At 61.0% G+C, this 56,126-nt stretch carries 51 protein-coding genes and 1 tRNA gene (1 of these 52 cut by a window edge); 28 read left to right on the top strand and 24 right to left on the bottom strand.

The genetic code is table 11. The features are described 5' to 3' along the window. Positions 1–512: 512 nt before the first annotated feature. Together LNV08_RS01425 and LNV08_RS01420 are read right to left on the bottom strand one after the other, a co-directional pair. Positions 513–1,220, bottom strand: coding sequence for a GIY-YIG nuclease family protein (locus tag LNV08_RS01425; RefSeq protein WP_263531872.1), 708 nt, complete (start codon positions 1,218–1,220; stop codon positions 513–515). Between the two features lie 474 nt (positions 1,221–1,694). Then, the gene (locus LNV08_RS01420; RefSeq protein WP_263531871.1) at positions 1,695–2,525 is read right to left on the bottom strand and encodes a caspase family protein; all 831 of its coding nucleotides are present in this window, start codon (positions 2,523–2,525) and stop codon (positions 1,695–1,697) included. Between the two features lie 926 nt (positions 2,526–3,451). Between LNV08_RS01420 and LNV08_RS01415 the strand changes: the two genes are divergently transcribed. Further along, the gene (locus tag LNV08_RS01415; protein WP_263531870.1) at positions 3,452–3,718 is read left to right on the top strand and encodes a hypothetical protein; all 267 of its coding nucleotides are present in this window, start codon (positions 3,452–3,454) and stop codon (positions 3,716–3,718) included. A gap of 373 nt (positions 3,719–4,091) precedes the next feature. On the opposite strand, the gene LNV08_RS01410 is transcribed toward LNV08_RS01415, so the two are convergent. From LNV08_RS01410 to LNV08_RS01400, 3 genes are all read right to left on the bottom strand, one after another. Continuing rightward, entirely contained in the window at positions 4,092–4,553 is a 462-nt protein-coding gene (locus LNV08_RS01410) for a hypothetical protein (protein WP_263531869.1), read from the bottom strand. Between the two features lie 327 nt (positions 4,554–4,880). Continuing rightward, on the bottom strand, positions 4,881–5,693 hold the full coding sequence (locus LNV08_RS01405; protein ID WP_263531868.1) for a hypothetical protein: 813 nt from the start codon (positions 5,691–5,693) through the stop codon (positions 4,881–4,883). Between the two features lie 185 nt (positions 5,694–5,878). Next, positions 5,879–8,239, bottom strand: coding sequence for a hypothetical protein (locus tag LNV08_RS01400; RefSeq protein WP_263531867.1), 2,361 nt, complete (start codon positions 8,237–8,239; stop codon positions 5,879–5,881). 642 nt (positions 8,240–8,881) lie between these two features. On the opposite strand from LNV08_RS01400, the gene LNV08_RS01395 reads away from it, so the two are divergent. Both LNV08_RS01395 and LNV08_RS23105 read left to right on the top strand, forming a co-directional pair. After that, positions 8,882–10,036, top strand: a complete 1,155-nt coding sequence (locus LNV08_RS01395) for an SGNH/GDSL hydrolase family protein (RefSeq protein WP_263531866.1) — start codon at positions 8,882–8,884, stop codon at positions 10,034–10,036. Positions 10,037–10,951: 915 nt separating this feature from the next. Next, positions 10,952–11,206 carry a DUF6538 domain-containing protein gene (locus LNV08_RS23105; protein WP_414858661.1) on the top strand — a complete coding sequence of 85 codons (255 nt, stop codon included), beginning with the start codon at positions 10,952–10,954 and terminating at the stop codon, positions 11,204–11,206. Positions 11,207–11,325: 119 nt separating this feature from the next. On the opposite strand, the gene LNV08_RS01390 is transcribed toward LNV08_RS23105, so the two are convergent. The 3 genes from LNV08_RS01390 to LNV08_RS01380 all read right to left on the bottom strand — a co-directional run bounded on the left by LNV08_RS01390 (position 11,326) and on the right by LNV08_RS01380 (position 15,056). Then, a complete protein-coding gene (locus tag LNV08_RS01390; RefSeq protein ID WP_263531865.1) occupies positions 11,326–12,039 on the bottom strand; it encodes a PEP-CTERM sorting domain-containing protein in 714 nt (237 codons plus the stop codon). Between the two features lie 596 nt (positions 12,040–12,635). Beyond that, complete coding sequence (locus LNV08_RS01385; protein ID WP_263531864.1) at positions 12,636–13,565, bottom strand: alpha/beta hydrolase; 930 nt, start codon at positions 13,563–13,565, stop codon at positions 12,636–12,638. 36 nt (positions 13,566–13,601) lie between these two features. Further along, a complete protein-coding gene (locus LNV08_RS01380; protein ID WP_263531863.1) occupies positions 13,602–15,056 on the bottom strand; it encodes a cryptochrome/photolyase family protein in 1,455 nt (484 codons plus the stop codon). Positions 15,057–15,100: 44 nt separating this feature from the next. Here LNV08_RS01380 and LNV08_RS01375 point away from each other — a divergent pair, with 44 nt between their 5' ends. Genes LNV08_RS01375 through LNV08_RS01350 form a run of 6 tightly spaced genes read left to right on the top strand, consistent with a single transcriptional unit; the run spans position 15,101 to position 19,614 of the window. Further along, the gene (locus LNV08_RS01375) at positions 15,101–15,679 is read left to right on the top strand and encodes a YqgE/AlgH family protein (RefSeq protein WP_263531862.1); all 579 of its coding nucleotides are present in this window, start codon (positions 15,101–15,103) and stop codon (positions 15,677–15,679) included. Then, positions 15,676–16,080 (top strand): Holliday junction resolvase RuvX, encoded by a 405-nt coding sequence (gene ruvX / locus LNV08_RS01370; RefSeq protein ID WP_263531861.1) that lies wholly within the window; start codon positions 15,676–15,678, stop codon positions 16,078–16,080. The genes LNV08_RS01375 and ruvX overlap by 4 nt, the downstream gene beginning before the upstream one ends. Next, positions 16,077–16,577, top strand: coding sequence for a bifunctional pyr operon transcriptional regulator/uracil phosphoribosyltransferase PyrR (gene pyrR, locus LNV08_RS01365; protein WP_263531860.1), 501 nt, complete (start codon positions 16,077–16,079; stop codon positions 16,575–16,577). The genes ruvX and pyrR overlap by 4 nt, the downstream gene beginning before the upstream one ends. Positions 16,578–16,580: 3 nt before the next feature. Continuing rightward, positions 16,581–17,543, top strand: a complete 963-nt coding sequence (locus LNV08_RS01360) for an aspartate carbamoyltransferase catalytic subunit (RefSeq protein WP_263531859.1) — start codon at positions 16,581–16,583, stop codon at positions 17,541–17,543. Further along, on the top strand, positions 17,540–18,874 hold the full coding sequence (locus LNV08_RS01355; protein ID WP_263531858.1) for a dihydroorotase: 1,335 nt from the start codon (positions 17,540–17,542) through the stop codon (positions 18,872–18,874). The genes LNV08_RS01360 and LNV08_RS01355 overlap by 4 nt, the downstream gene beginning before the upstream one ends. Continuing rightward, positions 18,874–19,614 (top strand): lysophospholipid acyltransferase family protein, encoded by a 741-nt coding sequence (locus LNV08_RS01350; protein WP_263531857.1) that lies wholly within the window; start codon positions 18,874–18,876, stop codon positions 19,612–19,614. The genes LNV08_RS01355 and LNV08_RS01350 overlap by 1 nt, the downstream gene beginning before the upstream one ends. A 22-nt stretch (positions 19,615–19,636) precedes the next feature. Here the strand turns inward: LNV08_RS01350 and LNV08_RS01345 are convergent, their stop codons facing one another. Next, positions 19,637–21,274, bottom strand: coding sequence for a response regulator (locus LNV08_RS01345; protein ID WP_263531856.1), 1,638 nt, complete (start codon positions 21,272–21,274; stop codon positions 19,637–19,639). A gap of 91 nt (positions 21,275–21,365) precedes the next feature. Continuing rightward, positions 21,366–23,156 (bottom strand): bifunctional metallophosphatase/5'-nucleotidase, encoded by a 1,791-nt coding sequence (locus LNV08_RS01340; protein WP_263531855.1) that lies wholly within the window; start codon positions 23,154–23,156, stop codon positions 21,366–21,368. 673 nt (positions 23,157–23,829) lie between these two features. Here LNV08_RS01340 and LNV08_RS01335 point away from each other — a divergent pair. Then, positions 23,830–27,066: a TonB-dependent receptor gene (locus LNV08_RS01335; RefSeq protein WP_318014078.1), complete on the top strand. Its 3,237-nt coding sequence runs from the start codon at positions 23,830–23,832 to the stop codon at positions 27,064–27,066. A gap of 160 nt (positions 27,067–27,226) precedes the next feature. Here the strand turns inward: LNV08_RS01335 and LNV08_RS01330 are convergent, their stop codons facing one another. Further along, positions 27,227–28,717 carry an NAD-dependent succinate-semialdehyde dehydrogenase gene (locus LNV08_RS01330; RefSeq protein WP_263531853.1) on the bottom strand — a complete coding sequence of 497 codons (1,491 nt, stop codon included), beginning with the start codon at positions 28,715–28,717 and terminating at the stop codon, positions 27,227–27,229. 161 nt (positions 28,718–28,878) lie between these two features. Between LNV08_RS01330 and alaS the strand changes: the two genes are divergently transcribed. Together alaS and LNV08_RS01320 are read left to right on the top strand one after the other, a co-directional pair. Then, entirely contained in the window at positions 28,879–31,509 is a 2,631-nt protein-coding gene (gene alaS / locus LNV08_RS01325) for an alanine--tRNA ligase (RefSeq protein ID WP_263531852.1), read from the top strand. A 92-nt stretch (positions 31,510–31,601) separates the two neighbouring features. Then, positions 31,602–32,315 carry a UPF0149 family protein gene (locus LNV08_RS01320; protein WP_263531851.1) on the top strand — a complete coding sequence of 238 codons (714 nt, stop codon included), beginning with the start codon at positions 31,602–31,604 and terminating at the stop codon, positions 32,313–32,315. Positions 32,316–32,330: 15 nt separating this feature from the next. On the opposite strand, the gene LNV08_RS01315 is transcribed toward LNV08_RS01320, so the two are convergent. Then, positions 32,331–32,843: an SET domain-containing protein gene (locus tag LNV08_RS01315; protein WP_263531850.1), complete on the bottom strand. Its 513-nt coding sequence runs from the start codon at positions 32,841–32,843 to the stop codon at positions 32,331–32,333. A 297-nt stretch (positions 32,844–33,140) separates the two neighbouring features. Between LNV08_RS01315 and LNV08_RS01310 the strand changes: the two genes are divergently transcribed. Beyond that, entirely contained in the window at positions 33,141–33,665 is a 525-nt protein-coding gene (locus tag LNV08_RS01310; RefSeq protein WP_263531849.1) for a GNAT family N-acetyltransferase, read from the top strand. 30 nt (positions 33,666–33,695) lie between these two features. Here the strand turns inward: LNV08_RS01310 and LNV08_RS01305 are convergent, their stop codons facing one another. The 5 genes from LNV08_RS01305 to LNV08_RS01285 all read right to left on the bottom strand — a co-directional run bounded on the left by LNV08_RS01305 (position 33,696) and on the right by LNV08_RS01285 (position 37,265). After that, positions 33,696–34,001 (bottom strand): hypothetical protein, encoded by a 306-nt coding sequence (locus LNV08_RS01305; protein ID WP_263531848.1) that lies wholly within the window; start codon positions 33,999–34,001, stop codon positions 33,696–33,698. Between the two features lie 157 nt (positions 34,002–34,158). After that, positions 34,159–35,154 (bottom strand): cytochrome d ubiquinol oxidase subunit II, encoded by a 996-nt coding sequence (locus LNV08_RS01300; protein WP_263531847.1) that lies wholly within the window; start codon positions 35,152–35,154, stop codon positions 34,159–34,161. Then, a complete protein-coding gene (locus LNV08_RS01295; protein ID WP_263531846.1) occupies positions 35,151–36,476 on the bottom strand; it encodes a cytochrome ubiquinol oxidase subunit I in 1,326 nt (441 codons plus the stop codon). The genes LNV08_RS01300 and LNV08_RS01295 overlap by 4 nt, the downstream gene beginning before the upstream one ends. 1 nt (position 36,477) lies before the next feature. Next, positions 36,478–37,056, bottom strand: coding sequence for a GbsR/MarR family transcriptional regulator (locus tag LNV08_RS01290; protein WP_263531845.1), 579 nt, complete (start codon positions 37,054–37,056; stop codon positions 36,478–36,480). Then, on the bottom strand, positions 37,056–37,265 hold the full coding sequence (locus LNV08_RS01285) for a hypothetical protein (RefSeq protein ID WP_263531844.1): 210 nt from the start codon (positions 37,263–37,265) through the stop codon (positions 37,056–37,058). The genes LNV08_RS01290 and LNV08_RS01285 overlap by 1 nt, the downstream gene beginning before the upstream one ends. 57 nt (positions 37,266–37,322) lie before the next feature. Between LNV08_RS01285 and LNV08_RS01280 the strand changes: the two genes are divergently transcribed. The 6 genes from LNV08_RS01280 (at position 37,323) to LNV08_RS01255 (ending at position 41,075) form a co-directional block, all read left to right on the top strand. Then, positions 37,323–38,159 (top strand): dienelactone hydrolase family protein, encoded by an 837-nt coding sequence (locus LNV08_RS01280; RefSeq protein ID WP_263531843.1) that lies wholly within the window; start codon positions 37,323–37,325, stop codon positions 38,157–38,159. Then, positions 38,159–38,740: a GNAT family N-acetyltransferase gene (locus LNV08_RS01275; RefSeq protein WP_263531842.1), complete on the top strand. Its 582-nt coding sequence runs from the start codon at positions 38,159–38,161 to the stop codon at positions 38,738–38,740. Before LNV08_RS01280 ends, LNV08_RS01275 begins: the two co-directional genes overlap by 1 nt. Positions 38,741–38,818: 78 nt before the next feature. Then, the gene (locus LNV08_RS01270) at positions 38,819–39,379 is read left to right on the top strand and encodes a DUF2975 domain-containing protein (protein WP_263531841.1); all 561 of its coding nucleotides are present in this window, start codon (positions 38,819–38,821) and stop codon (positions 39,377–39,379) included. Beyond that, positions 39,379–39,621, top strand: a complete 243-nt coding sequence (locus LNV08_RS01265) for a helix-turn-helix domain-containing protein (RefSeq protein WP_263531840.1) — start codon at positions 39,379–39,381, stop codon at positions 39,619–39,621. Before LNV08_RS01270 ends, LNV08_RS01265 begins: the two co-directional genes overlap by 1 nt. Next, positions 39,618–40,241, top strand: a complete 624-nt coding sequence (locus LNV08_RS01260; protein WP_263531839.1) for a hypothetical protein — start codon at positions 39,618–39,620, stop codon at positions 40,239–40,241. Before LNV08_RS01265 ends, LNV08_RS01260 begins: the two co-directional genes overlap by 4 nt. A gap of 33 nt (positions 40,242–40,274) precedes the next feature. After that, positions 40,275–41,075, top strand: coding sequence for a hypothetical protein (locus tag LNV08_RS01255; protein ID WP_263531838.1), 801 nt, complete (start codon positions 40,275–40,277; stop codon positions 41,073–41,075). A gap of 9 nt (positions 41,076–41,084) precedes the next feature. On the opposite strand, the gene LNV08_RS01250 is transcribed toward LNV08_RS01255, so the two are convergent. After that, positions 41,085–42,617: an acyl-CoA synthetase gene (locus tag LNV08_RS01250; protein ID WP_263531837.1), complete on the bottom strand. Its 1,533-nt coding sequence runs from the start codon at positions 42,615–42,617 to the stop codon at positions 41,085–41,087. Positions 42,618–42,714: 97 nt separating this feature from the next. Between LNV08_RS01250 and arsC the strand changes: the two genes are divergently transcribed. Further along, complete coding sequence (gene arsC, locus LNV08_RS01245; RefSeq protein ID WP_263531836.1) at positions 42,715–43,074, top strand: arsenate reductase (glutaredoxin); 360 nt, start codon at positions 42,715–42,717, stop codon at positions 43,072–43,074. Here the strand turns inward: arsC and LNV08_RS01240 are convergent. After that, on the bottom strand, positions 43,062–43,553 hold the full coding sequence (locus LNV08_RS01240) for a GNAT family N-acetyltransferase (protein ID WP_263531835.1): 492 nt from the start codon (positions 43,551–43,553) through the stop codon (positions 43,062–43,064). The two genes, arsC and LNV08_RS01240, sit on opposite strands and share 13 nt — an antisense overlap. Positions 43,554–43,673: 120 nt before the next feature. On the opposite strand from LNV08_RS01240, the gene LNV08_RS01235 reads away from it, so the two are divergent. After that, positions 43,674–44,588 (top strand): alpha/beta fold hydrolase, encoded by a 915-nt coding sequence (locus LNV08_RS01235; RefSeq protein ID WP_263531834.1) that lies wholly within the window; start codon positions 43,674–43,676, stop codon positions 44,586–44,588. Here the strand turns inward: LNV08_RS01235 and LNV08_RS01230 are convergent. Together LNV08_RS01230 and LNV08_RS01225 are read right to left on the bottom strand one after the other, a co-directional pair. After that, positions 44,543–44,863: a DUF4212 domain-containing protein gene (locus tag LNV08_RS01230; RefSeq protein WP_263531833.1), complete on the bottom strand. Its 321-nt coding sequence runs from the start codon at positions 44,861–44,863 to the stop codon at positions 44,543–44,545. The genes LNV08_RS01235 and LNV08_RS01230 overlap by 46 nt on opposite strands. A gap of 52 nt (positions 44,864–44,915) precedes the next feature. After that, positions 44,916–45,209, bottom strand: coding sequence for a hypothetical protein (locus LNV08_RS01225; protein WP_263531832.1), 294 nt, complete (start codon positions 45,207–45,209; stop codon positions 44,916–44,918). 143 nt (positions 45,210–45,352) lie between these two features. Here LNV08_RS01225 and prfB point away from each other — a divergent pair. From prfB to LNV08_RS01205, 4 genes are all read left to right on the top strand, one after another. Then, positions 45,353–46,457, top strand: a protein-coding gene (gene prfB / locus LNV08_RS01220) for a peptide chain release factor 2 (RefSeq protein ID WP_263531831.1) whose coding sequence is annotated in 2 segments (ribosomal slippage) — positions 45,353–45,433 and positions 45,435–46,457 — 1,104 coding nt in all. Because the reading frame shifts where the segments join, the coding sequence is not laid out codon by codon here. Positions 46,458–46,551: 94 nt separating this feature from the next. Beyond that, positions 46,552–49,236, top strand: a complete 2,685-nt coding sequence (gene pepN, locus LNV08_RS01215; protein ID WP_263531830.1) for an aminopeptidase N — start codon at positions 46,552–46,554, stop codon at positions 49,234–49,236. Positions 49,237–49,287: 51 nt separating this feature from the next. Next, positions 49,288–50,310 carry a class 1 fructose-bisphosphatase gene (locus tag LNV08_RS01210; protein ID WP_263531829.1) on the top strand — a complete coding sequence of 341 codons (1,023 nt, stop codon included), beginning with the start codon at positions 49,288–49,290 and terminating at the stop codon, positions 50,308–50,310. A 15-nt stretch (positions 50,311–50,325) separates the two neighbouring features. After that, a tRNA-Thr gene (locus tag LNV08_RS01205) sits at positions 50,326–50,401 on the top strand. A gap of 62 nt (positions 50,402–50,463) precedes the next feature. Here LNV08_RS01205 and LNV08_RS01200 read toward each other — a convergent pair. From LNV08_RS01200 to LNV08_RS01190, 3 genes are all read right to left on the bottom strand, one after another. After that, positions 50,464–52,041, bottom strand: a complete 1,578-nt coding sequence (locus LNV08_RS01200; protein WP_263531828.1) for an ABC transporter substrate-binding protein — start codon at positions 52,039–52,041, stop codon at positions 50,464–50,466. A gap of 96 nt (positions 52,042–52,137) precedes the next feature. Further along, positions 52,138–53,415 carry an HD-GYP domain-containing protein gene (locus LNV08_RS01195; RefSeq protein ID WP_263531827.1) on the bottom strand — a complete coding sequence of 426 codons (1,278 nt, stop codon included), beginning with the start codon at positions 53,413–53,415 and terminating at the stop codon, positions 52,138–52,140. A gap of 162 nt (positions 53,416–53,577) precedes the next feature. After that, on the bottom strand, positions 53,578–54,267 hold the full coding sequence (locus tag LNV08_RS01190) for a c-type cytochrome (RefSeq protein ID WP_263531826.1): 690 nt from the start codon (positions 54,265–54,267) through the stop codon (positions 53,578–53,580). 88 nt (positions 54,268–54,355) lie between these two features. Here LNV08_RS01190 and LNV08_RS01185 point away from each other — a divergent pair, with 88 nt between their 5' ends. The 3 genes in view from LNV08_RS01185 to LNV08_RS01175 are tightly spaced (at most 33 nt apart) and all read left to right on the top strand, a layout consistent with a single transcriptional unit that may run on beyond the window. Further along, positions 54,356–55,210: an AAA family ATPase gene (locus LNV08_RS01185; protein WP_263531825.1), complete on the top strand. Its 855-nt coding sequence runs from the start codon at positions 54,356–54,358 to the stop codon at positions 55,208–55,210. A 33-nt stretch (positions 55,211–55,243) separates the two neighbouring features. Next, positions 55,244–55,480, top strand: coding sequence for a hypothetical protein (locus LNV08_RS01180; RefSeq protein WP_263531824.1), 237 nt, complete (start codon positions 55,244–55,246; stop codon positions 55,478–55,480). Beyond that, positions 55,477–56,126 carry the start of a S9 family peptidase gene (locus LNV08_RS01175; protein ID WP_263531823.1) on the top strand. 1,378 nt of this gene lie beyond the right edge of the window, so the window shows 650 of its 2,028 coding nt (coding positions 1–650); its start codon is at positions 55,477–55,479; its stop codon lies beyond the right edge, outside the window. The genes LNV08_RS01180 and LNV08_RS01175 overlap by 4 nt, the downstream gene beginning before the upstream one ends.

Genomic DNA, 56,126 nt, shown 5'->3' with positions numbered 1-56,126 from the left:
CGTCGAACTTGGCACCCCGCAGGCCCATCTGCTTGCGGTAGCTGGCCTCAGTTGCCGCCACCCTCACACGGGCACGAAACCCCCAATATATCGATAGACGCCCCGGTCAATTGGCTGACGAGCGCTGAGCAACAAGGCTTTGAGCGGCCGCCAACTCCATTGCCTCGATTCGCGCGTTACTCTGGGCCACGAATTCCAACGCGTTGTCGATAGCCAAACAAGCCCGGTCAGCAGATGCTTTGACCTCATCGGCCAAGACACCCAATCCGCGCCAGCTCGACCTCACTGCTGAAAATTTACGTCGTTCCATCTAAAACCTCCATTTGATCTATCTGGCATGCCTTCTGCTACTGCGTTCCGCCTCCACGCTGGCCTACGCACGGCAACTCGACATATCGGCGCCGCACGGGCTTTGAATCTCCATGCCGACGAAGGCTTCTTGCCAGCTATGCGTGTTGGCGGCGGCGTGCCACCCTGGCCGTTGGCGATCCGGTTGACCTACATCGCAAGCATCACCTCGGGTGTCGTCGCAGAGCCGCTTGGACCAACTGTTCGAAAGGTAGGCCGGTTGCCCGGTGTTCGGCGGCAACAAAGATCAGACGTGCGCCGTAGAGCTGATTGTTCAGCCGAAGCTCAGTCTTTTTGCTGAAGTACCGGAGAGTCGCTGCGAAGGTCTCATCCCTACGAGGCGAGTGATGCAGGTCTCTCAACAGGCTGACTGACATTGCTTGCCGTTCTAGGTAACGTGCGGCTTCAACCAATCTGGTGGGTGAGACACCGACCGGATCTTGTGAAACCGGGCGCGCGACACGATTGCTCGTTGGCCCAGAGCCCAATGTAGGTGCGCTTGTTGGGAGTGTGGCCAAGATGGATTTGACGACCGCCTCCACTTCGTGAGCGGCAATACCTTGCAGCCATTCGTTCAGCCTTCCGGTCACTCCGGGGATTCGGAAAGCCGCTAGTCGCTGCCCAACCAGCGCTTCAACAAGCGCGTGCTGCTCCGTAGTGCTGAAGAACCGAAAGCGAACGTTCTGTGCGCCGAAAGTCTTGTGATACTCCCGTTGCCTTCGAGCCAAGTTCGCAGCCTTTCCGTATTTGCAGTTCGCCCGCGTAACCTTGATGCAGCGCTCCGCGATCACCGGGCGATCAGCGTTTACCGAGATCGGCTCCTCGTTAAGCAGCTCGACGACGTAGACGCCTGGGACAGGGGGGAGTTGCATTTGCGATTCCTAACTAGGTGATCAGGCGACTCCGCTTTCATATATCGAGGCGACTCCGCCAATATTTGGTTTCGGCATCTCGACTGGCTGACGCAAACCTCGTACCAAACCGCCGATTTGAATAGTTTTTACCACGGGCATTGAATTGTCCAAACCTGCAAACCCCTGTAGTCATTTCTGACCATCGAGGCAACTTCAGAACTTCCACTCTAGGCACCAAGCGATCGGGCAAACCCGATTTGAACGCATAGCAAAAAGCCGCACCAGTTGCCCGATGCGGCTCGCCACTTGCTCGATCTGAACTACTTGATTTGCTATTCAACGCTGCCGCTGCCCCCTCCCTAACACTTCGAGGAATGCGCTCAGGTTGCCAGGTCAAAGTGCTACCCATCTTTGAATCACGCCGCTACCTCTGACAACGGCTTGCGTTCCGGGGACTGCAGCGCTCAGGGAGCTGGGCTTGAACTCGTGCTTTCAGGCCAACGTTGTATTTCGGTTGGTTGCATCGGCTTCGAGTTGCGGCGTTTGGTTGTAGTGGCCGGCAACCAAATCCGCCCGGACCTTGGTCAGCACGTCCTTGCGGGCCAGCAGGTTGCCTCCACTCATCATCTCCTTGCAGAAGAAATAGGTGAAGGCGCCATGCCAGCCGCCGGCGATATGTGCGTCTGCGCTGGTCTGGTCTGAGCGACAGGCAGCCCATAGAATATTGTGCGACAAAGCCTTGGCGCTGAGCGTGTGCCTGAGCCCGCGAGGGCGCCGCCCATCCAGTGCCAAAAAGCCAGCCAATGTCGGCGGTGGCAGATAGCGCGGCCGGCGGTCTGCGGCCAGGTCTAAGGCCTTCAGGCCGGTACCGCTGTGACAAGTGTCCAGATAGACCTCAAGCAGCACATTGGCCGGCAGCTGCACGAAGAGATCGTGCAACTCGTCGTCGGTGATGATGTGGGCGGGGTCCCAGTTGCCGCCCACGGCGATCAAATCATGGGGGCAAAAGGCCTCATCGGCTCGGTCAGGTTCGTCGCCGCTCAAGTCGGGTACCTGGGTGCCGTGACTGGACAGGCTGAAAACCAAATAGTTCAGCTTGCCCGCCTTGGCATCGGCCACCATGCCCTGCAGCTTGCTCATGATTGTTGCCTTGGTCGCCTGGGCGTCCGCCAAGACGGTGATGTCAGCAGCACTGAAGCCTAGCTTGGCGCTGAGTAGCGACTGCATGTCGTGCGCATCGTTGACGCAGCCCTGAAGCGTCGCGTTGGGCAAATTTTTGAAATGGTTGATGCCCACGCAAAGGGCTCGACGTTGTGAGGCCATGATTTGTTCCCTGCCTATCGTTTAGCGCGGTGAAACAGAATTGCCAGCTCCTACGTCACCGCGTCGAGGGTCCGGCGGCACGGCCGCCAGACGCGCCCGTGCAATGACTCCATGTTGGAGTCCCGGGCCGCACTCACCAATCCCATAGCCTAGGGGGCAATTCCCGCCACTCTAGGCAAGGTCGTTGCTCGGCTGCAGACTTGCGGCAGGACCGAGCAAACCCCGAGCAATTTGAGCTTTTGCGAAAAGTGAAAAAAGACACCTGATCAAGGGCCGGAAACCACACAAGTGCTTATAGGGCCAAGTTCCGCCATATTTCCCGAATGGCCTCTGTGCGGTTCAGTTGGCCAGGCTGCGAAGGTCGGCTCAAGCTTGGCGGCGAAGAAGACCGAAGCGCCAGGAACAGCCGGGCCGCCATGATCCAAGATCACATCACACCGTAGGGCTCCCTATCGGCTGATTCCCTCGGTCCTTATAGGGCCAGCTTGGAAGTCCCGGAAAAATTTCCGACCAAGGGCTTGCCCCCGTCGAATCCTGGCTAAGGGGTGCAAGGTGCGAGGGTTAGGACGGGTTCCCACACATGACGTAAGTCCGAGCAGAACATGCGGTCTCTGTGCGGTTGGCGGCACTTAAACATGCGGTTATGCCGAATTGACCATGCGTTCGCCATGCTTTGATACAGCAGTGTCGCCGCGCTGACACTGACCCTGTCGCTGCCATTCGCCGCATCGTCTTCGCAGCCTTGCTTCACCCTGCTCAAGGTGTTGGCGGTTGCGCTCGCATTTGCCGCACGGGCGGAATCGCCGATACGACTCGGAGTGAAGTCAACGCCGTCAAGTCCGGCATCTGGGCACGTTCAAATCCATTGGCAACACGCCCATAAATACTGTATATTTAACCAGTACAAGCCATCCAGCCGGAGCTCAATGATGATCCTGAACCTCACCGATCCCGACAGCATCGTGTCCTGGTGGAAAGTTTTGCCTGAGCGGCATGGGCCGCAGCTTCAAGCCATTGCACGACTGCGCCCTCAGTTCGCCTTGCCGATCAGAGCTGCCTGGCGACGCATCAAGGCTGATCCAGAACTTCGGCCACTGCTGGCAGAAAGCAGGAGCGTTGCAAATGAGATCTTGGCCGCAGCCCCCACCCGGCACTACAAAGACGATCCAGCCGATGCCCTGCTAGCAGCATAAAGAAAAGCGATCCCCGGGATCGAGCAAAGTCACAGGAAGCTCATGCTATGAAACAAGTCGAGTTCTGGTATTGGCTGATGCGCAACCCAGTCACCTGCAAGATTGGCCTCTCGAACTGTCGCCTTACTGAAGCCGAGGCACTGAGACGCGATCCAGAGGCGTCTCGGGTGGAGGGGTCTTGCCAGGTCCGTGTCCTTCCGCGGCATCCCGATGATTGGCTGCCCAAATTTGGGCGCCACACCCCAACAGGACCAAGCATCAGATGTGACCGACAGAGAGGGACCGAAACGGTCGGGCTGAAACTTCGGGCGGCCCCGATAGCGCGCTGATCAGGTGGTGGGCGTTTGACCGAGCCCGGCCGGCCCATTCATTTTCAGCAAGGCGTCTTGATGCACTGTTGCTTGGGCTGGTTCTGCGCCAGATTTTGCAAGGACGTGGCGGGCAGCATCGGCAGCATGAACATGCCAAAAACCGGGATGGTCAGCACAGCAGCGGCCGGCATGATCATACTGATTTGGCTGCGTGCCGCTTCATTGATGCGCACGGTGATGTCGCCGTGGCGCGGCGCATTGTTGGCCATGGCCAGCAGGGCCTGCAAAGTCGGCAGTTGGCGAGAATAGTCTTCCATCTCTACGTGCTGCGTGTTAACCGTGCCGGCCATCAAAGGCCCAAGCAAGGCCTCGCCAAAACCGCCGTGAACTTGCGAGAGAGCAGCATCGTCAAGCGCTTCGCCGGTGAACTGATGGGCTTGAGCCGAGCCGACCGAGGCCAGCGCTGAGAAGACGGTCAAGGCAACAAAACGGGCTGCATGGCGAGTGAAATTGGCTGAGTTCATCAAGTCTCTCCTGGGTCTGCAGGTGCGTTTTGCACCGTTGACTCAGTGTCGGCTAGAGCACTGTAAATACGGGTGCTTACCCGCGTAACAAGCTGTATCAAGCGTGTTGCAGAACACATGCGCGCAGCCTTTCTAGGCTCCGAATGAAGCCCACGCTAGGCCCTGCAGACTCATATGTATCGAGCCTGCCCCATGAGTCTTCGGCAGGTCACTTTTCGCTGTGCTGCTTGGTGTGCCCATAGCGGGCATCCAGAATGCCTACCTCTAAGTCAAGAATGCAGCGGTTGCTGGGCGTCATGGGCGCGCCACGCAGAACTTAGCACCAACCTATCGCTTTTCTGTCAGCGTAAGTACACCCCGTCCGTGCGGCAGTACTGTTGGCTGGGTGCAGCTTGCAGTGTCGCAAACCAGAGTCCAACTGAAGAGCCTCGGACTCTGACCCCGCAAGCATTTGGTCATAAAGGAAATGCGGTACTCATCTCGAGATTTGATAATCTCAGCCGCAACCGGTTCATCGCTGAGCACACCGCGAGTTCCGCAGGCGTCATTCAGTTGTCGGCCGTCATATGAAATCATTCCGCGCATCGTGCCAAGCTTGTCCAACTTGTCAATTTTCACAGCGACGTCTCCACCGTATTTGGTACCCGAACTAGAGTTCAAAAAGATCCAGTCTCCTACAAGTTCATATGGCTTGAAGTTCTCCAAGTCGGCTTGGGATGGAGTTCGAAGGTCTTGCTCTCGTAGTCGGGAGATTAGTACGTCCTTTACGGCGCCGTTCTTGAGAGTGAAGGTGCCGGTGAACGTACCGTCGGGCTGCTCCGTAGCTTCAATAATAGTGGCGGCCTGAGTTACTAGGTGCAACTGACGTACGACTCCTAGGCGAATCATCTTTGCTTCTATGGCGCTCTGCTTGCCGGATGACATGCCGTACCTCACAGCCAGCAGTGCGGCTGTCTCGGTTGGCGCGACCTCGGAAATGATCAGTGTTCGCGTGGCTTGCTCGCCGGCGACGGAGACCAGCCAAGACCCGATGAGAGGAGCCTCATTTGGCGGCGACGGGATCTGAGCCAGTGATGAGCCGGAGTGCCACGCTAGTAGAGCGGCGGTGGTGAAGTAAAGCCAAAGACGCAGCAAATTCATAGCTCACTCCGAGGGGTGGCTGGTCACGCCAACCATGTTACCGGGCGACAGTTTTGTCGGCAATTGCCCGCAAACTGCCTCCCTAAATCAGCAGCAACAGAATGGGCGGAACCCACTTGAATATTTACTTTGACCTCATTGGCATAGTTAGATCTGCAAAGATCTGTGCTCGCCGGAAAGATTGATTAAGGTAAGCGTATCCTCATGATTGCTGAATTGTTCGTGACGACCAAAGAGTTGCTACTCGGGTCGTAGGCCAGCCCGGCTACATCGCCGATGCTTCCAGGCATGGATCCGAGATGGGTTTCATTTATGCCGTAGACCCCAACGACCGTATCGACTCGGCCTTCTAAGATGCGACGGACACGAGTCGTTCCCACGTCCCCAATATAGATGGCGCCGTCCTTGCCCATTGTCATGCTGTAGATGGCCCCAAATCGGGCTTCACCGGCCGGCCCATCCGCCGATCCGGTTTCACGCCACTTGCCCGCGAGAACGGTTGCCTTGCCGGTTGAATTGAGTCGGAAGATCGCGCCGGCTCCCTCAGCGATCACTGTCCCGTCATCGAGCGCAATCAAGTTGCTAACGACGGAGTTTCCGATTTGAATGTCGGAGAACCTTTCGATCACGCCATTTCTGTAGCGGCTGACGTAACCGTTGTCATCACCGAAGAAGATCTCGCCGCCGCCATTAATGCTGATCGCACCATGGACAGGAAGGTCCCTGGCCAAGGTTTCGAGGAGAGTGCCGGTCTCATTGAATCGTTGAACGATACCTGGCAGCTTGCTCGCCACGAGACTCCCATCGCCGCGAAAGGCAATGGGGCAGTAGCTGTCGTGATCGGACGAGATAAGTTTGGAAATCTCACCCGTCTTCGAGAGCAGCATGACGTTCGCGTTGCTTGAGAAGACGATTTCACCACCGCTGTTCACAACAGGACATCTTGGGTAGCTAATCGTAGCTGTTATCGCAGGGCCGACGGTCGTCTGGAAGGGGCTGCGCTGGCCAGCATAGAGTTGGATCGTGTCGCTGGCAACAGACAGGCGCCGAATATTGTGATTGCCAGTATCGCTGATCAAGAGGTCTCCGCCAGGAAGCTGGATGAGCCCATAGGGTTGAGCGAAAGTGCTTGACGCAACGCTTCCATCACTGTCGCCGAGACCCGCATTGACTCGCAATTGCAACTGGCTGCCCTCATAGATCAAGACATGATTGCAAATGGCGACGGCCATTCGGCCGTCCGTCATCGGGACAATGTCAGTAGGCGCATTGGGACCCTGGTAACCGCAGGCGTCAGCCATAAGGCGGGACTGCGGTATCACCAAGCTCACGACGCCGGTTTCGATCTTTCTCACGCCGTTTTGGTCGCCGACGTAAAGTTCGCCTTTGGTGCTCACCTTGATCGTGCTAGGTTCGTTGAACAGGGCGTCTTTCAGCGCGCCGTTTGTGTTGCCTCGCTGGCCCGCTGCGCCGCCGATTGTCGAAAGGACGTTGGCCGCGTCTAGCTTGCGGATCGTGTGATTACCCGTGTCCGCGATATAGGCTGTTCCACCGGCGTCGATGGCAATGCCATTCGCGTTTAGACGCGAAGTACCAACGGGACCGTCCACTGTGCCTGTTTGACCTGCCGCGCCCGCCACGATGGTCGTGATGCCAGAGGATGAAATCTTCAGTACAACATGGTTGACCGGGTCCGCCACAAATAGGCTACCGTCTGGGTGTTGGGATAGGCCTGTGTAGCAGCGCCGGTTGTTGATGCCGTCGGCTCCAACACCGGCGAAGCGCGGCCCACCGACTAAAGTGCTGACTTGACCACCTGTCGAGATCCTTCGCACGCTCCCATAGGAGTCAAACCAGCCAGTGCAGCCATCGGCCACAAGCACATCGCCATTCAGGGCGAGAGTCATGCCCCGTGGAGAATGAAAACTTGCACTCATCATGCTACCGTCTGCACTGCCGGGCGAATTTGTGCTGCCGGCTACTCCATCAAACGGGCGCTTGCCCGCCGGAGCAATTGCAGTCGTGAATTGGGCGCCGAGGGTAATGCTGCGGCCAAGTGCGTCTTTCAGAGTACCGGAGATGGAGTAGGTCTGGCTTTCTAGCAGGCGCGCAGCAGGAACGAACTTGATGCTTTTGGCATCTACTGCGGCGACTTTCCCAGCGATTGGCAAAGAGCCTGCAGTGACCGTGATCCCCGAGGGGAGGGTACTGCTGCTGTCCAGCACGCTGTCAGTGGTGACGACGATCCCAGAAAATCCATCGACTGCAATCGAGGATTCGCCATTGGCAGGGCTGACGGCCAAAATCTTGGCTGGGGCGCAGCCTGAGTTGGCGAGATCGGTCGAACTTCCTGTCGAGACTTGTCCATTTGGGCAGGTCACGGTAATGGATGGAGTTGGGGTAACCGGTGTAGGGGAGTAGGATCCTCCACCGCCACCGCCACCGCCACCGCCGCAACCAAGCAGTGAAGCAGCAGCCAAGGCCAAAAGGCACGCACAGCCTAGCCCCGTTTGATCAGATTTGTTTTCAGCTCTATCAAAGCTCATCACTTAACCCCCTGAACAAAGGTTGTGCGTTATTTCCCCCAAAGAGTAGACGGCAACGGTTCGCCCGGTGTCAATGGGGAATATCCTGGCCTCACCCTGCAAGTAACTGCCCATTCATATTGACCGAATCGCGCGCTTCACAAAATTCGGTGTCTGCGTGCATCGAGCCTCAAACGCTGAATGTCCGTTTCGAGGCAAGCAATTTGCCGATATGAGTTTCAGCTTTGGGCACGGTGCTGGCGCCCACTCTGCGCATCCGAATGACAAGAACTTGTTGGGAGCGGAGGGTCGCGCCATCGCCAGTAAGCCGCCGTTGAAGAGGACGGTCGGCGAACCGAACGTCAGCTATCAAGCGATTGTTCGAACTGTCGGCCTGGCGCAGGCCGACAGTTCGAGGGCACTGACTGCTTGGTAACTCAGTGCCCATATTCGCCTCGTCACGCACGGCCTGAAAGAGGAATGAGGGTCAAGTCCTGCCACCCCGCCTAGGCCATGCATTGGGCCGTGTTCAGCCCTTGGCGCCCCGCCCGAGAAAAAGTTTGCAGGCAGGCCCAGCCTTGGCAAGGCTGGGCGCCAGAATCGGGGTGCGTGTCTCCATACACCTCTCCCTCATCCCGCCTCGCTATACATGGGCTCGTTCGCATGAAGCTTCACTCTTTGATCACTGGTTTGGCCTGTGCCTTCGTTCCGACCTACGCCATCAGCAGCACCAGCATCTCGGCGCTTGCCCCAGAGAAGTTGGATCCGAATTTTTCGATCAGCCAGCCTGGCAGTGACTTGAGTTGGTACTCGGCCCTGCAACTCAGGCGCAGCAGCGCCGGTTGGCCCGTCAAAGAACTGGCCAAGCCCTGGGATCGCCTGCCGGCGCGGGCAGAGCGAATCGTGCGGCCAGAAGTCTGGAGCTTGAGCCGCCACAGCGCCGGTATCGAAATCAACTTCTCCACCGATGCCAGCGAAATCGGCGCGCGCTGGACCCTGCTCAACCCCGGCTTGGCGATGGATCACATGCCCGCCACGGGGATGAGCGGGCTGGACCTTTATGTGCGCCACGAGGGGCGCTGGCAGTGGTTGGGCGTGGGCCGCCCGACCGAGAGCCCGACCAATCTCGTCAAACTGGCCAGCGTGCCGGCCGGTGGCGGCATGCGTGACTATCGCTTGTATCTGCCGCTGTACAACGGCATTGAAGACCTGCAGATTGGCGTGCCCGCGGGCGCCAAGCTAGCGGCCATGGCGCCACTTAGCACTCAATCGGTTGTGGTGTACGGCACGTCGATCACGCAGGGTGGTTGTGCTTCTCGCCCTGGCATGGCCTACACCGCTATTCTGGGGCGCAAATTCGATCTGCCCGTCATCAACCTGGGCTTCTCGGGCAATGGCAATGCCGAGATGGTTGCGGCGGACTTGATCTCAGAACTGAACCCGAGCGTGTTCATCCTGGACCCCTTGCCGAACATGACGCCGCAGCAAATTGCCGAACGCATCAAGCCTTTTGTGGCCCGTCTGCGTGCCCGGCACCCACGCACGCCCATCATTTTGCTCGGCAATATCAGCTATCAGCACGCGGGCCTGGGGCCAATGAACCAAACGGGCCATGCCTTAAAGAACGCCGTCTTGGCTCCCATCGTCGCGGCTTTGATGGCCAAGGACGAACGCATCTTCTTCGTGCCTGGAGAGTCCTTGCTAGGTCAAGACGGTGAGGCCACGGTCGATGGCACCCACCCCAACGACTTGGGTTTTTTGCGCATGGCCGAAGCCATCAGCCCAAGTTTGAAGAAGGCACTTGCCCTTGCGCCCTAGCAGGCTCGAATGTCGGCAGCGAATGAGGTCTAAGGTCTGTTCTGCCCGAGGGTATGAGGTTCAGGCCATCAGTTTTGTTAACTACGACGGTTTATGGCCGGGAGCGGGAGCCCTATCATCTCCAGTAAGCTGCCTTTGACCAAAACAGTCAACTAATCCTCGGTCTCGGCTCCGCATTCTTGGTCTTCGTACCCCTCTCTTGGGGGGCTATCGACATCACATCGGGTCGCATCATGGACCGTCAAAGTAAAGCCCTCACCCGGTTGTTTCGGCCGCCAGTGACACCAGCCTTGAGCTCCAGCCAACACTTCAACCCTGGTCTGACTGAAGATCTGCAAAAGATCGGGCTTTGCCGTTACCGCCACGCCATCCAGGTTCAAATCCGGAATCATTGACCTCCCCCGCCGCCCCGTTATCAACGCCTGCCGGGTCAGTCCCAGGGCTCTTCGCGCCAACTATATTGACTCAATACTGCAGCCATATGCATGGTCTGAGATTTGGCGCTAGGTGGCGCTCGGCTGCACGCCCCTCGGGACAAGCACCCAGGACGCGCCGACTGTTGCGGCTGCGTGCATCGAGGTTCTCAACTGCAGCAAGCACGACGCCCACTTGATTAGATTCCCTGCCTGGGAATCTAACCCGTTGCAGCGAATTGCCCTCGCTCCGTACTTTTTGGAAACGGCGCCTCCGGCGTTGAGAGAAAGGGACTCCACTACGAATAGGTGGTACGACGAAGCGCCGCCAAACAGCGCTACTGAGGTACCATCCGCCCAGGAATCAACGGCTTGCGAGCCCCGTCAACTATGGGTTCGATTCCCATCACCCGCTCCACATCTCTATAAGTGATTGATCCAATTCTGGATTTTCACTTTTCCCCCTCCTGCTACGTCACCCTGCTACAAAGCGGAGTGATAAATGGACGGCTTGTTTAGACGTGGAGCAAAGTGGTACGCCCGGCTCGTAATTTCTCATGAATTCAGAGCCACGCTGGGTAAAACCGAGTTCGTAGCCAGTACGCGATGCCATGACCAATCTATGGCGAAGGTCGTCGCCAGCAACTTATTGGCAGGTTGGCGTCGACGGCTCGCTGACTTGCATGGAATTCACACAAAATCGATGGAATCAAAGCGACTGGTTGGGGGCCATCCGGCGCTGAGCGGGAACGGTTAATCACAGATTCCCCCGCATAGAAATCCGCTGAAAAGACAGCGCATTAACAGGCGTCAGGCCGGGATGGGCCAGAAACGACAAAACCCGCGGAAGCGGGTTCTTTGCGTTGCGGGGAGGGATTAGGCGCTCTTGCGACGACGCGCCACAAAGCCAACAGCGGCGAGGCCGGCGAGCATCAGTGCATAGGTTTCGGGTTCGGGGACGGCCATGGCGGAACCAATCTTTCCGTCGTGCACAGCCAGAGCGTAATAGGTCTCGAACTTGGCGTCGACGTTCTGTTCGCCGGTGTGGGTATCGAAGTACCACGCGTAGAACGAATTCGGCGCGTACTCCGTACCGGACCAGTAGAAGTTAGGCTGCAAGTTCTTGAAATCACCCGTATTGGTCAGGCCCCTGTGATCGTCGGGGCGGCCTTTATTCCCAAGAGTTTGATAGAACAAATGCGCCATCTCACTGCCGGTGGCCACACTGCTGTCAGGCTTGTTGCCGCAGTCGGTGCCGCCAATGGAAGAAAAATCGCAACCGGGCACGCCCGTGTCCACGGTGGTGGGCAAGCGCCAACCGGTGATATCGAAGCGAGTCTGACCAACCCACGCCTTGGCATCTGCCCAATTCATGGTGTTCAAGGAACCTGCTGCGAGCCAAGTGATGTTGAGATCCTTGTCGAAGAAGGCCTCCGGGCCATTGGCGAAATTCCCGTCCAAGTCCCGGCCTTGCAGAGTCGTCTGCCAGGTGCCCTGCCCTGACACGCCAACGGCCATTGCATTGCCTGCACCTATTGCCAGCGCGGCAAGGATCAGTGCCGCGCCGATCAGTGATTGTTGGTTCTTCATGTTGTTCCTTAACGAATCTTGCAGTTCGCGAACGCGATAACTGCAATCAATAGTTGATGATGTTAGTGCTGAACGATTCGCGTCTGACCTACTGCATGGCCGGGGCTCTTGCTGCAACAGGAGGCATTTGACCAATAGCACTCTCAAGCCAGAATCCCCGGAGTCGGGGGGGCGAGCGGGGAGATCAGCGAATGGCGTGAACCAATTCACACGATTGAACGGGATCTGCCCGACACGGCAAACGCATTGGCCCCCGTTGTGGTCTGGCAGTGCTGATGCGCCCGCCAATATGCAGTGGCAGACCGTTGACGAGGCGAAGGCCAAGGAACGGCAAGAGGTTGCCCATTGCCGGACGCTCAGGCAATCCGGCAAGCATTGATCGAGGCACCAGAGCAACACTTACTAATTCTTCGCTACCATCACTCGCGCCATGATCCTGGCAGAAATCTGGGGTGGCGTGATAAAAGTGGGGGAACAAACAGGGGAACAAATCAAAGTCGAATCGACACAGCACCAGCATTCATGCGGGTTACAGTCGTTTATTGGCTTCCCATCAGCTTCATTCCTCTAGCGCTCAAACGCTCCAAAGCTGCGGCTCAAGGCTTGCGCAACAAGAACTCCAGCGGAATTTCTAGCCTCTCGGCCCAAGCCTTCTCGTTGTGACCGCTGCCGTCAAAAACGCGTGTTTCGAAATTGACGCCGTCCACATAGCCGCGTTCTCGCGCCAGATCGTTCACCATCACCTGATAGGGCGCATACAGCGCGTCCAGCTCGGTCGTGCCGTGATCTTGGTAGAGCCGGTGGGTTTCGGGCGCGGCCAAATGGGCGCGCAGGTAGTTGTAGCCCGCCAGAGGAATCGCAGCGTTGGGCTTGTGTTGCCCGATCCAGTGGGTAGACAAGCCGGCTGCGCCGCCGAAGACTTGCGGGTATTCGTTCATGGCGTAGACCGAGATCTGCCCGCCCATGCTGGAGCCCATCAAAAAGCTGCTGGCAGCCTCAGGTCGCGTGGCGTACCGGGCATCAATCGCGGGCTTGAGCTCTTCAACGATGAAGCGCAAATAGGCATCGGACTGCGGCTTGTTCTGTAGCGCGGCCTGGAGCAAACGCTCGCGCTGCGGCTGTGGCATCAGCGGCAAAAACTTCTGCGGGAAATACTCGCTGTGACGGTACTTGCCGTTGTTCCAAATACCGACGATCAAAGTATCCGGAATGCGCCCCGCTGCGACCAGGCGAGCCACGCTCAGGTGCACATCCCAGGCTTGCTGGTTCCAGCTCTTGCTGGCATCGAACAGCATCTGCCCGTCGTGCATGTACAGCACCTGATAGCGTTTGCCCGCAGAGTAGCCTTCGGGCAGCCAGACGTCTACATGGCGCGCGTCCACCCATTTCGAGGAGAAATTGGCCAAGCGCTCAATACGGCCGACGTTCACCTCTGGCAGCGCCTGGGCATCTGAAGTGCCTGCAGCCTCAACAGCGCCCGCCGCCATGCTCATCGCGGCCAGCACATGCTTGAAATCAGTCATCATGAATGGCCTTTTGGGTCGACTTGTGAATGGGTGCGCTCATTGCGCGCTCTTGACCACCGCGTAGCGCGCCAAGGTGGCCTGCCGCGCTTCATCATGATTGACGATGGGCAGCGGGTAGTCTTGCCCCAAGTTCACACCGCAAGCTTGGACCGCCAAAGGCTTGGCGGCCCAAGGTGCGTGGATCAACTTCGGCGGTAGCTTGGCCAGTTGCGGCAAGTAGCGTTTGATGAACTTGCCCTCGGCATCAAACTTCTCGCTCTGCGTGACCGGGTTGAAAATGCGGAAATAGGGCTGCGCGTCGCAGCCGCTGGAAGACGCCCATTGCCAGCCGCCGTTGTTGGCGGCAAGGTCGAAGTCCAACAACTTCTCGGCAAAATAGGCCTCGCCCCGGCGCCAGTCCAGCCCCAGATCCTTGATCAGGAAGCAAGCGCCGACCATGCGCAAGCGATTGTGCATATAGCCGGTTTGATTGAGCTGCAGCATCGCCGCGTCAACCAAGGGATATCCAGTCGCTCCGGTACACCAGGCTCCAAACAGTCGGTCCGCATCCGCGCCGGTCTCCCAGCGGATCGCGTCATAGGCCGGCCGGAAAGCGCTGTGCATCGCATGCGGGTGGTGATGCATGATCTGGTGATAAAAATCGCGCCAGATCAGCTCCGACAGCCACACCTCGGCGCCGTGCTGTCCGGCCTGCATGCGCTGCCAGGCTTCGCTTGCCAGCTGCCGAATCGACACGGTGCCAAAGCGCAGGTGCACGCTCAAGTAACTCGGCCCTTTGACGGCAGGAAAGTTGCGGCTGTCGTCATAGCGGTCAATGCGCTGCAAAAAATCATCGAGCAGCTCTTGCGCCCCGGCGCTGCCCACACCCAGATGCGGGCTTAAATTGGTGGCCTCAAAGCCAATCTCGGCCAAGCTCGGCACACCTCGCCTCAATGGGCTGGAGGCCAAAGCATCGGCATAAGGCAGCACCGGATAGGCGCGCAGATAAAAAGGTTCAAGCTTGCGCAGCCACGCATTTTTGTAGGGCGTAAACACGCTATACGGCTTGCCCACCGCCGTCAGCACCTCGCTGCGCTCGAAGACGACGTGATCCTTGAAGCTCTTGAATTGGCAGCCAAAGCTGGCGAGGCGCTCGCCCACCAGCGCGTCCCGGGCGAGCGCAGCCGGCTCATCGTCATGATTGCAAAAGACTGCCTGAACCTGCAGTTCGGCGGCCAGCTGAGGCAGCACATCCTTGGCCGAGCCATGACGCACGATCAGGCCAGCGCCTGGCTTAAGCGCACCCAGATCGGCATCCAGCGCGCCCAGCGCGGCCCAGATGAACGCCACCCGGCGATCGCTGCGGGGCAGCTCACTGAGGATGTCGCTGTCGAACACAAAGACGCAAAACACCTGCTCGGCCGACTTCAAAGCGTGGTGCAAAGCGGCCTGATCGCTGGCGCGCAGATCGCGCCTGAACCAGATCAGCGCGCGTTTGAATGTCTTTTCCATGCGCCTAGTGTCGCCGGTCGCTGGCGGGCGAATAAAATGCCTGCATGTCGCAAACCCGGATCGTCCTCACCAATCAATTTTTGATCGCCATGCCCGGCATGCTTGATGAAGGCTTCAAAGGTGCCGTGATCTTCATCTGCGAGCACAACGAGAACGGCGCCCTGGGCCTGGTGATCAACCGGCCCATGGCCATGACGCTGGGCAATCTGTTCGAGAAGGTCGACCTCAGCCCACCCAAGGACACACTGGCCGACAGGCCGGTTTTTTACGGTGGCCCGGTGCAGCCCGAGCGCGGCTTCGTGCTGCATGCGCCGCTGGACGCGGCAGGCAACCATTACAACGCCACCATGATCGTGCCCGGCGGCTTGGAGATGACGACCAGCCGCGATGTGCTGGAGGCGCTGTCCAACGGAGCCGGCCCCAAACGGGTCTTTGTCACGCTGGGCTATAGCGGCTGGGCGGCGGGTCAGCTGGAAGAAGAAATCGGCCGCAATGGCTGGCTGACCGTTGAAGCGACGCAAGAGATTATTTTCGACACGCCAGTTGAGTTGCGTTACGAGCGCGCTTTGGGCTTGCTCGGCGTCGACCCCCGCATGCTGAGCCAAGAGGCCGGCCACGCATGATCACGACGGCGAGCTCCGCACAATCTCTGCTGGCCTTTGATTTCGGCACCAAACGCGTCGGCGTTGCCAACGGCAGCCGTTTTACCGGCCGGGGCGAGCCGCTCAAAGCGATTGCCTTGGAGGGCGAGCCGCGCTTTTTGGCGATCGCCAAGCTGATCAAGGAATGGCAGCCCGATGCGCTGGTGATAGGCGTGCCCTTCCACCCCGACGGTGCCGAGCACGAGATCACTCAGCGCGCGCGCCGCTTTGGCCGGCAGCTGAAGGGCCGCTTCAAGCTGCCGGTGTTTGAGGTCGATGAGCGCTACACCAGCGTCGAGGCCGAGAGTTACGGCGTGCGCGATGTCGACTCCACCGCCGCTGCCTTGATTCTTGAACAATTTTTCCGTGAAAGCACTGCATGAGCACACTCCTACTTGATGCCGAGGCGATCTACGCAGATCTGCTGCAGGGCGTGCGCAAACTGATGCGCCAGGACAGCGCGCTGGTCGGCATCTGGTCCGGCGGCGCCTGGTTGGCCGAGCGCTTGCAGGCCGATCTGGGCCTGGCCGGCAGCGCCGGCGTGATCTCCAGCTCGCTGCATCGCGACGACTTCGGCTCGCGCGGCATGTCCGCCAGCGCCGACCATACCAAGCTGCCGTTTGACGTCAGCGGCCGACATATCGTGCTGATTGACGATGTGCTGTTCACCGGTCGCACCACCCGCGCGGTGATCAACGAGCTGTTCGACTTTGGCCGCCCGGCCAGCGTGACGCTGGCGGTGCTGGTGGACCGCGGCGGGCGAGAGCTGCCGATCGAGCCTGCGTTTTCCGCCGCCCGCATCCATCTCGCGGCCGAGCAACGGCTGCGCCTGGCGAAAGACGACGATGGCCGCTTCAGCTTTGACCTCAAAGGAGATTGACCTATGCTCTCCAAGCGCAACCCCCAACTGAATAAGCACGGCGAGCTGGTCCACCTGCTTTCCATCGAAGGCCTGCCGCAGGCCAATATCCACCAGATTCTGGACACCGCCGGCAGCTTTTTGTCGGTCAATGACCGCGAGGTCAAAAAAGTGCCACTGCTGCGCGGCAAGTCTGTGTTCAATCTGTTCTTCGAGAACAGCACGCGCACCCGCACGACTTTTGAGATCGCCGCCAAGCGGCTGTCGGCCGACGTCTTGAACCTGGACATCGCACGCAGCTCGACGGCCAAGGGCGAGACCTTGCTCGACACCGTGGCCAATCTGTCGGCCATGCACGCCGATATGTTTGTGGTGCGCCACAGCGAGAGCGGTGCGCCCTACCTGATCGCCCAGCATTGCGCGCCGCATGTGCATGTGGTCAACGCCGGTGACGGCCGCCACGCGCACCCGACGCAGGGTCTGCTGGACATGTACACGATCCGGCATTTCAAAAAAGACTTCCGCAATCTGACGGTGGCCATCGTCGGCGACATCGTGCATTCGCGCGTCGCCCGCTCGGACATCCATGCGCTGAACATCCTCGGCGTGCCCGAGATTCGCGCGGTTGGACCCAAGACTTTGGTGCCCGGCGACCTGAGGGAGATGGGCGTCAGGGTCTGCCATGAAATGGCCGAGGGCGTGCGCGGTGCCGATGTGATCATCATGCTGCGCCTGCAAAACGAACGCATGAATGGCGGCATGCTGCCCAGCGCCGGTGAGTTCTTCAAGAACTTCGGCCTGACGCCGGAGAAGCTGGCGCTGGCCAAGCCCGACGCAATCGTGATGCACCCGGGGCCAATCAACCGCGGCGTGGAAATCTCGTCCACGGTGGCCGACGGCGCACAAAGCGTGATCCTGCCGCAAGTGACCTTCGGCATCGCGGTGCGCATGGCCGTGATGTCCATACTCGCTGGAAACGAAGCATGAAGATTTTGATCAAGGGTGGTCGCCTGATAGACCCCGCCTCGGGCCTGGACCGCATCGGCGATCTGGCGATCGCCAATGGCCGCATTGTGAGCTTGGGTGAGCCTAGCGACTTCGCCGCCGAGCGCATCATCGACGCGAGCGGCCTGATCGTCGCACCCGGCTTGGTCGATTTGGCTGCACGCCTGCGCGAGCCCGGCCATGAGCACGAAGGCATGCTGGACAGCGAGCTGGCTGCGGCCGCGGCAGGTGGCGTCACCAGCCTGGTCTGCCCGCCCGACACCGAGCCGGTGCTGGACGAGCCGGGCCTGGTGGAGATGCTGAAGTTCCGAGCCCGCAAGCTGAGCCGCTGCCGGCTGTTTCCGCTCGGCGCACTAACCCAGGGTTTGAGCGGGCAAGCCTTGACCGAGATGGCCGAGCTGACCGAGGCCGGCTGCATCGGCTTCTCGCAGGCCGAAGTGCCTGTGCGCGACACCCTGGTGCTGGCCCGCGCCCTGCTCTATGCCGCCACTTATGACTACCAGGTCTGGTTGCGCCCACAAGACGCGTACCTGGGCGGCGGCGTCGCGGCCAGTGGCGCGATGGCGACAAGGCTTGGCCTGAGCGGCGTGCCGGTGATGGCCGAGACCGTCGCCCTGCACACGATTTTTGAGCTGATGCGCTCGACCGGCGCGCGCGTGCACCTGTGCCGGATTTCGAGCGCGGCCGGCGTCGAGCTGGTACGCGCGGCCAAGCGCGAAGGCCTGAAGCTGACGGCCGATGTGTCGATCAACTCGCTGCACCTGACCGATGTGGATATCGGTTACTTCAACCCCGCCATGCGCTTGACGCCGCCGCTGCGCCAAGGCCGTGACCGCGACGCGTTGCGCGCCGGCTTGGCCGACGGGACGCTGGACGCCTTGGTCAGCGACCATATGCCAGTCACCGCCGACGAAAAGAATGTGCCCTTTGCCGAAGCGACGCCCGGCGCCACCGGCCTGGAGCTGCTCTTGAGCCTGGCCTTGCGCTGGGCTGCCGATGAGGGCTTGGGCGTGGCGCGGGCCTTGGAGGTCGTGACCGCCAAGCCGGTGCAAGTCTTGGGTGCGGCGCTGGGCTCGCTGGGTGCCAGCGCCGGCCGCTTGGTGGCCGGCGGTGTGGCCGATGTTTGCGTGTTCGACCCGGCTGCCAGCTGGGCCGTCACGCCCGAGAAGTTGAGCAGCCAAGGCAAACACTCACCGTTTGCGTTTGAAACCAGCGGCTTCGAGTTGCCGGCACAGGTGCGATACACCTTGGTGGCGGGGCATATCGCATTTGAAAATGCGCTGCAAGCAAGTCAAGAGGCGGCCGGCGCCTGATGCGACATCTGTTAGCGGTTTACCGGCTGCTCCGTTTCAGCCTGCATGTGCTGTGGGGCCTGGCGCTGATCAAGCTGCGCTTTGGCGGCTTGGATGCTGCGGCCCGGCAGGCGCATATCAAGCGCTGGTCCGCCAAGATGCTGCGCATTTTTGGAGTTAGCCTGGAGGTATCAGGTCTTGCCGCAAGACCTGGCGCCAAGCTCCTGGTCGCCAATCACATTTCCTGGCTGGACATTGCCGCTGTACATGCGGTGATCCCAGAAGCGCGTTTTGTCTCCAAGGCCGACGTCAAGCATTGGCCGGTTGTGGGCCTCTTGGTGGCGGGCGTGGGCACGCTCTTCATCGAGCGGGCCAGCAAGCGCGACGCGCTGCGGGTGGTGCACCAGACGGCCGAGGCGCTCAAGACTGGCGACACAGTGGCGGTCTTCCCCGAGGGCACAACCAGCGCAGGGCCCGAGCTCCTGCCATTCCACGGCAATTTGCTGCAAGCAGCCATCTCAACCGAAACGCCGATTCAGCCTTTGCTGCTGCGCTGGTTCGAGCCGAGCGAGCGTTTCAGCTCTTCCGCCCGCTTCATTGGTGACACCACACTGCTGCAAAGCCTTTGGAGCGTGTTGACCGCCAAGGGCCTGGGCGTCAAGGTTGAGGTGCTGCCGGCGATGGCCACAGCACATGCCGACCGGCGCTTGCTGGCCGAACATGTGCGGGATGAGATTCAGCAGGCTTTGAATCGAAGCTGAGCCAGCATCTGCTGATGCGCCCTCATTCGCTTCGCTCAACGATGCGACGACCGCCGTCCACATAGCGCTGCTGCAAATCGCCCAGGCTCTCGCTCATACGCTGCGCGACCTCATCCGTCAGATGCCGGCCATGGTGGCTCAAGGTGGCCTGCGCCAGCTTGATGATGCGCGCATTCAAGCTGCGTCCGGCCAATTCCAACAAGGCCTCCAAGGTACGTTGGTGCTGCTTGCTGACCAGGTGCGTCATGGCGTCACGGGCGGCTTCGTTGATGGCGCCGGCCGCATTGCGCACCACCGTTTCCAGCGAAGGCAGCTGCCCAGTCGCCATTTCCAGCAAGCGTGTTCTTGGCTTGGAGATCGCAAAGCGCTGCGCCGCCAGCTCGGCCCAACGCATCGCACCCGGCACGCGCTGATTACGGGCGCAGCGGGCCAAGAGTTGCAATAGATTGCAAGCCATCTCGAAGCTGAACTCGGTCTGATCGAGTTGTGCGGCCATCTGCCCCAAGCCGGCCAGACTCGCCTCTTGGCGGCGCGACAACATATCCATCGCGGTCTCCAAGGCCATGGACAGCATTTGCAAGCGAAAGCTGTAGGTCGGATAGCGGGCGATGGCGTCCTGCAGGCATTGCTGCGCGCGGGCGCAACCCTCTTCATCACCGATGTCCAGGCAAGCGATGCCCAGCGCCACCACGCCTTGAAAATCAAGCGCACGCGAATGCAAGCCAATGGTCAGCGCCGCCCCCAAATGCCGAGCCGCACTCTCGCTGTCCCCGAGGAAAAGCTGCAATGAGCCCAGTTTTTGCAGCCGCGCCACATTGCCTGGCGTGATCTGCACCGCCTTGGCCAGCATATCGACAGCGGCCTCGAACTTCATTTCCTCCAGCAAGGCACGGCCGTAGACATCGTAGGCGTCCACATAGGCCGGGTTGTCGGCCAGCAGGGTTTCCAGGGTCCGGCAGGCGGTCGCCGAGTCCGCGTTGGCAAGCTCGATTTTCGCCAGACCCAAGCGCGCCCAGGGCACGGCCTTGGTCGCCAGCAAGGCCTCGAACATGCGCTTTGCGGCGTCGATTTGGCCCAGGCGCAGGTACAGCTCGGACCCTATCCGCGCGGCATAGACACGGTAGGTCGCGCTGGCCGCGAACATGGCCTCGCACAGGCTGGCGGCCTGACCAAACTCGCCCGCATCGATGGCGGCGAAGACCTCACGCAAGGCATATTTGCGCTCAAGAATCACCCGCAAACGTTCATCAAATTGCCGTGCGTTGAAGGGCTTGAGCAGATAGTCATCGAGCGCGCCTTCGACCGCATCGGCCACATGCTGGTAGCGCGCCTCGTCGGTCACCATGATGAAGGCGGTTTGCATCGGCAGGCCGCGCGCCTGGCGCAGCTCGTCGAGCAAATCTTGGCCGGTCAAATCATGCGAGCTTTGCGGCGTGAAATGAAAGTCGGTGATGATGATGTCGTAGGCGGGCGAGGCATTCTTGATCATGCTGCGTGCGGATTCCGGCCGGCGCGCGGAGTGCACGGTCGGCACACCCATATCTCGCAGCATATTGCTGAGCACCGAGCGCGACAGCTCGCCCTCATCAATGATCAAGGCCTTCATCCGGCTTGGATCCAAGCCGCCGGACAAGCCATGCAGCCGCTTGCTCTCCAACATCCCACCCCTTGCGATGACGCCCCACGGCACAGCCGCTAGCGTAACGCTTGTTTCAGGGCTTGAAGGCCCGAGCGGCCATATAAGCAGCCGCCTATTCGCGGCGGATGCGGCCTGGCGCGATGTTCATGACTGCGTCGGGATTTTCCGTCAGCAACTCGATCATGGCGTCAATATCGACACCCACACTGACCCGCTCCGTGCCTTGGCGCAGCACGCTCTGCCCATCGCCGCCCTCGGCCATGAAGTTATTCACCACCAGGCGGTACTTGCGCTGATCATCCAGCGGCAGCCCGCCCAGGCTGACCGCGCCAAGCTGCGCAACTCCATCGGCGCCGATGCGGTATTGATAGCGCAAGCTGCTGGACACCTGCAGCAGGCGCGGCGGCCCGTCACCCTTGGGCAGTTGCCGCTGCAAAAGCTCGCGCAACTGCGCGCCGCTGACTGTCATCACCACCAACTCGTTCGCGAAAGGTTGAATTGCGAACAAATCGCTCATGGTTGCCGGCCGGCCGGGCTCGACAGTCAGATCGGCTCGGATACCGCCGGTGTTCATCAAGGCCAGATCGGCGGGCCCGCGCTTCTTGGCGTAGGTCAGTTGGGAGTCAGCAATCAAATTGCCCAGCGTCGAATCCCCAAAAGGCGCTTGCACGCTGCGCTGCGCGCCCTGCTTCAAATCGGCCACCGGCTTGTTGCGCACGGCTGCCGTCAAGGCGGCCGCCCGCTGCACCAAGGCCACAAAAGCCGGGTTGGGCGTGTAGACCGACTGCAAGACCGGGTGATTCACCGCCTGCGCGTCCAGTACCTTGCCGCTGGCATCCAAGGTCAGGCGACTCTCCGTCACCCAGCCTCCATAACTGCCAGCCTGCACGAGCAAGCGTCCATTGATCTTGCAGGTATAGGCTTGATGGGTGTGGCCGCTGATGATGATGGCGTAAGCCGGGTCGAGCCGGCGGGCAATGTCCACACCGCGCCCTTGCAGGCCCGGGCATTCATAGCTCGGGTCATTGGCCGCGCCGTTGAAACTCGCACCTTCATGCATCACGGCGACCAAAATCTGTGCGCCCTCGGCCCGCAATTGGGGCAGCAAGGCGTTGAGCGTGTCTGCCTCGTCCGCAAAGCGCAGGCCGACGATGGATTTCGGAATCACCACCATCGGCGTGTCGCGCGTCACCGCGCCCACGAAAGCGACCTTGAAGCCGGCTACTTCCTTGATGATGTGCGTGCCCAGCACTGGCTTGCCGGTCTGCGCATCCAACATATTGGCCGCCAGATAAGGGAAGCCGGGGCCTTTGTACTCAGGCCAAGCACAGCCAAGCGCTGGGCACTCGCCATTGGCCTTGCGCTTGAGCTCCATCAGGCCGGCGTCCAGCTCATGATTGCCTAAAGCGCTGGCGACCAAGTCAAGCTCGCCTAAAGCAGCCAGACTCGGCTCGTCCTTGAGCAAAGCGGAATAAAGCGGCGAAGCGCCGATCAAGTCGCCCGCGGCCACGAAGACCGAGTGTTCTCGGCCGCTGCGCAGCTTGCTCATCGCCGACGCCAAGTAAGCAATACCACCGGCCGCTTGGGGCTTAAGCTCGCCGGTCTGCGCGTCGGGCAAGCGCGGCATCAGGGGCGTTGGTGACTTGGGCTGGATATGGCCGTGAAAGTCATTGATCGAAAAGATACTCAGCTCGCGCGGCGAAGCGCTGGCGTCAAGCTTCGATGCCGACTTTGCTGCCCCGGTCTCCCCAGGCTCGGCCTGCCTGGGCAAGACGCTCGTACAAGCCGCCAGCATCGCGGCGACCGCCAGGGCGGCCAGCGCAATCAAGGTGGATCTCGCGCCGCCCTGGTTTGAGGCTCGCGCGCATGAATGCGTCGGGCTGGTGGAATGAATGGACGGCATCAGGACGGACTCCAGAAAGCGGAAATTGACAGAGCGAAAATTGGAAAAGCGAAAAAGCGAAAATCGGCAGGCTGAACGGGTTCAGGGCGGCGGATCTTAACGCCGGCCGGACTCCGCACTCGAGCGCCACGCGCAGGAACAAGGACAAGGCCCTGACCTGCATCCCCTGTCGCACTGACGCTACAAAATCCAAATCCATCCACAACTGTCACAGAGCATGCATATTGGGCCGGCACACTGACGCCCGTATTTTGTGGATTTCGGTTTGTATGCGTGTGGCGTTTTTTACGCCTATCGCGGCCGCTTGATGCGCAAGCGGCTTGGTGAGTTCCGATTGGAGTCAGCAGTCCAATCGGCATCCAATGGCAGCAACAGGCACAAAACTTGCTGGAATCGGCTTGCGCAAACGTTTACTACTTCCGCTGCCTGCGTTTTAGCAGCATCTGATCTGGCAGGCACAAGACCCGGGTTTTGGCAAGGCGGGCTTTCTTCAATGTGGCGGGAGCGCGCATTTGAAAAGCAAGTAAACGTTTGCGCACTGCTCCGGTGTACAGTTTTATCAATGGATTTTTTCGCGTATTTGCGGTTTTTTTAGGAGTTTTCGATGAGCAACAGGGCTTGGTCAGAGTTTTCCCGGACGGCGGTCTGCGTCGCCATATCCACGATTGCCATCGTGGCAACAGCGCCAGCCATGGCGCAAAACACCAGCTCAGCCGTCAGCGGCCGCGTTACGACAGCAGAAGGTAAACCGGTCGCCGGCGCAAACGTTGTCATCGCGCACCAAGAGTCCGGCTCGGTCAACAATTTAGTCACCGATGCCGATGGCCGCTACTCGGTCCGCGGCCTGCGCGTGGGTGGCCCCTACACCATCACCGTGATCAAAGGCGATGACAAGGTCGTCCGCGAAGCGATCTATCTGCAACTGGCCGAAAACCAAGCCATTGACCTGACGCTGGGCGCCCAGCAGCTGAGCACCGTGGTGGTCGCCGGCACAGCCGCTTCCAGCCGCTTCAACTCGGCCTCCATGGGTGCCGGCACCAGCATCGGCCGCAAAGAACTGGAGGCTCAAGCTTCGATCGCGCGCAATCTGCAGGACTATGCCCGCTCCGACCCACGCGTGGCACAGACGGACAAAGAGCGCGGTGAAATCTCGGCCCTGGGCCAGAACACCCGCTTCAACTCGCTGACCATCGACGGCGTGCGCACCAACGACACCTTCGGTTTGGAAGCCAACAATATGCCGACGGCCAAGCAGCCGATCTCGATCGATGCGATCCAGGCGGTGCAGGTCAACATCTCTAACTACGATGTCACGCAGCAGGGTTACACCGGCGCCAACATCAATGCGGTCACCAAGTCCGGCACCAACGAGTTCAAGGGCAGCGTCTATTACGTCTACCGTGATGACAATATGGCCGGCAAGCGCTATGACCGCGTCAAGGACACCTTCTTTGACCCGCCAACCTTCAAGGAAGACACCAAGGGCTTCACGCTCGGTGGCCCCATCATCAAGGACACGCTGTTCTTCTTCGGCAGCTATGAAGAGCTGAAGAGCACCCGCGCCGCGCCGGCCTATGGCCCGGTAGGCAGTGCCATGACCAATGTGGGCATCACGCCCGCACAGATCGCAGCGGCTCAAAAGGTGGCCAAGGACACCTACGGCATCGATATCGGCAGCTCCGACATCCCGGCCGGCACCGAGCTGGCGGTCAAGGACTATTTGCTGAAGCTGGACTGGAATATCAACGCCCAGCACCGCGCCAGCCTGCGTTACGCCAAGACCGAGCAAGCCGAGCCGACTTTTGCCGGCTTCGGCTCGACGGCGCTGTCGATGAGCAGCTACTGGTGGAGCCAGAAGAAGGAGATCGAGACCGTCGTCGGCCAATGGTTCGCCGACTGGACGCCGGACTTCTCGACCGAGTTCAAACTGTCCAACCGCAAGTACGACAGCACGCCGACCAATAACGCGAATCTTCCGCAGATCGCACTGGTCTACCCGGGCGATCCAAAGGCCGGCGGCATCTACCAAAACGATCGCACGCTGTTCTTCGGTACCGAGAACAGCCGCCATTTCAACGAGTTGCACACCAAGACGCTGGACGCCTATCTGGCCGGCAACTGGGTCAAGGGCGACCATGAAATGAAGTTCGGCGGCGACTACTCGTCCAACGACACTTTTAACGCCTTCTTGCAAAACACCAAGGGTACTTACAGCTTCCGAGGCACCGATCCGGCTGCTTTGTGGAGTGCCGGTGTGCCCTCGTCCTACAGCGTGCAGCTGCCTTTGAACGGCAACACGATCGACAGCGGCGCAGCCAACTGGACGCTGCAAAACATCGGTCTGTTCGCACAGGACACCTGGACGGTCACCGATCAGCTGACCGTCACCGGCGGCGTGCGCTTGGACATGGCCAAGACTGGCGACAGCCCGCTGTTCAATCAGGCCGCGTTGACCAAGTTTGGCTATGACAACCGCCAGACCATCGACGGGCAAACCCTGTTCCAGCCCCGTGTGGGCTTCAACTACGCCTTTGCCGGCCTAGAGAAGAAGAAGGCACAACTGCGCGGCGGCTTCGGCTTGTTCCAGGGTGCGGCGGCCAATGTCTGGCTGTCCAACCCCTTCTCGAACACCGGCATGGCGACGGCCAGCTTCAGCTGCGGCGCGACCACCGTGCCTTGCAACACGGTCAAGTTCAATGCCGACCCGGCCAAGCAGCAAGAGATCAACGGTGTGCCACCGGCGGCCAATATCGACTTCATCTCCAGCGAGTTGAAGCAGCCTTCGGTCTGGAAGATGAACCTGGCCCTGGACACCGAACTGCCTTGGGCTGGCCTGGTGGCTGGCGCCGAGTGGCTGCACACCAAGACGCAAGATGCCATTTTCTACAAGCATCTGAATCTGGGTGCGCCAAGTGCCGTCAAGGGTGTCGATGGCCGCGAGCTGTATTACGACGCCAAGGGCTTGAGCACCGGCTGCTGGACGGCCGGAGGTTCCACCGTGACGACCGGTTGCGGCGCTAACGCCAAGGCTTTGCGTGACACCAAGTGGGGCAATGTCTTGCTGGCCGAACGCACATCGCAAGGCGGCGGCGACGCCCTGACCTTGAGCTTGTCGCAGCAGAATCTGGGCTGGGGCTGGCAGGCTGCCTACACCCGCACCAACGCCAAGGAAGTCAGCCCGCTGACCTCCTCGACCTCGGGCTCAAACTACTCCAACCGTGCGGTCTTCAATCCGAACGAAGAAGTCAACTCGACCTCTTCGTCCCTGATCAAAGACCGTTTCAACGGCTCCTTGAACTGGTCGCAGGCCCTGGTTGGCAAGTACCGCACGACCTTCGGCGTTTTCTACGAAGGCCGTGCCGGCAAGCCCTACAGCTGGACCTTCAAGAACGATATGAACGGCGACGGCTACAGCGGCAATGATCTGATGTACATCCCCAAGGCCCCGGGTTCGGGTGAGGTGCTGTTCCGCCTGCCTGGCCAAACCGTGGCCGCGTCCGGCGCTGCTGCCGAAGCCAAGTTCTGGGAAGTTGTGGACAGCAATTCGGACCTCAGCTCGGCCAAGGGCGGCGTGATCGGCCGCAACACCGCCAAGTCCAAGTTCGCCAATACCTTTGACTTGCGCCTGAGCCAGGAAGTGCCTGGTTTCTTCGGCAACCAGAAGGGTGTGTTCACCGTCGACATGCTCAACTTCGGCAATATGCTGAACAAGAAGTGGGGCCATATCGACGAGATCCCCTTCACTGCCGGTGGCGGAGCAGGCGGCAATCGTCGCGGTTTCGTGAACTTCGCCGGTATGGAAAACGGCAAGTATGTCTACAGCGTTCTCAACGTCGACGACTACGAAACTCGCCAGACCAAGGGCGAGTCGCAGTGGGCGGTTCAAGTCACGCTGCGCTACGAGTTCTGAGGTCGCACACGAGTACCGGAAGGTACTCGTGGCTACCGAAGGCCCAGGCGCGATACAAGCGACTGGGCTAACGCAGCAAGTAAGCCACCATCCAGGTGGCTAGCGCACATGAAAGAGGCCCCTCGCGGGACCTCTTTTTCGTTCAACGATCAATCAAGCATTACTTGTTGATATCGCCCAGGCAGAGGTACTTGATCTCCACATAATCGTCGACGCCTTGATGCGCGCCCTCGCGGCCCAAGCCGCTTTGCTTGACACCGCCAAATGGCACTTCCGCCGTGGCAATCAGGCCTGTGTTGATGCCCACCATGCCGTATTCCAGCGCCTCGCCGACGCGGAACACCCGGCCAATGTCGCGGCTATAGAAGTAACTGGCCAGACCGAACTCGGTGTTGTTGGCCAAGGCCACCACTTCTGCCTCGGTCGTGAACTTGAACACCGGCGCCACCGGGCCGAAGGTTTCCTCGCGCGAGCACAGCATCAAAGGCGTGACGTCGGCGAGCAGGGTCGGCTCAAAGAATTGCGCACCCTGAGTGACCGAGCGCTGCCCACCCGCCACCAAGCGAGCACCCAGCGCCAGCGCGTCGGCCACATGGGACTCAACCTTGGCCATTGCCGCCTCATCGATCAAAGGACCGACATTGACGCCGGCCTCGAAGCCATTGCCCAGCTTCAAGCCGCCCACCTTGGCGGCCAGTTTTTCGATGAAAGCGTCATACACGCCAGCCTGCACGTAGAAGCGATTGGCGCAGACACAGGTCTGGCCGGCATTGCGGTATTTGCTGGCGATGGCACCCTCGACCGCACTGTCCAGGTCGGCATCATCGAACACGATGAAGGGCGCATTGCCGCCCAACTCCAGAGACAGCTTCTTGACCGTCTGCGCACATTGGCGGGCCAGAATGCGGCCGACCTCGGTCGATCCGGTGAAGGACAAATGCCGCACCACATCGCTGTCGCACAGCACATGGCCGATGGCCACCGAGTTGTCGGCATCGGCCGTCAGCACATTCAATACCCCGGCCGGCATGCCGGCGCGCTGCGCCAACTCGGCCACGGCCAGCGCCGACAGCGGCGTCGCCTCGGCCGGCTTGATCACCACCGTGCATCCTGCGGCCAAGGCCGGAGCCACCTTGCGCGTGATCATTGCGACGGGGAAGTTCCAGGGAGTGATCGCCGCGCAGACGCCCATGGCCTGCTTGATGACGAGGTAGCGTTTGTTGTTGTCAGTGGTCGGGATGGTTTCCCCGTAGATGCGCTTGCCTTCCTCGGCAAACCATTCGATGAAGCTGGCGCCGTAGACCACCTCGCCGCGCGCTTCGGCCAGCGGCTTGCCCTGCTCGGCCGTCATGATGCGGGCCAAGTCATCGGCATGCTTGATCAGCAATTGCTGCCAGCGCATCAGGATGGCGCCGCGCTCCTTGGCGGTTTTGGCACGCCAGGGGCCTAGCGCATTGTTGGCGGCGGCAATCGCAGCTTCGGCCTCGGCCGCACCGAGATTGGCCACCTCGGCCAGCAAGGCACCGGTGGCCGGGTCGGTGACGCCGAACTGAGCGCTGCCGGCCACCCATTCGCCATTGATCAGCGCCTGCGTACGCAAAAGGCTGGCGTCATCCAGGGCGGCCAACGGGGAGCTGTTGTTGTTTGTCATCTGTCTATCTCCTAAATCGAAGGTCTTGAGTTCGCACTCTAACCGCTCTTTGCCGCCGCCTCTTCGCGGCAAGGGCGACCCCCGCCCTTATAATCAAAAGCTCCAAAAATCAAGCATTTACTGCGCCAACAAGCGCGGTTACAGCAGAAAGCCCCCCGGGAATGAAAGCAGCAGAAATCCGTTCGACCTTTCTGAAGTTCTTCGAGAGCAAGGGTCACCAGATCGTCGCCTCCAGCCCGGTCGTGCCCGGCGATGACCCGACGCTGCTGTTCACCAACGCCGGCATGAACCAGTTCAAGGACGTGTTCCTGGGCTTCGACAAGCGCGCCTACAGCCGCGCCACCACCAGCCAGAAGTGCATCCGCGCCGGCGGCAAGCACAACGACCTCGACAACGTCGGCTACACCGCGCGCCACCACACCTTCTTCGAGATGCTGGGCAACTTCAGCTTCGGCGACTATTTCAAGGAAGACGCGATTGCCTACGCCTGGGAGCTGCTGACCGAGCACTTCCACCTGCCGGCCGAAAAGCTCTGGGTGACGGTCTACGCCGAGGACGACGAGGCCTATGAGATCTGGAACAAGAAGGTCGGCGTGCCCGCAGAGCGCATCGTGCGCATCGGCGACAACAAGGGCGGCCGCTACCTGAGCGACAACTTCTGGATGATGGGCGACACCGGGCCATGCGGCCCGTGCACCGAGATCTTCTTCGACCATGGCCCCGAAGTGGCCGGCGGCCCACCCGGCAGCCCGGACGAGAACGGCGACCGCTATATCGAGATCTGGAACAACGTCTTCATGCAGTTCAACCGCACCGAAGACGGTGTGATGCACAAGCTGCCCAAGCCCTCGGTCGACACCGGCATGGGCCTGGAGCGCTTGGCGGCGGTGCTGCAACATGTGCATTCGAACTATTCGATCGACACCTTCTCGGCGCTGCTCGAAGCGGCCAAGAAGGCCGTCGACGAAGCCGGCGCGCTGGACTGCGACAAAGACAGCGCCTCGTTGAAGGTCATCGCCGACCATATCCGCGCTTGCTCCTTCACCATCGTGGACGGCATCATCCCCGGCAATGAAGGTCGCGGTTATGTGCTGCGCCGCATCGCGCGGCGCGCCATCCGCCACGGCTACAAGCTCGGTGCCCGCACCACCTTCTTCCACAAGATCGTGCCCGAGTTGGTCAACCAAATGGGCGACGCCTACCCTGAGTTGCGCCAGGCGCAAGCCCGCGTGACCGAGGTGTTGCGCCAGGAAGAAGAGCGCTTCTTCCAGACCATTGCCAATGGCATGGAAATCTTGGAAGGTGCTTTGACGCCAGAACTGAAGCAACTCGACGGCGAGTTGGCCTTCAAGCTGCATGACACTTTCGGCTTCCCCGTCGACCTGACCGCCGACGTCTGCCGCGAGCGTAACGTCACGGTCGACCAGGCCGGCTTCGATGCCGCGATGGCCCGCCAGCGCACGCAGGCCCGCGCGGCCGGCAAGTTCAAGATGGCGCAAGGCCTCGCCTATGCCGGCGTGCCGACGGCCTTCCACGGCTACGAGCACCTGGTCTGCGAGACATCCAAGGTCACGGCCGTTTATATCGATGGCGCAAGCGTCACTTCGGCCAAGGCCGGTGACGATGCGGTGGTGGTGCTGGATCACACGCCTTTCTATGCCGAGAGCGGCGGCCAGGCCGGTGACGCGGGTGAACTGCGCAACCCGACGAGCCGCTTCGCCGTGGAAGACACGCTGAAGATCCAGGCCGATGTGTTCGGCCACCATGGCCGCGTGCTCGAAGGCGCGGTCACGGTCGGTGATGTGTTCACGGCCAAGGTCGACGCCGAGCTGCGGGTCAAGAGCGTGCGCAACCACAGCGCCACCCATTTGATGCACAAGGCCTTGCGCGAAGTGCTGGGCAGCCATGTGCAGCAAAAGGGCTCGCTGGTGAATGCCGAGCGCACCCGCTTTGACTTTGCGCACAACGCTCCCGTGACGCCCGAAGAGATCGCCAAGATCGAGTCTATCGTCAACGCCGAAGTACTGGCCAACGCCTCGGCCTCCGCCGAAGTGATGGCGCTGGACGACGCGCAAAAGAGCGGCGCGATGATGCTGTTTGGCGAGAAATACGGCGAGACCGTGCGCGTGTTGACCATCGGCAGTTCCAAGGAACTCTGCGGCGGCACGCACGTCAAGGCCAGCGGCGATATCGGCCTGTTCAAGATCGTCAGCGAAGGTGGTGTGGCCGCCGGCGTGCGCCGGATTGAAGCCGTCACCGGCGACAACGCCTTGGCTTATTGCCAGGAACTGGAAAACACCGTCGGCCGCGCCGCGCAGGCCTTGAAGACCGCGCCGGCCGAGCTGGAAACGCGTCTGCACGCGGTGCTGGACCAGGTCAAGTCGCTGGAGAAAGACCTCGCCGCCGCCAAGAGCCGGCTGGCCTCGGCGCAGAGCAATGAATTGCTGAGTCAGGCCGTGGACGTTCAAGGCATCAAGGTGCTGACGGCAACCTTGAGCGGTGCCGACGCCAAGACCCTGCGCGAAACCATCGACAAGCTGCGCGACAAGATGCAGTCGGCCGTGATCGTGCTGGGCGCGGTTGATGGCGACAAGGTCAATTTGGCGGCCGGCGTGACAGCCGACCATATGGCCAAAGGCTTCAAAGCCGGCGAGTTGGTCAATTTTGTCGCCCAGCAGTGCGGCGGCAAGGGCGGCGGCAAGGCCGATCTGGCGATGGCCGGCGGCACGCAGCCGGCAGCGCTGCCGGCCGCATTGGCCAGCGTCACCACCTGGGTGGCAGGCAAACTCTGATTTAAGTACCATGCATCTGACAAGGGCCCTCGGGAACAACCCCAAGGGCCCTTTTTCTTCTTGTTCCCTTTCCCCTTCTTCAGGAGTCCGCCATGAGCGACACCACGATTGACCACGCCAACGCCGAACGCCTGGCTGCACTCTTGCAAATGCTGGCCGCCAACACGCCCGAAGACGAGGACGCGGTGCCAATCGATACGCTGGACGGCTACCTGACCGCCTTGATCGTCGGCCCGACCGATGCCGGCCCGCTGGAGGCGATGGACGCCTTGTTTGGCGACGACTGGGCCGATGAGCTCGACGAGCAAGACGTCACCGAAGAATTCATGACCGTGCTGCATGAGCGCTGGAACGAGATCACCCTGAGCCTGGAGCCGGTCGCACTCGGCGCCGACCCGGAAGCGCTGCTGATCGAGCCGCTGATCACCGAGTTTGACGAAGCCACCAAGGCCGGCCTCTTGAGCCAAGGCGTGCTGACGGCCGAGCAAATTGAGCAATTGCCACCGAACGGTCTGATGTGGGTCGAGGGCTTTATGCAGGCGGTTGAGGACAACGAAGCCGACTGGTACATCTTCGACGAAGACAGCGACGACGGCCAGATGCTGGACGCGATGTTGATGGGTGTGGCCGCGGTGGCGATGCCGCCGGGCGATCAGCTCGAAGCCTATATCGATGAGCAGTACGACGAAGACGAAGAAGTCGACGAAGACGTGCTGCTGGACGACGCGCTGTTCTCGGTGCAGGATCTGCGCACCTTCTGGCTGCAGCAAAAGCTGGCGCAACAAGCGCCGAACCTGGCGTCCTGATTCACGCCAAGGCGATTAGAGTTTGCCGCTGCAGTTCGCTGCACCGCAGCGGCAGCTGAGCCGCCCTTCATGGTGGCTTTCGCCGTAATGGCAGGTCAGCTCTTCACCAGGCGCGATGTCTCGCAGCGCATAGAACTCGACCCGCCCTTGGCTGATGCGTAAGACCGCATTGGGCGCGCAGCAATGGTTGATATTGCGCAGCGCGGTGACCGAGTCGGTCGCATCGACCGCGCGGGTTTCCGACACTTCAACGATGTGGATACGCGCCCTGCCCTTGGCCCGGCGCCGTGCTTCGCGCACCGAGATCGATTCGCCGCGCAATTCACCGATCTTGCGCCGCACGGGGATTGCCTCTTCGGCGAACACACCCAGTCCGTCGATAGTGCTTGCGCCCACCCGCAGCGCAAAGCGCTCGGCCGGCTGCAATTCGCGTTTTCTGGGCTGGCTTTGGGTGCTTGCGCTCTGCGCCGCCTCATCGGGTTGGGGCGCTAGGCTGGAGGTTGCAGGGATAGGGCTAAGTCTTGGCATGATGGGGCGATTGTCGTTGGCACGCCGCAAATTTCAATAGTGCTTGACCGAGCCTTGCCGGCCCCCGCATACTGGCCCAATGCAAGCCGCCCACCAAACTCTAACCGCAAACATCAGCATGCTGATGTGCGTTGCGCTGGACGGTCTATTTATGGCCCGTCAAGAACCCGAGCTTGGTCAACAGCGGCAGACCTAGGCTCAAGAAGTCAGAGCATTCACCCCTCCCTGTCAAAGCCCGCTGATCCAGCGGGCTTTTTTGTTTTATCAACGGCTGCAACCCAACCCAGGAGAACTCCGATGCAGATCACCATCCGCCGCGCCCAAATCAGCGACGCCGCTGGCTTCGCCGAATTGATGACCCACCCTGAGGTGTTCGCGAGCCTGCTGCAAAACCCCTACCCCACGGAAGACCAATGGAAGGCTCGTCTACAAGAAGGCGCAACCCCGGGCAAGGTCGATCTGAGTCTGGTGGCCCTGAACGCCGAGGGCAAGTTGGCCGCCAGCGCCGGTTTGTTCGCTGTCGGCCCGGCGCTGCGGCGCCGTCATGCAATGGGTTTGGGCATTTCGGTGGCGCCCTGGGCGCAAGGTCAGGGCGTGGGCAAAGCGATGATGACGGCGCTGCTGGACTATGCCGACAACTGGGGTCAGGTCTTGCGGATCGAGTTGACCGTCTACGCTGACAACCATCGTGCGATCAAGCTGTATCAGAGTTTTGGCTTCGAGCAAGAGGGCCGCATGAAGGCCTACGCGCTGCGTGCCGGCGCCTATGTGGACACCTTGGCGATGGCCAGGCTGCACCCGAAGCCACCGAGCTGGGGCTAAAGCCTATGGATCGGCCTCAGGCCGATCCCTTCAGATGGGCTGGAATTGCGCCCGTCTGCTTTCGGGAACACGCAAAAGCACGACTTGCTTATCGCTCTGCTGCCCTTCGCTCTGACCTTGCACCACCACACGTGGCAGTTGCTCGGCCACCGCCCGATGCTGCGGCATGGCACTGAGGCGCTTGCCGGTGATCACCAAGCGAGCCAGCTTGACAACTTCGCTGGCCTCGGCCGGGGCGGCCGGCGCCAGGCAAGCCCCCAGCGCCGCCAGGGTCAGGCACAAGGAAGATGCACCAAAGCGGCGCGTTTGTCGGCTGGCTTTTTTGCTGAACAACATCTGCGAACTCCCCGCCCCTGTGGAGCAAAATTTGTGATCGGAGTATCGCGAGATCGTCGTCGCTGCTCCAGCCCCGAGTGACGAACTGCAGTTTTCGGCGCTCCAAACGCGGCGCCCGGGGGTGGGCCTCGACTTTCGCTGGACTACTACCTGGGTTTCAAGCGTATTTCAGCTCCCCCGACTTACCCCAGAACACCCGGTAGGCAAACACCGTGTAGATAAGAATGGCCGGCACCGTGCCCGCCACGCCCCACAGGATGAACTGCAAGGACTTGGGCGCCGCAGCCGCCTGCCAGACCGTCATCTGCTCGACCACTACAAAGGGATAGAGGCTGTAGGCCAGGCCGATGAAGCTCATCAACATCACCACCACCATCAGCGCAAACGGCAACCAGCACAGCTTGCCCAGCACGCGGTGTGAGTTGAGCAAGGCGCGCAGAGCCAGCAGCGCCAGCGCCGTCGACAAAGGAATGGGCAGCAGCGCAATCAACTCGGGCATCCGGAACCAGCGCTCGCTGACGGTCTGGCTAAGCATCGGTGTGGTGATGGACACCAGCGCCAGCCCCAGCACCACCGCCGGCCAAGCCAGTTTGGCGCGCCGCACCGCCAGCGCCTGCAAGCTGCCCTCACCCTTCATGATCAACCAGGCCGCACCCAGCAAAGCATAGGCGGCGGCCAGCGCCAGCGCGATCAAGAGGGCAAACAAGGTATAGCCCCAGCCCTGCGCAAAGCCGGTGATGTAGCGCGCCAGCATCCAGCCCTGCGACAGCGCGGCCAGCGCCGAACCGGCCATGAAGGCGCGGTTCCACAGCGGCTGCCAACGGGTTTGCGCCTTGACGCGGAAGTCGAACGCCACACCGCGCAGCGTCAGGCCCAAGAGCATCAGCGCCACCGGCAGGTAGAGCGCTTGCAGGATCACGCCATGCGCCTTCGGGAAGGCCACCAGCAAGATGCCCACGCCCAGCACCAGCCAGGTTTCGTTGGCATCCCAAAACGGGCCAATCGAGGCGACCATCTGGTCCTTGTGCTCGCTACTCGCCCCCAGCATCAAGAGCCCGACACCGAGGTCATAACCATCCAGCACCACATACACCAGCAGCGCCAAACCCATCAGGCCCATGAAGACCAAGGGCAACCAGGTTTCGGTATTCATGCTGCACTCCCGTGGATGATTTCTGTCTTCTCGGCCATGTACTTGATCACCGACACGTAGGCGATGATCAGCCCAAGGTAAAGCACGATATAGCCGGCCAAGGTCGCCGCGATCATCGGCGCCGGCACGGCGGAGGCCACATCGGCGGTACGCAAGAGGCCATAGACGATGAAGGGCTGACGGCCGATTTCGGTCACATACCAGCCGGCAATCGTGGCCAGCCAGCCGGAGAAAGTCATCCAGGACAGACCGATCAAGAAGGCTCTGGGCAGGCTTTCAGCAGCCCAGCGCCGACGCCGGTACAGCCATAAACCGCCCCAGCTGAACGCCAGCATCAACAGCCCTGTGCCGACCATGATGCGAAAGCCGAAGAACAAGGGCGCGACAGGAGGGTGGGCACCCTTGAACTCATCCAGCCCCTTGATCTCGCCGTCGGCATGATGCGTCAGCACCAGGCTGGCCAGCTTGGGGATGCCGATCTCGAAATCATTGCTGCGCGTCTGCGCGTTCGGCCAGGCGAACAGCAGCAGCGGCGCGCCACGTTCGGTCTGCCACACCCCTTCCATCGCCGCGATCTTGGCCGGCTGGTGTTTCAAGGTGTTGAGCCCATGCATATCGCCGACCAGAATCTGCAGCGGGATCAGTACGGCACCCAGCGTCAGGCCGACCCGCAAGACCCGCGCCGTGTGCGGCTGCACCTTGCCCTTGAGCAACTGCCAGGCGCTGACGCCGGCCAGCAAAAAGCTGACGGTCAAACCCGAGGCCAATAACTTGTGCGTCAAACGGTAGGGGAAGGACGGGTTGAAAACCACCGCCCACCAATCCAGCGCATGGAATTCGCCGTTGATGATCTCGAAGCCCTGCGGCGTATGCATCCAGGAGTTCAGGCTCAATATCCAGAAGGCGCTCAGCGTCGTGCCAAAGGCCACCATCACGGTCGCGGCCAAGTGCACACGCTCGCTGACCCGGCCATGGCCGAACAACATCACACCCAGGAAGCTCGCTTCCAGAAAGAAGGCCGTCAGCACCTCGTAGCCGAGCAAGGGTCCGGCGATATTGCCGGCTTTCTCCATGAAACCCGGCCAGTTGGTGCCAAACTGAAAACTCATCGTGATGCCGCTGACAACGCCCAGCGCGAAGCTCAGGGCGAACACCTTGGTCCAGAAACGATAGGCGCTCAGCCAGGCCGCGTCATGCGTCAACAACCAGCGCGCGCGGAAGAACAAAAGCACCCAGGCCAAGGCAATATTGATGGTCGGGAACAGGATGTGAAAAGTGATGTTGGCGGCAAACTGCATGCGGGCCAGAACGACGGCGTCCATCTCATTCGCCTTCCGCAAGGTTTGACTTGCCACTGACCGCGCGGCCTATGCGCCCCGGCAGCTCCAACATCTTCTGCACCTTGGAGCCCATCTTCATGAGCTGACCCAAGGTCTGCGAATCCATCTTCTGGATGTCATCAAACCAGGTCGTCATCAGCTCGATCAGATCGTGCATGCCGCGCATGCGCTCTTGCGCCACGCGGTCTTCCTCGCAGGTCGGCGTCTCCAGCAGCGCATTGCGCAGCATGGACAGCGTTGGCTCGATCTCGCGCCGGCGGCGCTCCTCGGCCAGCGTGCGGAAAATCTCCCAGGCGTCGCTCGGCGCTTCGAAATACTCGCGCCTGTCACCGCTCAGGTGTCGCAGCTTGACCAAGCGCCAGGCCTGCAGCTCCTTCAGACCCATGGACACATTGGAGCGGCTGAACTCCAGGTTCTCGGCAATTTCATCGGCGTTGAGCGCCTGCGGCGAAACGAATATCAGCGCATAAATTTGCCCCACCGTGCGATTGATGCCCCAGCGGCTGCCCATCTCACCAAAGTGAGCGACAAAGCTGCGGACCAACGGGCTCATTGCATTCATCAGTAGAACTCCTTGCCTTGGCTCAAATAAAAGCGACTGCGCTTTTGACGTGACGCAAAGTTTATCCATTTTTCAGTAATTACTGAAAATTCAGGTAATTCAGGACTTGCGAAGAGGGCTTTGCTGAAGACAGGCGCGATCTGCCGTGGCCGCGCGGAATTGGGCGGTTTCAGTTCGCGCCAATAATCGCGCCCATGCAATTGCTTCACACACCTCCTTCCCTTCCCCTTTCAAGCCGAGGGCGCTCCCGCTGGCTCGGTCTGCTGATGCTGCTCTGCGCCTGCAGCGCGCAGGCAGAAAAGGTCGAGATCGCCAGCTTTGATCAAGCGCAGGGCCAAGCCATCAACTTGCTAGGCCACTGGTTCCCCAGCAAGGCCGCCGCGCAGGCGCCCGCACCCGCCGTCGTGCTGCTGCATGGCTGCGGCGGCCCCTATGACAAAAAAGGCGCGTTGTCCGAGCGCATGCTGAATTACATCGACGTACTCAATGCCGAGGGCTGGCATGCCTTGGTGCTGGATTCGCTGACGCCACGTGGCGAGAAAGAGCTGTGCACCCAGAAAATCGGCACACGCAGCGTCACCATGACCGAACGCCGGCGTGACGCCTTTGGCGCCTTGCACTGGCTGGCTGCGCGCGCGGATGTCGACCCCGCCCGCCTGGCCTTGCTGGGCTGGTCCAACGGCGGCAGCACCGTCCTGGCCAGCAGCAATAGGCGCCATGCCGAAGTCCAAGCTGCGGCAGGACTTGGCATCAAGCTGCGCGCCGCCGTGGCCTTTTACCCGGGCTGCGAGGCCGATTTGAAACGCGGCTATGCGCCCCTGGCACCCTTGCTGATCCTCAGCGGCGGCAGCGATGACTGGACAGCTGCCGCCCCTTGCGAAGCCTTGGTCAAAGCGTCTGAGCCCCAAGGCATGGCCAAGCCGCAGATCAAGGTCTACCCCGGCGCCTTTCACGGCTTTGACGCCTTGGCGCCGGTGCGGCTGCGTGCCGATGTACCTAACGGCGTCAAGCCCGGTGCGGGCGTTCATGTGGGCGGCCAAGCCGCCGCGCGCGAGGCCTCGCGGCAAGACCTGCTGAGCTTTCTAAGGGAGCATTTGAATTGATGAGCGCCGTCCCCTTGCAACTGCACACCGAGCGCCTGCTGCTGCGCGCCGCATCTGCCGCACTGGCGCCGGCGGTCAATGGCTTTCAGATGCGCAATCTGGCCCATTTCGCACCTTGGGACCCGCCTTATGCGGCCGACTATTTCGAGCCCGAAGGCGTCAGCGCTCGCTTGGACAAGGCCGAACAGGACTTTGCCGCCGGCAGCGCCTTCGGCTTCTGGTTCAGCCGCCTCAATGCACCGGCCGACCTGATCGGCAAGGTCAACGTGACCCAAGTCAGCCGCGGCCCCTTTCAAAGCGCCTCGCTCGGCTATGCCATCGATGCTCAGGCGCAGGGCCAAGGTCTGATGCATGAAGCCTTGCAAGCGGTGATTGCGTTGATGTTTGCTCCGCCGGTGCGCCTGCACCGCTTGCAAGCCGCGGTTCGACCAGAGAACCGCGCCAGCTTGGCGGTGATGAAACGCCTGGGATTTGCATATGAAGGCCTCAGCCGGCGCTACCTATTCATCGCCGGCGCTTGGCGCGATCACGAGACTTTCGCGCTGATCAATCCAGACTGGGATATTGACGAGCCCCCCTGAATCCATGGGCGCCAGCTATTTACAATAATTTATTATTGTTTTACAGTAAACAATTATTGAATTTAGCTAAACATGCTCATGGACTCAAGGCCTCCTCAAGACAGTGACAAGCTTGCCCGCGTGCGCAGGCTGAGCTGGTGGGTGCGGCTTTTTTGCCTGCTGGGCGCGGTGGCCCTGGTGTTGGCCCCGGCGCTGCTGTGGAGCCAGCCAGAATGGCTGGAGTCGGTCGCGCGCACCAGTTGGGTCAGCAAGAGTGCGCCTTTGCAACTCGACGCCGGCAGTCGCTTTTGGGGCTGGCTGGGTAGCTGCTTGCCGAGCGCCGTCTTGCTTTTTGCGCTCTGGCAGATTTGGTCCCTGTTCGGCTACTACCGGCGCGGCGAGATTTTCAAAGCCGGCCCGGCCACTCATCTGCGTCGCCTCGGCGCGGCGCTGATGGTGAACGCCGTTGCCCAGCCCATGTCCACCACCTTGGGCGTGCTGGCGCTGACCATGGGCAATCCGCCCGGCCAACGCCAACTGATGCTCGGCCTAGGGTTCGAGCATTTCACCAGCTTCGGCTTTGGCCTCGCCGTCTTGGTCATCGGCATCGTGATGCAAGAAGCAGCGCGGGTGGCACAAGAGAATGCGGAGTTCGTCTGATGCCGATTCAAGTCACGCTGGATGTGATGCTGGCCAAGCGCAAGATGCGCTCGCGCGAGTTGGCAGAAGCGGTGGGCATCACCGAGGCGAATCTGTCGCTGCTCAAGTCGGGCAAGGTGCGTGGCGTGCGCTTCGACACGCTGGCCGCCATTTGCAAGGTGCTGCATTGCCAGCCCGGCGAACTGCTTTGTTATTTAGACGGGCCTGAATTGCCCTCGGACAACTTGCCGCCGCAAGCATGAGCAGTTTCAATACTGGTACACAGCGGCGCTGGGCACTCTTGCCTTTGTTGGCCCTGCTGCACCTGGGTGTTGGGCTGCTGCTGGTAGCACAGGGGCGCCACGCTTCACCGAAGCCCAACACGACCGAGCGCATTGAAGTGCGTCTGCTGACGCAAGCGGCGCCTCGCAAGCCCGTACCGCCAGACAATCCCCGCCCTGCACAGGCAATAGTTCAGGAAATAGCGCCAGCAAGGTACCGCAGCCGCAGCATCACGAGCACGCTAGCTGCATCACCTATTCCCCCTCCTGCAGAACTCATTGCTAGCCCAGCAGCGCAGGCAATGGAGCCAGCGCCGCCCGCAGCACCTAGCAGCGACAAGGCCGCACCGCCACTTTTGATCAACTCCGACGCCACGCGCCGAGCCATACGTCAGGCCACTCGCGCGCCCCTGTTGTCAGAGCGTGCGGCCCAAGCCATGGGCGACGGCCCGCCGCTTGAACAGTCGGCTCGTTTGGGTCAGGAGATCCAGAAAGCCGGCAATGGCGACTGCCTGAAGGGCGAATTTGCCGGCGGCGGTGCGGGCATTTTGAGCCTGCCGTTTTGGTTGCTGGCCGAGGCACGCGGCAAATGCGCCCGTTGATATTGACCTTTTAGTCTTCTTCCACTGCCCTCTATGAAAATCAAACAACAACTGCTCTCACTGGCTTGTGCACTCGCTTGCGCCACAAACCTCGTCCATGCGCAAGACGCACCCGAGGTGCTGGAATCGGTTTCCGTCAATATGAAGCGCGACGGCAGCATCCGCCCTTACCGGCAGATGAACGAGGTCTTGAGCATGGTGCAACGCTATGGCCAAGGCCTGTTCCGCTTGGAGTTCAAGTTAGAGGCCAAGGACCCCAAAGTGCAGCTGCCGAAAGTGCCCAAGCTGGCCGTGATGCATGCCGACGCATACGTCCCCATCGCCATGCAGGCCGATGGCAGCTTCGAGCTGCCGGTGCTGCCCAAAGAGCAGGCCCAGGACGCCGAAATCGCCAGCAATCTGGTCAAGGGCACGGCCAAGATGAGTGGCAGGCTGTTGTTGACCATCAAGTCCGAGCAGCTCGATATGGCCATGGTGCGAAAAATCGTCGGCACCGCGACAAGCATGCGCAGCGAGATCTTGCCCTGGTACTTGCGCTGGGCATTCCCGCAGGCCGAGGGCGTACGAATTTGCAGCGCGCAGGCCAATTGGGAGCTGGAATGGCCCGATCCTGCCGCCAACAAAGCCAACAACACCGCCGGCCAGTTGCTGTCGATTGCCTTGAGCGCCGAGCCCAAACAACTCGACCCCCATGAAAGCGGCGCTGCCAAAAAATCAGCTTCTGAGCGCCGGCAGTGCACGACGCTCACCGGTCAGGAACGCTGGCCCGACAAGGCCCGCTTGCTGGCGCCGGCCGACGCAAGCTTGAGCCTGCGAGTCAGCGGAGAGTCTTGAATCTTCCCTTCAAGCCGCAAGGGCTTGAGGCTTGAGGCGCGGCACAAGGCGCTGCTGTTTGCCACCGCTCGTCAAGCAGTGCAGGGCCTGGCCTTGGACTGCGCGCTCGCTTGATTTGCACCGATCGCCGCTGCGCCCCTCATAGAAAAAATAGCCGTCGGCGTCCAGGCGCGCCCGAACACCGGTGCGGCACCAACTGTCAGCAGGGTCGCCAGCAAACTGGGCCTGCGTGGCAAGCTGATCACCCCAATAGCCGAGAAAGAAGGCCGGGTCTGGCGCGCCCCGCATATCGCACCTGTGCACCGCCACTTCACCGCTGACGCCCGAGGCGCAGATCTGGCCCGCCTCATCAATCACGGCCACACGGTGGCCCGGCAAGGCCCGCCCCATGCTGCCCGGCCGTGCCGGCCAGAGGCGGCTGCAACTGCCCAGCACATACCTAATCTCGGCTGGCCCGAAAACCTCATTGACCGCCACGCCGAGCTGGCTCTGACAGTAGGCAAACACCTCCTCGCCAAGCGCGCAGACAGGGCCACGCGCCTCACCCCACTCACTCGCACTGACGATGGCCTGCAGCTTGAGCGCATAGCGCTTGGCCGGCTGGGGCAGCGCCTTGCGCATGGCCTCCAAGTCCGCCGGGGCCAGGACGGTATGGGTGACGCCGTGGCGCTGCATCAGCTCAAAAGCCTTTCCCGGCGCAAAGCGGCCTTGGTGCGCGACGATAGGCCGGCCGAAATACAGGGTCGGTAACAAGGCATTCATCAGGCCGCCTGCGCTGGCCCAATCGGCCGGGCTCCAGAACAGCGCGTCTGACTTCTTGCCGGCATCGGCCGGGTCAAAGCCAAACCAGTTCTGGCTGGCGACAAAACCGCTCAAATTGCCGATCAAGGCACGCTGCGGGACCAACACGCCCTTGGCGTCGCCGCTTGCATCAGTCGTGCCGCTGCTGTAGATCAAGAGCGCCGGCTCGTCTGCCCGCGTCTGCACCGCTGCGAAGCGCGCCGGCTCGGCCTGCAAGGCATGCATCCAGCACGCCTCTCGCTCGCCCTGCGGCTGGCCACCCACCGCGATCAACTCGCGCAGCGCGGGGCAACTGGGCTGCAAGGCCTGCAAGAGCGGCATGCCGGACTCATCAGCAATCGCGAGCACGGCGCCGCTGTCACGCAGCCTAAAGCCCAGCGCAGGCGCACCCAACATATGCGACAAAGGCAGGGCCACGGCACCGAGCTGGTTAATGCCGATGTGCGCGACCGCCGTTTCAAAACGCTGTGGCAACAAAATGGCCACGCGGTCGCCACGCTGCACACCGCGGCGCTGCAAGGCATTGCTCAAACGATTGGCGGCGCGTTGCAACTGGCCGAAGCTGTACTGGGCACGGCAGCCACCGTCGCCCTCAAAAATAATGGCCAGCGCGTCCGGCGTGTTGCGAGCCCAACGGGCGCAACAGGCTTCGGCAAGGCTGAAGTACTCGGGCACGGCCCACGAAAAACCGGCGTAGAGCGCGGCATAGGCATCCGCTGCAGCACCTAAAAGTTTCTTCATCTACCGCCCTCTCTGTGACGCCAGCAAGTCGGGCATGGTAGCCAAGGCGGGCCGAATGGCTCTCATGGAATGCCCTTGGTCGACTTAAACTTCGCCCATGACCATCCAGTTGATTCACAACCCCCGTTGCTCCAAGTCGCGCGAAGCGCTGAGCCTGCTGCAGGCCGGCGGCCACACCGTGGAAGTGATTGAGTACTTGAAAGCCTCGCTGTCCTTGGCTGAACTGAGCGAGCTGCAGAGCAAGCTCGGCCTGCCAGCGCGCGACATGCTGCGCAGCAATGAGGACGAATACGCGGCGTTGGGCCTAGCCCGCCCCGATCTGAGCGAGGCCGAGCTCTTGGCCGCCCTCGCCGCTCACCCCCAGCTGCTGCAGCGGCCTATCGTGGTGGCCGGCGAAAAGGCCTTGATCGCACGGCCGCCCGAGCAGCTAGCAGCCTGGTTGCTTCAGGCCCTGTAGCGCGTCAAGGCATCGCCGCTGAGCCGGCAGATGCGCCAGTCGGGCATGACGCTGGCACCCATGTTCTCGTAAAAGCGGATGGCGTCCTCGTTCCAATCGAGCACGCTCCACTCGAAACGGCCGTAATCGCGCTCATTGGCGATCTGCGCCAAACGGGTCAGCAAGCCCTTGCCCAAGCCGGTGCGCCGGTGCGCTTGACGTACATAGAGGTCTTCCAGATACAGGCCGGGCTTGGCCAAAAAGGTGCTGAAGTTGGTGAAGAACAAGGCGAAGCCCACCACCTCCCATTGACCGTCAATCTCGATCTCACCCACCAAGGCCTCGATCACCGGTTTAGGGCCGAACAGGAAAGGCTCCAGCTTGTCGGCCGTCAGCGCCAGCATATGAGTGAGTTGTTCGAACTCGGCCAACTCGCCAATCAAGCCGACGATGGCCGGCACATCGCGTGCTTCGGCGGGACGTATGGTGTAAGTAGTCATGGGCGCGATTCTGCCCGCTAAAAATTTCAGCGGTGAGGCCGCAGAAATGCGAACCCATGGACCGCGGCCTGTCGCAAAGCCGACAGCCAAAGCCAATGGGCTGAGGCTACAGTGCGCCGCATGACTGCTACCGCCTACCTTGCCCGCCGCCCGCACCAAAGCCGCTTTATCGACCTGCGCGGCCTGCGCCACCATGTTTTGCAATGGGGTGAGCAGCCAGGCGCCAACTTGCCCCTTTTGGTGATGCTGCACGGCTGGATGGATGTGGGCGCGTCCTTTCAGTTCGTTGTCGATGCGCTGCAGGCGGCCGATGGGCCGGCGCGCCAAATCATCAGCATAGACTGGCGCGGCTTCGGCCTGACACAGCGCAGCGGCGCCGATGCCTATTGGTTCCCCGACTACCTGGGCGACCTCGACGCCTTGCTCGACGCGGTCAGCCCCGACCGCCCGGTGGACCTCTTGGGCCACAGCATGGGTGGCAATGTGGTGATGAGTTATGCCGGCGTGCGCCCTGCTCGCGTGCGCCGCCTGATCAATCTGGAAGGCTTCGGCCTGCCCGAAACGCAGGCCGCACAAGCGCCAGGTCGGCTGGGCAAATGGCTGGATGATTTGAAGACGCCCCAAGCACTGAAAAGCTATCCCGACCTGGCAGCCGTGGCGGCCCGCTTGATGAAGACCAACCCACGTTTGTGCGCAGCCAAAGCGGCCTGGCTGGCGCCGCACTGGGCCCGCGAAGAGGACGGCGCCTGGCACATCCTGGCGGACGCGGCGCACAAACGCGCCAACCCCATGCTGTACCGCAAGGATGAAATCCTCGCTACCTGGGCGCGCATAGAAGCCCCCTTGCTCTGGGTCGAAGGCGCTTGCACCGATTTAGCCAAATTCTGGGGCAGTCGCTACCCGCGCAGCGAGTTTGAGAGCCGCCTGAGCGTCGTGCCGACGGTGCAACGCCAAGTCTTGGAGGATGCCGGCCATATGCTGCACCACGATCAACCCGAGGCACTGGCGGCCGCGCTAGCGGCCTTTTTGGACTGATCAAGACAGGCCGCCTCAAGCTTGCGCATGGCACGGGCGTAATAGGCAATCAAGGCGCAATACAGCAGCAACAGCCCTTGGGCGGCCACCCAAAAACTGAAAGGCCAGCCGAAAAAACTGAAGCTCAGCTCGCGCGCAAAAAATATGCCGCCAAAGGTGGCCAGCGCCCAGATCAGCAAGAGCGCAAAGCTTAAATTGCGGCAGCGCCGCCAGTAGCTGGCAGCGCGCTCAGCGGCTTGGTCTTGCAAGAATTGCTGGCGCGTGGATGGATTCATGGCGGACTTTGGACGGATCTGAACAGCTCTGATTGGATCTGATGTGTGGGCTTCACTGACAAAGCGCCACGCCCACGCTCAAACAATGGCGCAGCTTGAGCCCGGTCGCGAGCAGCCACAACAAGGCCAAGGCCGCGGCCAGCAGCCAGCGCAGGCGCGGCTCTGGGGCCTCAGGCAGCAGCCGGCGCACAGGAGCCAGCAAGGGCGCGATCAGCCATTGCAGCAACTGGTACACAGGGTTGCGCGCCAGCAGCTGGGGCACCAGCAAGGCCAACAAGGCCTGCGCAGCCAAGACCATCAAGGCGATCTCGGCCCACATTTTCACGGTGGTGATGAGCATCAACATGGGCGCCAGTGTGCCGCAAGCCCGGCCGATGCAACAGCTTGAAAGCCCTGATGCGCCGGCCGTGTGAAAATAGCGAACTCTGGACGGTCGAGAATTGCTGCACTTCAGCGCATTCAGTCGACCGGTGCCGCAAGGAAAAGAATATGGACATCGAACACATCAACGCCATTGGCGTCTCCCTGAACGATCTGACAGCGCGGACCGCCGCGCTAAGGGGGTATCTTTGACTACGACCGCAAAGCCCTGCGCCTGAACGAAGTCAATGCTGCGTTAGAAAACCCCAGCGTCTGGAACGAACCCAAGCGCGCCCAGGAACTGGGAAAGGAAAAGCGCACGCTGGAGAACGTGGTTGAAACCATCAATCACCTGGAAAGCAATCTCGCCGACAACCTCGAATTGTTCGAGATGAGCAAGGCCGAAGAAGACTTTGACGGCTTGACGGCCATCGAAGGCGACGCGGCCAAGCTGCAGGAAACCGTCGAGCAGATGGAATTCCGCCGCATGTTCAACAACCCGGCCGACCCGCTGAACTGTTTTGTCGACATCCAGGCAGGAGCCGGCGGCACCGAGGCCTGCGACTGGGCCAGCATGCTCTTGCGCCAGTACCTGAAGTACGCCGAGCGCAAAGGCTTCAAGACCACGCTGGAAGACGAAACACCGGGCGATGTGGCCGGTATCAAGAGCGCCACCATCAAGGTCGAGGGCGAGTACGCTTTCGGCCTGCTGCGCACCGAAACCGGCGTGCATCGCCTGGTGCGCAAGAGCCCGTTCGACAGCTCGGGCGGGCGCCACACCAGCTTTGCCTCGCTGTTTGTCTACCCCGAAGTCGATGACTCGATCGAGATTGACATCAACCCGGCCGATGTGCGCACCGACACCTTCCGCGCTTCCGGCGCCGGCGGTCAGCACATCAACAAGACCGATTCGGCCGTGCGCCTGACCCACATCCCGACCGGCATCGTCGTGCAATGCCAGGACGGCCGCAGCCAGCATGGCAACCGCGATGTGGCTTGGAAGCGCCTGCGCTCGCGCCTTTATGACTTCGAAATGCGCAAGCGCATGGAAGAGCAGCAAAAGCTCGAAGACACCAAGACCGATGTCGGCTGGGGCCATCAGATTCGCAGTTATGTGCTGGATCAGAGCCGCATCAAGGATCTCAGAACCAACTACGAGACCTCGGCCACGCAGAAAGTGCTGGACGGCGACCTCGACCCTTTCATCTCTGAAAGCCTGAAGCAAGGCGTCTGAGCCTAGGACTCAAGTACTTCGCTCTGAACCCCTCAATGACCCCGCGCTGTTTGCGGGGTTTTCATTCCATCAAGCCACCCCAAGGATGCCCGCCATGCGTGAAGGCACTGCCAACCTGATTCGCCGCGAAGACTACCAAGCTCCCGCGTTCTGGATTCGCACCATAGACCTGACCTTTGATCTGGACCCCGCCAAGACCCTGGTGACGGCCAAGATGGCGCTGGAGCGCAACCGCGACGTCGCCCATGGCCCGCTGCGCCTGCACGGCGAGGCGCTGAATGTGCTGCGTGTGTTGATCGACGGCGAAAGTGTCTCCTTCCGCCAAGACGGTGACCAGTTGGTGATCGACAACGCGCCCGACGCCGATTTCGCCTTGGAGCTGCGCAACACCTGCGCGCCCGACAAAAACACCACGCTGAACGGCCTCTACACCTCGGGCGGCAGTTTCTTCACGCAGTGCGAGGCCGAGGGCTTCCGCCGCATCACCTACTTCCTGGACCGCCCCGATGTGATGGCCGTCTACACCGTGCTGCTGCGCGCCGATAAGGCCAAGTACCCGGTGCTGCTGTCGAACGGCAATCTGCTGGAAAGCGGCGACCTGCCGAACGGCCGCCACTTTGCCAAATGGCATGACCCCTTCCCGAAGCCAAGCTATTTGTTCGCACTGGTGGCGGGCGACTTGGTGGCGCGTGAACAGCGCGTGCGCACGCGCGCCGGCAAAGATCATTTGCTGCAGGTCTATGTGCGCCGCGGTGATCTGGAGAAGACCGAGCACGCGATGAACTCGCTGATCGCCTCCATCGTCTGGGACGAAGCGCGCTTCAATTTGCCGCTGGATCTGGAGCGCTTCATGATTGTTGGCGTGTCCGATTTCAATATGGGCGCGATGGAAAACAAGGGCCTGAACATCTTCAACACCTCGGCGCTGCTGGCCTCTGCGGCTACTGCCACCGACGCCGACTTCGGTCGCATCGAATCCATCGTCGCGCACGAGTATTTCCATAACTGGACCGGCAACCGCGTCACCTGCCGCGACTGGTTCCAGCTCTCGCTGAAAGAAGGCCTGACGGTCTTCCGCGACCAGGAATTCAGCATGGACATGGCCGGCAGCGCCTCGGCCCGCGCCGTTTGCCGCATCCAGGACGTGCGCAATCTGCGCGCCGCGCAATTCCCCGAGGACTCGGGCGCCATGGCCCACGCTGTGCGGCCAGACAGTTATGTGGAAATCAACAATTTCTACACGACGACGATCTACGAAAAAGGCTCGGAAGTTGTGCGCATGTACCAGACCCTGGTCGGGCGCGCTGGTTTCGAGGCCGGCCTCAAGCTCTACTTCGAGCGCCATGACGGCCAGGCCGTCACTTGCGATGAGTTTGCCGCTGCGATCGCCGATGCCAATCCTGGCTCGGCGCTGACGACTCGCCTGGATGCCTTCAAGCGCTGGTACTCGCAGGCCGGCACGCCTCATGTGCAAGCGCGCGGTGTCTACGACGCTGCCGCCCAGACCTACACCTTGACGCTGACGCAGCACTCACGCGCCACGCCGGGTCAGCCCGAGAAACTGCCGCAGGTGATTCCAGTCGCCATGGGCCTGTTGAGTGCCGAGGGTCAGGCCTTGCCTCTGCATTTGCAGGGCGAAGCCGCCGCAGTCGGCACCGACCATGTGCTGGTGCTGGAGCAGGCCGAGCAAAGCTTTGTCTTCATCAACGTCAGCACGGCACCGGTGCCCTCGCTGCTGCGCGACTTCTCCGCGCCGGTGATTCTGGACGACGGCCTCAGTGACGCTGATCTGCTGGTGCTGCTGCAACATGACAGCGACGCCTTCAACCGCTGGGAAGCTGGCCAGCGCTTGGGGCTGAACCGCATCCTCGCCGCGCTGCACAGCGGCACCGCGCTGCAACTTGATCAGGCCTACTTGGAAGCGATGCGCGCCCTGCTGCGCCATCCGCAGCTGGACGCCGCCTTCAAGGAACTGGTGCTGACTTTGCCGGGTGAAGGCTATATCGCCGAACAACTCGACATCGTTGACCCGCAGGCCATTCACGCGGCGGTCGATTCCGCCCAAATGCAATTGGCCGCCGCGCTGCGCGATGACTGGATCAGCGCCTTCGAGGCCAACCAGGTCAAGGGCGGCTACTCGCCGGACCCGGTCTCCAGCGGCAAACGCGCGCTGGCCAATCTGGCCCTGAGCATGTTGGTGCTGGACGCGCCTCGTGTGCAAGACACGGTCTGGCCGGGCCGCGCCTATCAGCGCTTCAAGGATGCCGGCAATATGACCGACCGCCTGGGCGCCCTGACCGCCTTGGTCAATGCTCACGCCGAGCTGGCCGACAGCGCGCTGGAACGCTTCCACGAGCTATTCAAGGACGACCCGCTGGTGGTGGACAAATGGTTTGCGCTGCAAGGCCGCGCGCCCGAGCAGGACGGCAAGACCTTTGCCCGCGTCAAGCAACTCGCCAAGCATGCCGACTTCACGCTGAAGAACCCGAACCGCGCGCGCAGCCTGATCTTCTCGCTCTGCATGTACAACCCGGCCGCCTTCCACCGCGCTGATGCAGCGGGTTATGTGTTCTGGGCTGAGCAGGTCTTGGCACTGGACGCGATCAACCCGCAAATCGCCAGCCGCCTGGCCCGCGTGATGGACCGCTGGAACAGTTTGGCGCCCGCCTACCGCAGCGCCGCGCTGGAGGCGATCCGCCGCGTCGCGGCCAAGGCCGATTTGTCCAATGATGTGCGCGAGGTCATCAGCCGTGCGCTGGCCTCGGTGACCGCTGCTTGAAGCGCCGCTTGCTAAGCTGTTCAAGTACCTAACTCTGGATTTACCCTCATCATGACCCGACGCATCAGCCTGACCCAATACCTGATCGAACAGCAGCGCCAACATGGCCAAATTCCCCAAGAGCTGCGGCTCTTGATCGAGGTGGTGGCGCGCGCCTGCAAGCGCATCTCCATCAGCGTCACCAAGGGCGCTTTGGGCGAGGTGCTGGGCACGGCGGGCAGCGAGAATGTGCAGGGCGAGATCCAGAAAAAGCTCGACATCATCGCCAACGAGGTCTTGATCGAGGCGAACGAATGGGGCGGCCATCTGGCGGCGATGGCTTCCGAGGAAATGGAAGGCATTCACATCGTGCCCAACCGTTATCCGCAGGGCGAATACCTGCTGATGTTCGACCCGCTGGACGGATCCAGCAATATCGACGTCAATGTCTCCATCGGCACGATCTTCTCGGTGATGAAGAAGGTCGAAGGCGGCAAAGGCGTATCGGAAGACGACTTCCTGCAGCCCGGCACCGCGCAGGTGGCAGCCGGCTACTGCGTCTACGGCCCGCAGACCACGCTGGTCTTGACCTTCGGTCAAGGTGTGGCGATGTTCACGCTAGACCGCGAGCAAGGCTCCTTCGTGCTGACCAGCGAAGACGTCAAGATCCCCGAGGACACCAAGGAATTCGCCATCAATATGTCGAATATGCGCCACTGGGACGCGCCGGTAAGCCGTTACATCGACGAAACCCTGGCTGGCAGCACAGGCCCACGCGCCAAAGACTTCAATATGCGTTGGATCGCCTCCATGGTGGCCGACGTGCACCGCATCCTGACGCGTGGTGGCGTGTTCCTCTACCCTTGGGACAAGCGCGAGCCGAACAAGGCCGGCAAGCTGCGCCTGATGTACGAAGCCAACCCGATGGCCTTCCTGGTAGAGCAAGCCGGCGGTGCGGCCACCAACGCCCGCCAGCGCATCATGGACCTGCAGCCAACGCAGTTGCATGAGCGCGTTGCCGTGGTGCTGGGTTCCAAGAAAGAAGTCGAGCGCGTCACCGCCTATCACCTGGAAGCTGACCAGAACCGAGGTTAGAATCTTGGGCTTGATGCCGGTGTAGCTCAGTCGGTAGAGCAGCTCATTCGTAATGAGAAGGTCGGGTGTTCGATTCATCTCTCCGGCACCAAAAAACAAAACAAAGCCCAGTTCGAAAGACTGGGCTTTGTTGTTTCTAGCGGCCTTGGGGCTTCAATTCCCCACCGTCACCCACGCCAACTCAAGCCAGTTGTCGGCCCGGTGCACCATATTGACATTGCTGCGAGCGGCCCAGGGGATCATCTGCCGGTGCAGGGGCAGCACATGGAATTGCTCTTTGTATTCGGTCAGCGCGGCCTTGATCAACTGCTCGCGCTTGGCCACATCGGCCTCTACCGATGACTGAGCCGCCAATGCGTCGAACTTGTCGTTATGCACATTGCCATAGTTGTACAGGCCGACGCCTTTCTCGCCGCGGTTGCGGAACACCGGTGTCATGATGGACTCGGCGTCATTGATGGCGCCACCCCAGCCATAAAGGAACAAGCTGGTATCGAGCTTCTCTAGCTTGGGGAAGAAGGTCACACGCGGCATCGCCGAAACGCGCACCTTGACCTTGAGTTGCGCCCACATCGCCGCCAAGGCCTGGCAGATTTCTTCATCATTGATGTATCGATTGTTCGGGCAATCAAGCGTGACTTCGAAGCCTTCCGGGTAGCCGGCGTCCGCCATCAGCTTGCGCGCAGCAGCGATGTCAAAGGGGTAGCGTGCTTCCAGCGTCGCATCATTGAAACTCGCCGCCGCCGAAGGCGTTGGGCTGCCGGTCGGTTGGCTCAAGCCATTCATCAGCTTGATGCGCATCGCCTCCACATCGACCGCCTGGTAAAGCGCCTTGCGCACCCGGACATCTTTGAACGGGTTTTTATCCCCGGCCACATTGGCGTAAAGCAGCTTGTCTCGGGCCTGATCCATGCCGATGAAGATGATGCGGTTTTCGGGGCCGTCGATCACCTTGACACCGCTGGTATTGCGCAGTCGCGGCACATCGCGGGGCGCCGGGTCGAGCACGAAATCGATCTCGCCCGAGACGAGCGCCGCCAGCCTTGTCGCGTCGTTACTGATCGGCGTGAACACCACCTCCTGCACATTGCCCTCAAACTTGCCCCACCAAGCCGGGTTGCGCTTGTAGACCGTTTTGACGCCGGGTTGGCGCGTTAGCAGTTGATAAGGTCCGGTGCCATTGGCGTTCATGCTGGTGAAGCTTTCCTCCTTGTTCTTGAAGTCCAGCGGCCGCACGGCTCTGTTGGCCTCGGCCCAGGGCTTGCTCATGATCCAGAGCAGGTCCAAATGTTGCAAGAAGATGGGGTTGTAGCTGCTCAACTGAAACTCGACCGTCAGCTCATCAACCTTGCGCGCGGTGCCGACAGCATTGGCGTAAACAGACAGCTGCGAGGTCGGCGCTTTGGCGCGCTGAATTGAAAACACCACATCGTCGGCCGTAAAGGGCCGACCGTCATGGAACTTGACGCCCGGGCGCAGCTTGAAGCGCCACAACAGGGGTGAGACTTGCGTCCATTCGGTGGCCAGACCGGGCGCGATATTCAGTTTGCGGTCACGCCGGGTCAGACGCTCATAGACCTGACCGTTGACCATATTGGTCATGCTTTCGTTTTGCGAATGCGGGTCCATGGTCTGCGGGTCACCCTGGCTGGCCCAACGCAAAGTCTGCGCCTGGGCAGGGCTCAGCTGAACCGCAGACAGCAGAACAAGTGCCGCTATTTTTTTCAACATTTCCGATATCTCCCGCCGATGTGTGCTGCGCTGAGTTTAGGCAGGCTGCACAGGCAAGGGGCTCGGGGTAAACCTATGGGAGGCGGTGGCGCTATGTCAAGCCTTGCGCCAAATCTCGTCCAGATGCGTAAAGCCCCAGTCCTGCGGGGACTCGCGCCCGATGACCCGGTCACTCACGGCCGCATCGGAAAGATCAAGCGTTTGCACCGAGATGGGCAGCTTGGAGCGCGTGGAATAGAACACGCGCACCACGGGTGCGGCCAAGTTCTGAGAGTTCAAATCCAGCACCACCGCCAGCCGGCCCGACTCCAGCTTGACCAAACTGCCGACCGGGTAGATACCCACGCACATCACGAAAGCCTTGAACACCACAGGATCAAACTGCCCCGTCCATTGCGCCATGCGCTGGATCGACCCGGCCGGGTCCCAGGCCGCCTTATAGGGCCGGGTCGAGGTGATCGCGTCATAGACATCGCAGACCGAACCCATGCGCGCCAGCAAGCTGATCTGCTCGCCCTTGAGTTTTTGCGGGTAACCGGTGCCGTCCATCTTTTCATGATGGTGCAAGCAGACATCAAGCGCTGCGGCGGACACACCGCCGCTCTCCTTGAGCATTTGATAGCCCCGCACCGGGTGCGAGCGAATCACGGTGAACTCGGCGTCACTCAAAGCTCCGGTCTTGTTCAAAATTTCCAGCGGCATGGCCATCTTGCCAATGTCATGCAAGAGGCCTGCCATGCCCGCCTCACGGGCCTGATCCTCGTCCAAGCCGAGTTGCCGACTCAAGGACACCATCAAGGCGCAAACGGCAACCGAGTGCATATAGGTGTAGTCGTCCTTGGTCTTGAGCCGAGCCAAGCTGATCAAGGCCGAAGGGTTGCGAGCGACCGAATCGGCAATCTCCACCACCAAGGGCTGGCATTCCTCGCTATTGATCGCGTTGCCCATGCGCGCCTCGCCGAACAGGGCCGTGATCTGCTCGCGCGAGCGGTTCATCACCTGCGTGGCCTGCTCCATCTCCGCGCCCATGCTGGCGCGAGCCGGCCGCGCTTGCTGCTTGGGCGCGACTATCGTTGGAGGGCCGGGCGGCTGGGGCTCTGGCTCGGGCTCTGGCACCTGCTCTGCGGATAAGTCCGCCGGCGCAGAGACCGCTGCTGCAGCCGGCTCAGGCGAGCCCGGCTCAGCGAGCAGATCCGTCCCCTTGCTGACATCGATCCATACCGCCGGCACGCCGCTCCTCAGCAAGGCATCCAAATCGGCCTGGTCCCGCAACACAAACTTCGTCTTCCAAAAAGGATGCGATAGCCAGGAGCCCTCCATCGACTGGAGAAACATGCCCAACTCGACCTGCTGGGTGGGTATCTTTTTTAGCATCTCTGGCCCAAACGACTCATTGAGGAGTCAACGCTTGAGTATCTGCCCTTCGCGGCATTTTGCACTTGGCAATATGCATAAAAAAAGCCGCCATTTAGGCGACTTCTTTGCGTTTTGGCCCTGCGCAGTCGGCGGGCCAAAAGGAGTTTGAGCTCACTTGATTCAGCGGAACTTGTTCTGCGGCACGGTGCGCAGTTCGCTCGGTAAAGAAGCCAGGTAATTGGCCATGGCCTTCAACTCGGCATGGCTGAATTGCTTGACTTGGCCCGCCATGATGGCGTTGCCGCGACCATACACTGCCTTGCCTTCGACCTGATAGGACTTCAGGGCCACATACAGATAGTCAGCATGCTGACCAGCCAGCTTCGGGTAAGCGCCGTCGATAGGCTTGCTGAAGTTAGCACCGTGGCAAGACGCGCAGGCGCCCTTGCTCAGCAGCTCGGCTACTTGCGCGCTCGGCGGTATGACGGCCTCAGGCACTGCGGCCACGCCGGCTTGCTTTTCGTAAAAAGCGGCGACTTCAGCCATGTCACGCTCGCTCATGCGCTGAGCGATGCCGCGCATCGTGGGGTGCTTGCGCTCGCCCTTGTTGTAGGCATTCAAAGCGGAGACGATGTACTGCGCATTTTGCCCAGCAATCATTGGCACCTTGTGAATCTCTGGAAAACTGGCTTGGTAACCAGGAATGCCGTGGCAGCCGATGCACATGGCTACCTTGGTTTGCACGGAGACTTTGCCGTCAGTCTTGGCTTGGGCATCGGCCGGGGCCTGAGCTTGGGCCTGGGCATGAACGGAGGCGCTCGCGCAAAGGGAAGCGGCCAAGGCGATCGAAATCTGCAGCAGTTTTTTCATAGTCCCAGGTGTCGTGTTCTGAATCCGATCGGCATTATAGAGGCCGCCTCTATACTCATTCGACCCAATCTACTGTTTGATTTAAACCATGAAATTTGCAGGTTCGGACCAATACGTTGCAACCGCCGACTTGATGTTGGCCGTCAACGCCGCCGCCACGCTGCAGCGCCCGCTGCTCGTCAAGGGCGAACCCGGCACCGGCAAGACCATGCTGGCCGAAGAAGTGGCCGCTGCTTTGGGCATGCCCTTGCTGCAATGGCATATCAAATCGACCACCAAGGCGCAGCAAGGCCTGTACGAGTACGACGCCGTCAGCCGCTTGCGCGACAGCCAACTCTCCGGCATTGAAGGCGCCGAGAAGGTCAAGAACATCGAAAACTACATCGTCAAAGGCGTGCTCTGGCAGGCTTTTGAGTCCGATCGACCGGTCGCGCTCTTGATCGACGAAATCGACAAGGCCGACATCGAATTCCCCAACGACTTGCTTCGAGAGATCGACCGGATGGAGTTCTATGTCTACGAAACCCGTCAGCTGATCAAGGCCAAACATCGCCCCTTGGTCTTCATCACCTCCAACAACGAAAAAGAACTACCCGACGCGTTTTTGCGCCGCTGCTTTTTTCACTACATCAAGTTCCCTGACCCGGCGACGATGCAAGCCATCGTGGATGTGCATTTCCCCGGCCTCAAGAAGGAACTGCTTGCGGCCGCACTGAAGACCTTCTTCGAGGTGCGCAATCTGCCGGGCCTGAAGAAAAAGCCCTCTACGTCGGAGCTGCTGGACTGGCTGAAGCTGCTCCTGGCCGAGGACATCCCCGTCTCGGCGTTGCAAAGCCAGGACGAAAAAATCAGCATCCCGCCGCTGGTCGGGGCCTTACTCAAAAACGAGCAAGACTTGACCCTGTTCGAGAAGCTGCTGCAAATGCAGCGCCATAACCGCTAAACCAAGCGGCCCATTCACCAGCGATAACTGACCATGACCTCACCCCTCAAACGCGCCGCTTTCGAAGGTCTTGCCGACGCAGCCGGCTTCGTGCTCGGCGCCTTGGCCGGCTGGCAAGTCGGCATCGCTTTCGGCTATGACTTCATCAACACACCCGGCTGGGGGCTGCCGCAGTTGACAGGCCTGCTCTTCATCGTGCTGGGCTGTGGCGTCGGACGCATGGCCTTTCGTCACCTCTTGGCCAAATTCTTACGCTCGGACGCACCATGAGCAAAACCCGTAAATTTGATGTCGACTTACTCTGGCAAATCGAGCGGGTCGGCGCGCCCAGCCTGTCGCCCGATGGTGCCCAAGCGGTGGCCAGCCTGTCGCAGTTCGATATGGCAGAGAACAAGAGTCGCTCCAGCCTGTATCTGCTGTCTACCCTGGGCGGCGAGCCGCGCCGCTTGACCAGTGCCGGCGACAAAGACGGCGCGCCGCAGTGGAGCCCGAGTGGCAAGCAGATCGCATTCGTGGCCAAGCGCGAGCAGGATGGGGTCAAGGACGATGAGCCACAGCTCTATCTAATCGCACCCGATGGCGGCGAAGCGCGCCGCTTGGGTCAGGTCGCCACCGGCGTAGAGGCCTTCAAATGGTTCCCAGACGGGCGGCGCATTGCCTTTATCTCCTGGGTTTGGCCCGAGCTCAAAGGCGCCAAAGCACAGGCCAAGGCGCACAAAGATTTCAAGGCGCGCAAGCAAACCGGCTATGTCACCAGCGAAGCGTTTTACCGCTACTGGGATCACAGCATCCCGATGGGCCGGGTCGCGCATTTGCATGTCATCGACGTCAAAACCGGCAAAACCCAGGACCTGTTCGAGGGCAGCAGCTTTGAGCTCAGCCGCGCCGACGCAGGCAGCGAATGCTTCGACATCGC

Origin of the sequence: Paucibacter sp. TC2R-5 (genome assembly GCF_025717605.1) — a bacterium.
Lineage (GTDB): Bacteria > Pseudomonadota > Gammaproteobacteria > Burkholderiales > Burkholderiaceae_C > Paucibacter_A > Paucibacter_A albus.
The sequence above is the reverse complement of the archived record's forward strand: the minus strand, read 5'-3'. Positions and strand labels throughout refer to the sequence as shown.

Excerpts from the sequence above, each read along its gene's own strand:
- LNV08_RS01425 (WP_263531872.1), bottom strand. The coding sequence starts at position 1,220 with ATGCAACTCCCCCCTGTCCCAGGCGTCTACGTCGTCGAGCTGCTTAAC.
- LNV08_RS01420 (WP_263531871.1), bottom strand. The coding sequence starts at position 2,525 with ATGGCCTCACAACGTCGAGCCCTTTGCGTGGGCATCAACCATTTCAAA.
- LNV08_RS01415 (WP_263531870.1), top strand. The coding sequence starts at position 3,452 with ATGATGATCCTGAACCTCACCGATCCCGACAGCATCGTGTCCTGGTGG.
- LNV08_RS01410 (WP_263531869.1), bottom strand. The coding sequence starts at position 4,553 with ATGAACTCAGCCAATTTCACTCGCCATGCAGCCCGTTTTGTTGCCTTG.
- LNV08_RS01405 (WP_263531868.1), bottom strand. The coding sequence starts at position 5,693 with ATGAATTTGCTGCGTCTTTGGCTTTACTTCACCACCGCCGCTCTACTA.
- LNV08_RS01400 (WP_263531867.1), bottom strand. The coding sequence starts at position 8,239 with ATGAGCTTTGATAGAGCTGAAAACAAATCTGATCAAACGGGGCTAGGC.
- LNV08_RS01395 (WP_263531866.1), top strand. The coding sequence starts at position 8,882 with ATGAAGCTTCACTCTTTGATCACTGGTTTGGCCTGTGCCTTCGTTCCG.
- LNV08_RS23105 (WP_414858661.1), top strand. The coding sequence starts at position 10,952 with ATGGACGGCTTGTTTAGACGTGGAGCAAAGTGGTACGCCCGGCTCGTA.
- LNV08_RS01390 (WP_263531865.1), bottom strand. The coding sequence starts at position 12,039 with ATGAAGAACCAACAATCACTGATCGGCGCGGCACTGATCCTTGCCGCG.
- LNV08_RS01385 (WP_263531864.1), bottom strand. The coding sequence starts at position 13,565 with ATGATGACTGATTTCAAGCATGTGCTGGCCGCGATGAGCATGGCGGCG.
- LNV08_RS01380 (WP_263531863.1), bottom strand. The coding sequence starts at position 15,056 with ATGGAAAAGACATTCAAACGCGCGCTGATCTGGTTCAGGCGCGATCTG.
- LNV08_RS01375 (WP_263531862.1), top strand. The coding sequence starts at position 15,101 with ATGTCGCAAACCCGGATCGTCCTCACCAATCAATTTTTGATCGCCATG.
- ruvX (WP_263531861.1), top strand. The coding sequence starts at position 15,676 with ATGATCACGACGGCGAGCTCCGCACAATCTCTGCTGGCCTTTGATTTC.
- pyrR (WP_263531860.1), top strand. The coding sequence starts at position 16,077 with ATGAGCACACTCCTACTTGATGCCGAGGCGATCTACGCAGATCTGCTG.
- LNV08_RS01360 (WP_263531859.1), top strand. The coding sequence starts at position 16,581 with ATGCTCTCCAAGCGCAACCCCCAACTGAATAAGCACGGCGAGCTGGTC.
- LNV08_RS01355 (WP_263531858.1), top strand. The coding sequence starts at position 17,540 with ATGAAGATTTTGATCAAGGGTGGTCGCCTGATAGACCCCGCCTCGGGC.
- LNV08_RS01350 (WP_263531857.1), top strand. The coding sequence starts at position 18,874 with ATGCGACATCTGTTAGCGGTTTACCGGCTGCTCCGTTTCAGCCTGCAT.
- LNV08_RS01345 (WP_263531856.1), bottom strand. The coding sequence starts at position 21,274 with ATGTTGGAGAGCAAGCGGCTGCATGGCTTGTCCGGCGGCTTGGATCCA.
- LNV08_RS01340 (WP_263531855.1), bottom strand. The coding sequence starts at position 23,156 with ATGCCGTCCATTCATTCCACCAGCCCGACGCATTCATGCGCGCGAGCC.
- LNV08_RS01330 (WP_263531853.1), bottom strand. The coding sequence starts at position 28,717 with ATGACAAACAACAACAGCTCCCCGTTGGCCGCCCTGGATGACGCCAGC.
- alaS (WP_263531852.1), top strand. The coding sequence starts at position 28,879 with ATGAAAGCAGCAGAAATCCGTTCGACCTTTCTGAAGTTCTTCGAGAGC.
- LNV08_RS01320 (WP_263531851.1), top strand. The coding sequence starts at position 31,602 with ATGAGCGACACCACGATTGACCACGCCAACGCCGAACGCCTGGCTGCA.
- LNV08_RS01315 (WP_263531850.1), bottom strand. The coding sequence starts at position 32,843 with ATGCCAAGACTTAGCCCTATCCCTGCAACCTCCAGCCTAGCGCCCCAA.
- LNV08_RS01310 (WP_263531849.1), top strand. The coding sequence starts at position 33,141 with ATGCAGATCACCATCCGCCGCGCCCAAATCAGCGACGCCGCTGGCTTC.
- LNV08_RS01305 (WP_263531848.1), bottom strand. The coding sequence starts at position 34,001 with ATGTTGTTCAGCAAAAAAGCCAGCCGACAAACGCGCCGCTTTGGTGCA.
- LNV08_RS01300 (WP_263531847.1), bottom strand. The coding sequence starts at position 35,154 with ATGAATACCGAAACCTGGTTGCCCTTGGTCTTCATGGGCCTGATGGGT.
- LNV08_RS01295 (WP_263531846.1), bottom strand. The coding sequence starts at position 36,476 with ATGGACGCCGTCGTTCTGGCCCGCATGCAGTTTGCCGCCAACATCACT.
- LNV08_RS01290 (WP_263531845.1), bottom strand. The coding sequence starts at position 37,056 with ATGAATGCAATGAGCCCGTTGGTCCGCAGCTTTGTCGCTCACTTTGGT.
- LNV08_RS01280 (WP_263531843.1), top strand. The coding sequence starts at position 37,323 with ATGCTGCTCTGCGCCTGCAGCGCGCAGGCAGAAAAGGTCGAGATCGCC.
- LNV08_RS01275 (WP_263531842.1), top strand. The coding sequence starts at position 38,159 with ATGAGCGCCGTCCCCTTGCAACTGCACACCGAGCGCCTGCTGCTGCGC.
- LNV08_RS01270 (WP_263531841.1), top strand. The coding sequence starts at position 38,819 with ATGGACTCAAGGCCTCCTCAAGACAGTGACAAGCTTGCCCGCGTGCGC.
- LNV08_RS01265 (WP_263531840.1), top strand. The coding sequence starts at position 39,379 with ATGCCGATTCAAGTCACGCTGGATGTGATGCTGGCCAAGCGCAAGATG.
- LNV08_RS01260 (WP_263531839.1), top strand. The coding sequence starts at position 39,618 with ATGAGCAGTTTCAATACTGGTACACAGCGGCGCTGGGCACTCTTGCCT.
- LNV08_RS01255 (WP_263531838.1), top strand. The coding sequence starts at position 40,275 with ATGAAAATCAAACAACAACTGCTCTCACTGGCTTGTGCACTCGCTTGC.
- LNV08_RS01250 (WP_263531837.1), bottom strand. The coding sequence starts at position 42,617 with ATGAAGAAACTTTTAGGTGCTGCAGCGGATGCCTATGCCGCGCTCTAC.
- arsC (WP_263531836.1), top strand. The coding sequence starts at position 42,715 with ATGACCATCCAGTTGATTCACAACCCCCGTTGCTCCAAGTCGCGCGAA.
- LNV08_RS01240 (WP_263531835.1), bottom strand. The coding sequence starts at position 43,553 with ATGACTACTTACACCATACGTCCCGCCGAAGCACGCGATGTGCCGGCC.
- LNV08_RS01235 (WP_263531834.1), top strand. The coding sequence starts at position 43,674 with ATGACTGCTACCGCCTACCTTGCCCGCCGCCCGCACCAAAGCCGCTTT.
- LNV08_RS01230 (WP_263531833.1), bottom strand. The coding sequence starts at position 44,863 with ATGAATCCATCCACGCGCCAGCAATTCTTGCAAGACCAAGCCGCTGAG.
- LNV08_RS01225 (WP_263531832.1), bottom strand. The coding sequence starts at position 45,209 with ATGTTGATGCTCATCACCACCGTGAAAATGTGGGCCGAGATCGCCTTG.
- pepN (WP_263531830.1), top strand. The coding sequence starts at position 46,552 with ATGCGTGAAGGCACTGCCAACCTGATTCGCCGCGAAGACTACCAAGCT.
- LNV08_RS01210 (WP_263531829.1), top strand. The coding sequence starts at position 49,288 with ATGACCCGACGCATCAGCCTGACCCAATACCTGATCGAACAGCAGCGC.
- LNV08_RS01200 (WP_263531828.1), bottom strand. The coding sequence starts at position 52,041 with ATGTTGAAAAAAATAGCGGCACTTGTTCTGCTGTCTGCGGTTCAGCTG.
- LNV08_RS01195 (WP_263531827.1), bottom strand. The coding sequence starts at position 53,415 with ATGCTAAAAAAGATACCCACCCAGCAGGTCGAGTTGGGCATGTTTCTC.
- LNV08_RS01190 (WP_263531826.1), bottom strand. The coding sequence starts at position 54,267 with ATGAAAAAACTGCTGCAGATTTCGATCGCCTTGGCCGCTTCCCTTTGC.
- LNV08_RS01185 (WP_263531825.1), top strand. The coding sequence starts at position 54,356 with ATGAAATTTGCAGGTTCGGACCAATACGTTGCAACCGCCGACTTGATG.
- LNV08_RS01180 (WP_263531824.1), top strand. The coding sequence starts at position 55,244 with ATGACCTCACCCCTCAAACGCGCCGCTTTCGAAGGTCTTGCCGACGCA.